General features: G+C 64.2%; 54 protein-coding genes, 1 tRNA gene, 3 pseudogenes and 1 riboswitch (1 of these 59 running past the window's edge). Of the genes and pseudogenes, 28 read left to right on the top strand and 30 right to left on the bottom strand.

Annotated features, from left to right (window positions below; translation table 11 throughout):
• The 3 genes in view from AC1DR6_RS13505 to AC1DR6_RS13495 are tightly spaced (each overlapping or abutting the next) and all read left to right on the top strand, a layout consistent with a single transcriptional unit that may run on beyond the window.
• Positions 1 to 856, top strand: the 3' portion of a protein-coding gene (locus AC1DR6_RS13505; RefSeq protein WP_476829966.1) for a branched-chain amino acid ABC transporter permease. It extends 143 nt beyond the left edge of the window; the window shows 856 of its 999 coding nt (coding positions 144-999); its start codon lies off the left edge, out of view; it ends in the stop codon at positions 854 to 856.
• The gene (locus tag AC1DR6_RS13500; protein ID WP_476829755.1) at positions 853 to 1,611 is read left to right on the top strand and encodes an ABC transporter ATP-binding protein; all 759 of its coding nucleotides are present in this window, start codon (positions 853 to 855) and stop codon (positions 1,609 to 1,611) included. Before AC1DR6_RS13505 ends, AC1DR6_RS13500 begins: the two co-directional genes overlap by 4 nt.
• Complete coding sequence (locus AC1DR6_RS13495; protein ID WP_476829754.1) at positions 1,598 to 2,314, top strand: ABC transporter ATP-binding protein; 717 nt, start codon at positions 1,598 to 1,600, stop codon at positions 2,312 to 2,314. The genes AC1DR6_RS13500 and AC1DR6_RS13495 overlap by 14 nt, the downstream gene beginning before the upstream one ends.
• Before the next feature lie 115 nt (positions 2,315 to 2,429).
• Here the strand turns inward: AC1DR6_RS13495 and ggt are convergent, their stop codons facing one another.
• Positions 2,430 to 4,106 (bottom strand): gamma-glutamyltransferase, encoded by a 1,677-nt coding sequence (ggt, locus tag AC1DR6_RS13490; protein ID WP_476829753.1) that lies wholly within the window; start codon positions 4,104 to 4,106, stop codon positions 2,430 to 2,432.
• Between the two features lie 283 nt (positions 4,107 to 4,389).
• Here ggt and AC1DR6_RS13485 point away from each other — a divergent pair, with 283 nt between their 5' ends.
• The gene (locus tag AC1DR6_RS13485; protein ID WP_476829752.1) at positions 4,390 to 6,156 is read left to right on the top strand and encodes an ABC transporter ATP-binding protein/permease; all 1,767 of its coding nucleotides are present in this window, start codon (positions 4,390 to 4,392) and stop codon (positions 6,154 to 6,156) included.
• A gap of 24 nt (positions 6,157 to 6,180) precedes the next feature.
• Here the strand turns inward: AC1DR6_RS13485 and AC1DR6_RS13480 are convergent, their stop codons facing one another.
• Both AC1DR6_RS13480 and AC1DR6_RS13475 read right to left on the bottom strand, forming a co-directional pair.
• Positions 6,181 to 7,056 (bottom strand): LysR substrate-binding domain-containing protein, encoded by an 876-nt coding sequence (locus AC1DR6_RS13480; RefSeq protein ID WP_476829751.1) that lies wholly within the window; start codon positions 7,054 to 7,056, stop codon positions 6,181 to 6,183.
• Positions 7,053 to 7,931, bottom strand: coding sequence for a LysR family transcriptional regulator (locus AC1DR6_RS13475; protein ID WP_476829750.1), 879 nt, complete (start codon positions 7,929 to 7,931; stop codon positions 7,053 to 7,055). The genes AC1DR6_RS13480 and AC1DR6_RS13475 overlap by 4 nt, the downstream gene beginning before the upstream one ends.
• A 113-nt stretch (positions 7,932 to 8,044) precedes the next feature.
• Here AC1DR6_RS13475 and AC1DR6_RS13470 point away from each other — a divergent pair, with 113 nt between their 5' ends.
• From AC1DR6_RS13470 to AC1DR6_RS13435, 8 genes and pseudogenes are all read left to right on the top strand, one after another.
• On the top strand, positions 8,045 to 9,571 hold the full coding sequence (locus tag AC1DR6_RS13470) for an ABC transporter substrate-binding protein (RefSeq protein ID WP_476829749.1): 1,527 nt from the start codon (positions 8,045 to 8,047) through the stop codon (positions 9,569 to 9,571).
• Between the two features lie 37 nt (positions 9,572 to 9,608).
• A complete protein-coding gene (locus AC1DR6_RS13465) occupies positions 9,609 to 10,544 on the top strand; it encodes an ABC transporter permease (RefSeq protein ID WP_476829748.1) in 936 nt (311 codons plus the stop codon).
• 4 nt (positions 10,545 to 10,548) lie between these two features.
• Complete coding sequence (locus tag AC1DR6_RS13460) at positions 10,549 to 11,361, top strand: ABC transporter permease (RefSeq protein ID WP_476829747.1); 813 nt, start codon at positions 10,549 to 10,551, stop codon at positions 11,359 to 11,361.
• A gap of 35 nt (positions 11,362 to 11,396) precedes the next feature.
• Positions 11,397 to 12,314 carry a serine hydrolase gene (locus AC1DR6_RS13455; RefSeq protein WP_476829746.1) on the top strand — a complete coding sequence of 306 codons (918 nt, stop codon included), beginning with the start codon at positions 11,397 to 11,399 and terminating at the stop codon, positions 12,312 to 12,314.
• 343 nt (positions 12,315 to 12,657) lie between these two features.
• Positions 12,658 to 13,680, top strand: a complete 1,023-nt coding sequence (gene dctP / locus AC1DR6_RS13450; protein WP_476829965.1) for a TRAP transporter substrate-binding protein DctP — start codon at positions 12,658 to 12,660, stop codon at positions 13,678 to 13,680.
• Positions 13,568 to 14,188: pseudogene (locus AC1DR6_RS13445) on the top strand (TRAP transporter small permease); the annotation flags it as partial. The gene dctP and the pseudogene AC1DR6_RS13445, both read left to right, overlap by 113 nt.
• A 66-nt stretch (positions 14,189 to 14,254) precedes the next feature.
• Positions 14,255 to 15,634 carry a TRAP transporter large permease gene (locus AC1DR6_RS13440; RefSeq protein WP_476829964.1) on the top strand — a complete coding sequence of 460 codons (1,380 nt, stop codon included), beginning with the start codon at positions 14,255 to 14,257 and terminating at the stop codon, positions 15,632 to 15,634.
• A 200-nt stretch (positions 15,635 to 15,834) separates the two neighbouring features.
• Positions 15,835 to 15,908: transfer RNA gene (locus tag AC1DR6_RS13435), tRNA-Arg, on the top strand.
• A gap of 389 nt (positions 15,909 to 16,297) precedes the next feature.
• Here AC1DR6_RS13435 and AC1DR6_RS13430 read toward each other — a convergent pair.
• From AC1DR6_RS13430 to AC1DR6_RS13380, 11 genes are all read right to left on the bottom strand, one after another.
• Positions 16,298 to 16,510, bottom strand: a complete 213-nt coding sequence (locus AC1DR6_RS13430) for a hypothetical protein (RefSeq protein ID WP_476829745.1) — start codon at positions 16,508 to 16,510, stop codon at positions 16,298 to 16,300.
• A gap of 380 nt (positions 16,511 to 16,890) precedes the next feature.
• Entirely contained in the window at positions 16,891 to 17,478 is a 588-nt protein-coding gene (locus tag AC1DR6_RS13425; RefSeq protein ID WP_476829744.1) for a 3'-5' exonuclease family protein, read from the bottom strand.
• Complete coding sequence (locus AC1DR6_RS13420; protein ID WP_476829743.1) at positions 17,454 to 17,621, bottom strand: hypothetical protein; 168 nt, start codon at positions 17,619 to 17,621, stop codon at positions 17,454 to 17,456. The genes AC1DR6_RS13425 and AC1DR6_RS13420 overlap by 25 nt, the downstream gene beginning before the upstream one ends.
• Positions 17,622 to 17,750: 129 nt before the next feature.
• A complete protein-coding gene (locus AC1DR6_RS13415; RefSeq protein ID WP_476829742.1) occupies positions 17,751 to 17,879 on the bottom strand; it encodes a hypothetical protein in 129 nt (42 codons plus the stop codon).
• An 87-nt stretch (positions 17,880 to 17,966) separates the two neighbouring features.
• Positions 17,967 to 18,089, bottom strand: coding sequence for a hypothetical protein (locus AC1DR6_RS13410; RefSeq protein ID WP_476829741.1), 123 nt, complete (start codon positions 18,087 to 18,089; stop codon positions 17,967 to 17,969).
• A gap of 294 nt (positions 18,090 to 18,383) precedes the next feature.
• Positions 18,384 to 21,512, bottom strand: a complete 3,129-nt coding sequence (locus AC1DR6_RS13405) for an efflux RND transporter permease subunit (RefSeq protein ID WP_476829740.1) — start codon at positions 21,510 to 21,512, stop codon at positions 18,384 to 18,386.
• Positions 21,509 to 22,621, bottom strand: a complete 1,113-nt coding sequence (locus AC1DR6_RS13400) for an efflux RND transporter periplasmic adaptor subunit (RefSeq protein ID WP_476829739.1) — start codon at positions 22,619 to 22,621, stop codon at positions 21,509 to 21,511. Before AC1DR6_RS13400 ends, AC1DR6_RS13405 begins: the two co-directional genes overlap by 4 nt.
• Before the next feature lie 357 nt (positions 22,622 to 22,978).
• A complete protein-coding gene (locus AC1DR6_RS13395; protein WP_476829738.1) occupies positions 22,979 to 23,455 on the bottom strand; it encodes a MarR family winged helix-turn-helix transcriptional regulator in 477 nt (158 codons plus the stop codon).
• A gap of 111 nt (positions 23,456 to 23,566) precedes the next feature.
• Positions 23,567 to 24,835 carry a beta-ketoacyl-ACP synthase II gene (fabF, locus tag AC1DR6_RS13390; RefSeq protein ID WP_476829737.1) on the bottom strand — a complete coding sequence of 423 codons (1,269 nt, stop codon included), beginning with the start codon at positions 24,833 to 24,835 and terminating at the stop codon, positions 23,567 to 23,569.
• A gap of 87 nt (positions 24,836 to 24,922) precedes the next feature.
• Positions 24,923 to 26,338, bottom strand: coding sequence for an MATE family efflux transporter (locus tag AC1DR6_RS13385; protein WP_476829736.1), 1,416 nt, complete (start codon positions 26,336 to 26,338; stop codon positions 24,923 to 24,925).
• Positions 26,339 to 26,350: 12 nt separating this feature from the next.
• The gene (locus AC1DR6_RS13380; RefSeq protein ID WP_476829735.1) at positions 26,351 to 26,851 is read right to left on the bottom strand and encodes a winged helix-turn-helix transcriptional regulator; all 501 of its coding nucleotides are present in this window, start codon (positions 26,849 to 26,851) and stop codon (positions 26,351 to 26,353) included.
• Positions 26,852 to 27,163: 312 nt separating this feature from the next.
• Between AC1DR6_RS13380 and AC1DR6_RS13375 the strand changes: the two genes are divergently transcribed.
• Positions 27,164 to 27,901 carry an SDR family NAD(P)-dependent oxidoreductase gene (locus AC1DR6_RS13375; RefSeq protein WP_476829734.1) on the top strand — a complete coding sequence of 246 codons (738 nt, stop codon included), beginning with the start codon at positions 27,164 to 27,166 and terminating at the stop codon, positions 27,899 to 27,901.
• A gap of 122 nt (positions 27,902 to 28,023) precedes the next feature.
• Positions 28,024 to 28,161 (top strand): hypothetical protein, encoded by a 138-nt coding sequence (locus AC1DR6_RS13370; protein ID WP_476829733.1) that lies wholly within the window; start codon positions 28,024 to 28,026, stop codon positions 28,159 to 28,161.
• Between the two features lie 161 nt (positions 28,162 to 28,322).
• Here the strand turns inward: AC1DR6_RS13370 and AC1DR6_RS13365 are convergent, their stop codons facing one another.
• Positions 28,323 to 29,087 (bottom strand): TetR/AcrR family transcriptional regulator, encoded by a 765-nt coding sequence (locus AC1DR6_RS13365; RefSeq protein ID WP_476829732.1) that lies wholly within the window; start codon positions 29,085 to 29,087, stop codon positions 28,323 to 28,325.
• 401 nt (positions 29,088 to 29,488) lie between these two features.
• Between AC1DR6_RS13365 and AC1DR6_RS13360 the strand changes: the two genes are divergently transcribed.
• Both AC1DR6_RS13360 and AC1DR6_RS13355 read left to right on the top strand, forming a co-directional pair.
• On the top strand, positions 29,489 to 29,638 hold the full coding sequence (locus AC1DR6_RS13360; protein WP_476829731.1) for a hypothetical protein: 150 nt from the start codon (positions 29,489 to 29,491) through the stop codon (positions 29,636 to 29,638).
• On the top strand, positions 29,635 to 29,970 hold the full coding sequence (locus tag AC1DR6_RS13355) for a hypothetical protein (protein ID WP_476829730.1): 336 nt from the start codon (positions 29,635 to 29,637) through the stop codon (positions 29,968 to 29,970). Before AC1DR6_RS13360 ends, AC1DR6_RS13355 begins: the two co-directional genes overlap by 4 nt.
• 234 nt (positions 29,971 to 30,204) lie before the next feature.
• Here AC1DR6_RS13355 and AC1DR6_RS13350 read toward each other — a convergent pair whose 3' ends face one another.
• The 6 genes from AC1DR6_RS13350 to AC1DR6_RS13325 form a co-directional block, all read right to left on the bottom strand.
• Entirely contained in the window at positions 30,205 to 31,053 is an 849-nt protein-coding gene (locus AC1DR6_RS13350; protein ID WP_476829729.1) for a fumarylacetoacetate hydrolase family protein, read from the bottom strand.
• A 201-nt stretch (positions 31,054 to 31,254) separates the two neighbouring features.
• On the bottom strand, positions 31,255 to 32,052 hold the full coding sequence (locus AC1DR6_RS13345) for an enoyl-CoA hydratase/isomerase family protein (RefSeq protein ID WP_476829728.1): 798 nt from the start codon (positions 32,050 to 32,052) through the stop codon (positions 31,255 to 31,257).
• Positions 32,053 to 32,055: 3 nt separating this feature from the next.
• Positions 32,056 to 32,880, bottom strand: a complete 825-nt coding sequence (locus AC1DR6_RS13340) for an ABC transporter ATP-binding protein (protein ID WP_476829727.1) — start codon at positions 32,878 to 32,880, stop codon at positions 32,056 to 32,058.
• 13 nt (positions 32,881 to 32,893) lie between these two features.
• Entirely contained in the window at positions 32,894 to 33,355 is a 462-nt protein-coding gene (locus AC1DR6_RS13335; protein ID WP_476829726.1) for a MaoC/PaaZ C-terminal domain-containing protein, read from the bottom strand.
• 99 nt (positions 33,356 to 33,454) lie between these two features.
• On the bottom strand, positions 33,455 to 34,453 hold the full coding sequence (locus tag AC1DR6_RS13330; RefSeq protein WP_476829725.1) for an ABC transporter substrate-binding protein: 999 nt from the start codon (positions 34,451 to 34,453) through the stop codon (positions 33,455 to 33,457).
• Between the two features lie 69 nt (positions 34,454 to 34,522).
• Entirely contained in the window at positions 34,523 to 35,374 is an 852-nt protein-coding gene (locus AC1DR6_RS13325) for an ABC transporter permease (protein ID WP_476829724.1), read from the bottom strand.
• 192 nt (positions 35,375 to 35,566) lie between these two features.
• On the opposite strand from AC1DR6_RS13325, the gene AC1DR6_RS13320 reads away from it, so the two are divergent.
• Entirely contained in the window at positions 35,567 to 36,505 is a 939-nt protein-coding gene (locus tag AC1DR6_RS13320) for a ketopantoate reductase family protein (protein ID WP_476829723.1), read from the top strand.
• Positions 36,506 to 36,507: 2 nt separating this feature from the next.
• On the opposite strand, the gene AC1DR6_RS13315 is transcribed toward AC1DR6_RS13320, so the two are convergent.
• Positions 36,508 to 38,133 carry an acyl CoA:acetate/3-ketoacid CoA transferase gene (locus AC1DR6_RS13315; protein ID WP_476829722.1) on the bottom strand — a complete coding sequence of 542 codons (1,626 nt, stop codon included), beginning with the start codon at positions 38,131 to 38,133 and terminating at the stop codon, positions 36,508 to 36,510.
• A 143-nt stretch (positions 38,134 to 38,276) separates the two neighbouring features.
• Between AC1DR6_RS13315 and AC1DR6_RS13310 the strand changes: the two genes are divergently transcribed.
• From AC1DR6_RS13310 to AC1DR6_RS13280, 7 genes and pseudogenes are all read left to right on the top strand, one after another.
• A complete protein-coding gene (locus AC1DR6_RS13310; RefSeq protein WP_476829721.1) occupies positions 38,277 to 39,020 on the top strand; it encodes a 3-ketoacyl-ACP reductase in 744 nt (247 codons plus the stop codon).
• The gene (locus AC1DR6_RS13305) at positions 38,986 to 39,723 is read left to right on the top strand and encodes a hypothetical protein (RefSeq protein ID WP_476829720.1); all 738 of its coding nucleotides are present in this window, start codon (positions 38,986 to 38,988) and stop codon (positions 39,721 to 39,723) included. The genes AC1DR6_RS13310 and AC1DR6_RS13305 overlap by 35 nt, the downstream gene beginning before the upstream one ends.
• A 66-nt stretch (positions 39,724 to 39,789) precedes the next feature.
• Positions 39,790 to 40,836 carry a LacI family DNA-binding transcriptional regulator gene (locus AC1DR6_RS13300; RefSeq protein ID WP_476829719.1) on the top strand — a complete coding sequence of 349 codons (1,047 nt, stop codon included), beginning with the start codon at positions 39,790 to 39,792 and terminating at the stop codon, positions 40,834 to 40,836.
• Positions 40,837 to 40,869: 33 nt separating this feature from the next.
• On the top strand, positions 40,870 to 41,712 hold the full coding sequence (locus AC1DR6_RS13295; RefSeq protein WP_476829718.1) for a shikimate dehydrogenase family protein: 843 nt from the start codon (positions 40,870 to 40,872) through the stop codon (positions 41,710 to 41,712).
• A gap of 550 nt (positions 41,713 to 42,262) precedes the next feature.
• Positions 42,263 to 43,222 carry a GlxA family transcriptional regulator gene (locus AC1DR6_RS13290; RefSeq protein ID WP_476829717.1) on the top strand — a complete coding sequence of 320 codons (960 nt, stop codon included), beginning with the start codon at positions 42,263 to 42,265 and terminating at the stop codon, positions 43,220 to 43,222.
• A 168-nt stretch (positions 43,223 to 43,390) separates the two neighbouring features.
• Positions 43,391 to 45,121 (top strand): putative bifunctional diguanylate cyclase/phosphodiesterase, encoded by a 1,731-nt coding sequence (locus AC1DR6_RS13285; protein WP_476829716.1) that lies wholly within the window; start codon positions 43,391 to 43,393, stop codon positions 45,119 to 45,121.
• A 286-nt stretch (positions 45,122 to 45,407) separates the two neighbouring features.
• Positions 45,408 to 46,011: pseudogene (locus AC1DR6_RS13280) on the top strand (tyrosine-type recombinase/integrase).
• Between the two features lie 124 nt (positions 46,012 to 46,135).
• Here AC1DR6_RS13280 and AC1DR6_RS13275 read toward each other — a convergent pair.
• From AC1DR6_RS13275 to AC1DR6_RS13245, 7 genes are all read right to left on the bottom strand, one after another.
• Positions 46,136 to 46,552, bottom strand: coding sequence for a VOC family protein (locus AC1DR6_RS13275; RefSeq protein ID WP_476829715.1), 417 nt, complete (start codon positions 46,550 to 46,552; stop codon positions 46,136 to 46,138).
• Positions 46,553 to 46,945: 393 nt separating this feature from the next.
• A complete protein-coding gene (locus tag AC1DR6_RS13270) occupies positions 46,946 to 47,713 on the bottom strand; it encodes an SDR family oxidoreductase (RefSeq protein ID WP_476829714.1) in 768 nt (255 codons plus the stop codon).
• A complete protein-coding gene (locus tag AC1DR6_RS13265; protein ID WP_476829713.1) occupies positions 47,710 to 48,711 on the bottom strand; it encodes an ABC transporter substrate-binding protein in 1,002 nt (333 codons plus the stop codon). The genes AC1DR6_RS13270 and AC1DR6_RS13265 overlap by 4 nt, the downstream gene beginning before the upstream one ends.
• A complete protein-coding gene (locus AC1DR6_RS13260; protein WP_476829712.1) occupies positions 48,708 to 49,466 on the bottom strand; it encodes an ABC transporter permease in 759 nt (252 codons plus the stop codon). Before AC1DR6_RS13260 ends, AC1DR6_RS13265 begins: the two co-directional genes overlap by 4 nt.
• Positions 49,463 to 50,242 carry an ABC transporter ATP-binding protein gene (locus tag AC1DR6_RS13255; RefSeq protein WP_476829711.1) on the bottom strand — a complete coding sequence of 260 codons (780 nt, stop codon included), beginning with the start codon at positions 50,240 to 50,242 and terminating at the stop codon, positions 49,463 to 49,465. Before AC1DR6_RS13255 ends, AC1DR6_RS13260 begins: the two co-directional genes overlap by 4 nt.
• A complete protein-coding gene (locus tag AC1DR6_RS13250; protein ID WP_476829710.1) occupies positions 50,232 to 51,680 on the bottom strand; it encodes an acyl-CoA reductase in 1,449 nt (482 codons plus the stop codon). Before AC1DR6_RS13250 ends, AC1DR6_RS13255 begins: the two co-directional genes overlap by 11 nt.
• Before the next feature lie 6 nt (positions 51,681 to 51,686).
• Positions 51,687 to 52,763, bottom strand: a complete 1,077-nt coding sequence (locus tag AC1DR6_RS13245) for a LuxE/PaaK family acyltransferase (RefSeq protein ID WP_476829709.1) — start codon at positions 52,761 to 52,763, stop codon at positions 51,687 to 51,689.
• A gap of 80 nt (positions 52,764 to 52,843) precedes the next feature.
• Positions 52,844 to 52,973: riboswitch (TPP riboswitch) on the bottom strand.
• A gap of 74 nt (positions 52,974 to 53,047) precedes the next feature.
• On the opposite strand from AC1DR6_RS13245, the gene AC1DR6_RS13240 reads away from it, so the two are divergent.
• Both AC1DR6_RS13240 and AC1DR6_RS13235 read left to right on the top strand, forming a co-directional pair.
• The gene (locus tag AC1DR6_RS13240; RefSeq protein ID WP_476829708.1) at positions 53,048 to 53,347 is read left to right on the top strand and encodes a siderophore-interacting protein; all 300 of its coding nucleotides are present in this window, start codon (positions 53,048 to 53,050) and stop codon (positions 53,345 to 53,347) included.
• 23 nt (positions 53,348 to 53,370) lie between these two features.
• On the top strand, positions 53,371 to 53,991 hold the full coding sequence (locus AC1DR6_RS13235; protein WP_476829707.1) for a hypothetical protein: 621 nt from the start codon (positions 53,371 to 53,373) through the stop codon (positions 53,989 to 53,991).
• A 17-nt stretch (positions 53,992 to 54,008) separates the two neighbouring features.
• Here the strand turns inward: AC1DR6_RS13235 and AC1DR6_RS13230 are convergent, their stop codons facing one another.
• Complete coding sequence (locus AC1DR6_RS13230) at positions 54,009 to 54,455, bottom strand: Ros/MucR family transcriptional regulator (protein WP_476829963.1); 447 nt, start codon at positions 54,453 to 54,455, stop codon at positions 54,009 to 54,011.
• Positions 54,456 to 55,248: 793 nt separating this feature from the next.
• Here AC1DR6_RS13230 and AC1DR6_RS13225 point away from each other — a divergent pair.
• Positions 55,249 to 55,953, top strand: coding sequence for a glutathione S-transferase family protein (locus AC1DR6_RS13225; RefSeq protein WP_476829706.1), 705 nt, complete (start codon positions 55,249 to 55,251; stop codon positions 55,951 to 55,953).
• 22 nt (positions 55,954 to 55,975) lie between these two features.
• A pseudogene (locus AC1DR6_RS13220) lies at positions 55,976 to 56,089 on the top strand (glutathione-dependent disulfide-bond oxidoreductase); the annotation flags it as partial.
• Positions 56,090 to 56,147: the final 58 nt, after the last annotated feature.

Raw genomic sequence — 56,147 nt, 5'->3', positions numbered from 1 at the left:
GATCTCGGTCTCGCTGCTTGTGCTCTCGCTCGACCTCATCGTCGGCTATTGCGGCATCGCCTCGCTCGGCCAGGCCGCGCTTTACGGCGCGGGCGCCTATGCCGCCGGCATCGCCTGCCTCAATGGCGTGACCGAGCCCTTCCTGCTGATCCTGATCGGGGCTGCGGCTGGCGCCTTCACCGGCGTGGTGATGGGCGCCGTGATGCTGCGGGCGCACGGCTTGCCCCAGCTCGTGCTGTCGATCGCCATCGTCCAGCTGCTGCACGAGGCCGCCAACAAGCTCGCCGGGCTCACCGGGGGCAGCGACGGGCTTTCCGGGATGCTGCCGGCGCCGCTGTTCGGCCTGTTCGAGTTCGATCTCTGGGGCCGCGCGGCCTATCTTTTCGGGCTCGGGCTGCTGATCGGCGTCTTCGCGCTGCTGCGCCTGCTGGTGCGCTCGCCCTTCGGCATGGTCTGCCGGGGGCTGAAGGAAGACCCGCTGCGGATCAGCGCGCTCGGCATCCGGGCATTCCCGGTGCTGCTGCGGATGTTCGCGATTTCGGGTGCCGTCGCCGGCATAGGCGGAGCGCTCGGCGCAATTTCGACGCAGGTGGTCGGGCTGGACAGCGTCAGCTTCGAGCTTTCCGCGAATGCGCTCGTCATGCTGGTGCTCGGGGGGCTCGGAAACCTCTACGGCGCGCTGATCGGCGCGGTGGTCTTCATGTCGATCGAGCACGTCATCTCCGCGATCAACCCGTTCCACTGGATGACGCTGGTCGGCGCGATCCTGATCGCGATCGTGCTGTTCGCCCCGCGCGGGCTGTCCGGCACGCTGGACGAGGCCGCGCGATGGCTGCGGCGGGAGGGCCGGCGATGAGCGCGGTCTTCGCCGTCGAGCATCTGTCGAAGTCCTTCGGCGGGCTCAAGGTCAACCACGACATTTCGCTTTCGATGACCGCCGGCGAGCGGCTGGCGCTGATCGGGCCCAACGGCGCCGGCAAGACGACCTTCGTCAATCTCGTGACGGGGCGCATCCCGCCGAGCAGCGGCACGGTCCATCTCGGGGCGGAGGACATCACGAAGGTTTCGGCGGTCGGCCGGGTCCGCCGGGGGCTGGTGCGGACCTTCCAGGTGACGCGCCTGTTCTCCGAGATGACGCCGGACGAGCATGTCGTGATGGCCATCCTGCAGCGAGAGGGCCGGGCGACGCGTATCCTGGCGCGGTTCCGGGGCAGCCGCGCAATCAGCGAAGAGGCAGCCGATATCCTCGCCACGCTCGGGTTGACGGATGTGGCGCGGCGCAAGGTCGCCGAGATCGCCTATGGCCAGCAGCGGCTGCTGGAAATCGCCATCGCGATGGCGCAGCGACCCAAAGTGCTGTTGCTCGACGAGCCGGCGGCCGGTGTTCCCTCCGGCGACACCCCGCTGATCGAACGCGCGCTGGAACGTCTGCCAGCCGAACTCGCCGTGCTGATGATCGAGCACGACATGGATCTCGTCTTCCGCTTCGCCAAACGCGTCGTCGTGCTGGCGGCGGGCGAGGTGATCTTCCAGGGCTTGCCCGGCGAGGTCGCCCAGGACGCTCATGTGCGCGAAGCCTATCTCGGGAGCTATGCCCATGCCGGCAGCTGAGCTTTCCGTTCGCAACCTGAGCGCCGGCTATGGCCGCACCCATGTGCTAGAGGACGTTTCGCTTTCGGTGCCGGCCGGCGGGCGGCTCTCCATCCTCGGCCGCAACGGCATGGGCAAGACCACGCTGATGGCGTCGCTGATGGGGCTGACGCGACGCTATGAGGGCAGCATCGCCGTCGGCGGCCGGGATGTGACCGCGCTCGGCACGCAGGCGCGCGCGCAGGCCGGGCTCGGGCTGGTGCCGCAGACGCGCGAGATCTTCAAGGGCTTGAGCGTCGAAGAGAACCTGTTCGTCGGCCTGAAGGAGCGGCCCCGCAGCGCCATCGAAGAGGCCTACGCGCTTTTCCCTCGCCTCGCCGAGCGCCGCCGCAATCTCGGCTCGCAACTGTCCGGCGGCGAACAGCAGATGCTGGCGACAGCGCGCACCATCCTCGGCCAGCCCTCTGTCCTTATGCTCGATGAACCGCTGGAGGGCCTGGCCCCGGTGATCTGCGACATGCTGATGGAGGCATTCACGCAGCTTGCGGCCAGCGGCGCCATGACGATCCTGTTCGTCGAGCAGCGGCTGGAGAGCGCGCTTGCCTTCGCCGAGGAGGTCATCATCCTCGAACGCGGCCGCATTGTCTGGTCGGGGACGTCGACGAGCTTGCGAGCGCAAGGCGAGGTGCTGGAGCGATATGTCGGGGTCGGCGGGCTGCATTGAGCCGGTTCGTCATTGCGAGGAGCGCAGCGACGAAGCAATCTAGGAGACTGGGTGACGGGCCTACCCGGTCCCCTGGATTGCTTCGCTGCGCTCGCAATGACGGGTGAGATGACGTTCAAATACTGAACCGCGCTCCGACCCGCGCCAGCCCGCCTGAAATCGCGACCGGTGTGCCGTCCGCTCGCCAGCAGGCGGCGCCGGTCAGCGTCCCGTCTTCCTCGAAGGCGATCGCATTCATGCCGCCGGCGATACGAGGCGAGCGCACGATCCTGTGACCGCGCGCGGCAAGCTCCTGCGCCACAGCTTCGGGAATGGCCTCTTCCAGCTCGAGCGCGCCGCCCTCCGTCCAGATCCGCGGAGCCTCGACCGCCTCCTGCAGGCTCATGCGGTGGTCGATCAGGTTGACGATCGCCTGCAAGGCCGAGGGGAAGATGCGCAGCGCGCCTGGCAAGCCGAGTGCGAAGGCGAGCTTGCCGTCGCGCAGCACCATCATCGGCGCCATCGACGTGAACACGCGCTTGCCCGGCGCGATCGAAAGCGCGCGACCGGGGTGCGGGTCGAAATTGAACATGTAGTTGTTGGCGATCATGCCGGTGCCGGGGATCTGCACGCAGGCGCCGAACAGGCCGTTGATCGTCTGCGTCGCGCTGACGACGTTGCCTTCGGAATCAGCCACCGTGACATGGGTGGTGTCGGCGGATTCCCCGCCCGCCAGCCCGGCGGTCCAGCTCTTCGCCGCGCCCATCTCGATCAGCGCCCGGCGCTCCGCCGCATAGGCCTTGTCGATCAGCCGGTCGACCGGAACCTTGACGAAGGCCGGGTCTGCCGTCGCCACGGCCCGGTCCGCGAAGGCGATCTTCAGCGCCTCGGCCAGCAGATGCACCGCATCGGGCGAACCGAAACCGAGCGCCCCGATATCGTAGCCTTCCAGAATGTTCAGCATCTGCGCGATATGGACCCCCGCGGACGAGGGCGGCGGCGGGCCGACAATCTCGTAACCGCGATAATGGCCCCGGATCGGCTCGCGCGTCTCGGTTCGATAGGCGGCCAGATCGGCCCGGCCGATCAAACCATCATGAGAGGACATATAGCCGGCTAATTCATCGCCGAGCGCACCGCCATAGAGCGCTTGCGGCCCTTCCTCGGCGATGAGACGCAGGCTCCGGGCATAGTCCCCCTGCACCAGCCTGGCGCCCGGCCCCAGCGGAGTGCCATCCGGCAGCAGCATGGTCGCAAGACCCGGATCGCGGACGAGATCGGCGGCGTTGTCGGCGATGCAATTGGAGAGATAAGGCGTCACGATGAAACCGCGTGCCGCGAGCGCGATCGCGGGTTGCAGCACATCCGCAAGCGACATCGTGCCGAAGCGCTCCAGCGCCTCGCACCAGCCCTTGAGTGCGCCGGGAACCGCGACGGCCTTGGCGCCGACGACGTTTTCGCGGTCGCGCGTGTCGCGCTGCCGGCCGATCTCGTCCGAAAGGCAGTCATACATCTCGGGCATTGCGCGGCCCGGCGCCGTCGAGAGGTTGTCGATGATGCGATGGCTGCCGTCCGAAAGACGGATATGGCTGAGACCGCCGCCGAGAACGCCGACCATCATCGGTTCGACCACCGTCAGGGCGAAAAGCGCCGCGACCGCCGCATCGATCGCATTGCCGCCAGCCAGCAGCATCTGGCTCCCGGCGGCCGAGGCCAGCGGATGGTTGGTCACCACCATGCCGCGCGACCCGGTCGCGGGCTGCTTCTCGCAAAGGAACGGGGCGGCGCGGGCGGCGGGAGGCAGGATCGTCATGCCTTGCAATTGACCCGGCGCGGACTGTCGCGTCCAGCCCTGCTCCAGGGCACCCACGATACGCCGGTCGCATGACGCCGAAAAATCCGACCGCTCGCGATCACGCGGGAGAAGGCGGCACTCGCGGAATGCGCGACGACGTTACGGAACCTGCTCCAGCCAAGCGGGTTGTATCGCAGCCTCGGCAGGTTGCGTATTCCGGCGCGCGAATGAGGCGGGGGTTTGATTATTCATGCAGCGCGCCACTGCGCCGTCGAGCCGCTCCCGATTCCGGGAGTTTTTTGTGCTTGCCCTTCGCTTCTGGTCCGGGGAAACGCGTTTGCGGGCCTGGACGCTGACGGCCGCCGTCCTCGTCTTCGTCGCGGCCCAGACAGCTGCGGCCGTCGGCATGAACACCTGGAACCGCTGGTTTTTCGACGCCCTCGACAAGCGCGACAGCGCTGCGGTCTGGGCGACCGTCGGCTACCTGCCCTTCCTGGCGGCCGCGTCGGCGCTTTCGGTTTCGGCACTGGTGGTCAGCCGCATGCTGCTGCAGGTGCGCTGGCGCGAGCATCTGACCCATCTGCTCGCCGGCTGGTGGATTGCCGATCAGCGCTACTACCGCCTCGGATTCCTGAGCAAGATCAAATCCGCGCCGGAGTACCGTATCGCGGAAGACGTGCGTCTTGCGATCGAGCCGCTGGTCGAGATGGCGATCGGGTTGATCAGCGCCTTCGTCACCGCCGCGACCTTCGCCGCCGTGCTGTGGCAGGTCGCGGGCTCGGCCCAGCTGAGCATCGGCGGCACGACCATCGTCATTCCCTTCTATATGGCGCTGGCGGCAGTGGTCTATGCGGCGGTCGCCTCGTTCGGCGCCTATGCCGCCGGCCACCCGCTGGTGCGGCGTGTCGGCCATAAAAACGAGATGGAGGCGCAGTTTCGCGCCGAGATGACGCGGCTGCGCGAGAACGCCGAAAGCATCGCCCTGATCCGCGGCGATGCCGACGAGCTCGCCACGGTCGGCAAGAGCTACGGACGCGTGGTGCGCTCGTGGCTGCGGATCGTCCGGCAGCAGGGTCTGATCGCGCTGGTGCTCAACACCAACGGCGCCCTGTTTCCAGTGGTGCCGCTGCTGCTGATCACGCCGAAATATCTCTCGGGGGACGTGACGCTCGGTGCCGTGATGCAGGTCGTCGCCGCGTTCAGCGCCGTGCAGGCGGCGCTGATCTGGTTCGTCGATAATTTCGTGCGGCTGGCGGAATGGTTCGCGTCGGTCACCCGCGTCGACGAACTCGTCGAGGAGCTTCAGGGGCTCGATGTCGGCACGGTGATGGAGGGCGAGACCCATATCACGCTGGCGGAAGGCGACGACGACAGCATCCACATCGACAACCTGTCGGTCGCCCACACCAATGGTCGCATCGTGATCGCCGATGCGACGGTCGAGATCGCGCAGGGCGAGAAAGTCCTGATCGGCGGAGAAAGCGGCTCGGGCAAAAGCACCTTGATCCGCGCGCTGGCCGGCCTGTGGCCCTGGGGCGCGGGTTCCATCACCGTTCCCAAGGGCCGCAGCATCGCTTTCCTCCCGCAGCGGCCCTACATGCCTAAGGGCACGCTGCGAAGCGTCCTGCTGTATCCGGCCACCGAGGAGAAGGTGGAGGACGAGACGATCCGCGCGGCACTGGAGCGCTGCGGTTTGCATCACCTTTCGATCCGGCTCGGCGCCACCGATGATTGGGACCGCATCCTGTCGGGGGGCGAGCGTCAGCGCATCGCGTTCGCGCGTCTCCTCATCCAGAAACCCGCCATCATCGTGATGGACGAGGCGACTTCCGCACTGGACGAGGACAGCCAGAACGCCTTGCTCAAGATGTTCGAGGACGAGCTGGCTTACGCCACCATCATCAGCGTGGGCCACCGGCCGGGCCTCGAGGATTTTCACGACCGCAAGATCATGCTCGAGCGTCGCCCGGCCGGCGCGCATCTCACCTCCCGCCGGATCGGCAAATCGCTCTGGCGGCTGTTCAAGACGCGCAGCGCGGCCAACGAGGACGCGCAGCCGCGACCGTGAATGCAGAGGTGGCTGCGTTCGCGATCAGGGCTCGCGCACGATCTCGATGAAGCGGGCGGCCAAGCGCGACAGCGGCCGGCTGCGCATCGTCATCAGGCAAATCGTCGTGGGAATCTGCGGCTTCAGGGAAAGCTGTGCCAGCCCATCGAAACGCTGCGCTTGTGTCAGCAGGCTGTCGATCAGCGTCACATCACCAGGCTCCGTCAGAAGATGCGCGGCTGAAATGCTGTATGGAACGGTCATGAACGGGGCATATTCGAGCCCCTCTCTCTCATGGCACTGGGCAATGAGCCAGCCGAGCGGCGACTTTTCGCGGTCGAAACAGATCATGCGCCGGGTTTTCAGATCATGCAGGCTGACGACGCGCCGCTTCGCCAGCGGATCGTCCCCTCGCACCAGCGCGATGATCTCGCCGCCGGCCAGAGGCGTCAGCGTAATGTCGTCGGTCACGCGCGGAGAGAACATCAGACCGATATCGGCTGTCCCCAAGGAGAGTTCCGCAGGTGCATCGCCCATGATCAGCTCAACCCGCGCCTGCGGGTATTCGGCTGTCAGGCGCCGCAGCGCCCGGGCAATGAGGCCGTGGCCGATGCTCGGCGTCGACGCGATGCGCAGCGGCGTTTCCTGCCCGGCGCGCAACCGCGTCGCCGCAGCGCGTAACTCGCGCCATTCCTGATCGACCGAGTCGAACGCGGCCATCAGGGCGCTGGCCTCGGGCCGGAGCAGCAGCCGCCCCTCCCTGCGGTCGAACACGGGGACGCCAAGGCTGGCTTCGCTGCGCGCGATGATCTTGCTGATGGCCGACTGCGTCAGATGAAGCCGATGCGCTGCTTCGACAGTCGTGCCGAACCGATGAACTGCGCGGAGGACCGCGGCATGGGCGGGCGTAAATGCCTTCATGACCCGGATAGTGCCTGCAATTCCGCCAAGAGCGACCGGGCTGCGCGATCGAGAGGCGAGTGCCGACGATGATGAGCATAAGCCGTCACCAGGGGGCTTTGCGCCAGCGGCAGGGCGGCGAGGCCTTCGACCAGATTGCTGCTGATCACGAACCCGTCGACGAGGGCGATGCCGACGCCTTCGCGGGCAAGATGGCAGGCCGTATCGGTGTGACGAACGGTGATGGCGACCCACTCGGACAACCCGGCGTTCGTCAATGCCTCCTGGAAGCTGTCGGAGGCGCTGACGCCATCCGGTCCATAGCTGATCAGGCGCTCGCCCTTGATGTCGTCCCTGACGAGTTCCGACCGCCCGGCGAGTGGATGATCGCGCGACAATACGCAGACCAGAGGGCTCCTCCCCAGCGCGACATCCTCGATGTCGTCTGCGCGCATCGGCCCGTAGGAAATGCCGAGATCGGCCTCGCCCGTGGCGAGATGTTCCCGCACATGGTCGAACATGATTTCCACCGCCGCCGATTCATCGAGCGTTCGACGCGTTTGGGTGATGGCTGGCGGAAGAATGCTGTGGGCCAGGCCGGGAACGGTCGCCACGCGCAGTCGATTGGCCATGCCGACCCGGATCATGTCCGCTTCATGACGGGCCCGCCTCAACGCGCCAAAGAGCGGCTGAGCCTGTCGGACGAGCGACTGAGCCTCCGGGGTCGGCACCAGGCGGCCCTGGATGGTCGTGGCGAGGCTGAGATTGAGATCGCCCTCGGCTTGGCGCAACGCCTTGATCACCGCCGATTGGCTGATGCCGAGACCTTGCGCCGCCTCACCTGTTCCACCGAGCCGTACGAAGGCATCGATGGCTTGCAACGCGCCCAGCCTCATCACTATTCCAAATGGTCGAGGAACCCGCCTAATGTTTCATTGGAAGGACTAGAGACCCTCATGGAAGGATGCAAGCTGTCGCCCAGGCGCGGCCAATGAATCAGGGGATCGGTATGACCAAGCTTCGCTCGTTGATGTCGGCTGGCGTGCTTGCGCTCGCCATTGCTGCTCCTGCGCTGGTCACTGCGCCCTCTGCGGCTTTCGCCAAAGGCGTTCTCAGGCTGGCGCAGACGCAGGATCTCGTCTCGCTCGACCCGATCGCGACCAGCGACAACGCCTCGATCTATGCGCAGCTGCTGATCTTCGACACGTTGTTGCGGCCCAGCAAGGACGCCAAGAAGCTTGAGCCCGGCCTCGCCGAGAGCTGGACCGTCAGCCCGGACGGCATGACCTATTCTTTCAAGCTGCGAGCTGCGAAGTTTTCGGACGGAACGCCGGTAACGGCCGCCGACGTTGCCTTTTCACTGAAAAGGGCCGGCAGCGACGCTTCGAGCTGGAAGCGCTTCTTCTCCGGTATCGACAGCATCGAGACGCCGGACGACCGCACCGTCGTGCTCAAGCTCAAGAAGGTCTTCACGCCGCTGCTCAACAACCTCGCGCTGTTCTCTTCGGCCATCCTGCCGCAAAAGGCCTTCGAGGCGGCGGGCGACAAGTTCTTCGACAAGCCTATCGGCAGCGGCCCCTTTACCGTTTCGGCCTGGAACAAGGGACAGGGCCTGTCGCTCAAGAAGAACACGAATTACTGGCAGGCCGGCAAGCCCGACCTGGACGGCGCCGAGCTGATGGTCATCCCCGAGGGCAACAGCCGCGTGCTGAAGCTGCAGGCCGGTGAGGTCGATGCCGCGATCGACATTCCGCTGAACCAGCTTCAGGGTCTCGGTCGGGACGGCAAGATCAAGACGGCGGTCGCCAACGTCTTCCGCACCGACTTCGTCATCATGAATACGCGCAAGAAGCCGTTTGACGACCAGCGCGTGCGGCAGGCGCTGAACTACGCGATCGACAAGGACGGACTGGTCAAGGCGCTGCTTTATGGCACCGGCAAAGTCTCGAACTCGCCGATGCCGCCGATGGCTTATGCCGATGCGGGCCTGAAGCCCTACCCGCACGATCTCGCCAAGGCCAAGGCGCTGCTGGCGGAAGCCGGCTACAAGGACGGCTTCAAGACCTCGCTGCTGGTCGATTCCAGCAAGCCGCTGCACCGGCAGCTCGGCCAGGCGCTCCAGGCGGCGCTGAAGCAGGTCGGCGTCACCGCCGAGATCCGCCTTGTCGAGGGGGGGACGCATTGGACGACGACCAAGGCCGGCGATTACGAGATGGCCGTCGCCTACGCGACCAGCGACACGATCGACCCCGACCAGCTCGCCGGCTTCCTGATCGTCAATCCCGAGCGTGCCAACGCCTACCATACCGAGTGGAAGAGCGAGCGCGTCAACGAGCTCTACGAGAAGGAGCGCGCCACTGCAGACGGGCCGGAGCGCGGCAAGATGTTCCAGGAGATGATCAAGATCGCGCATGACGGCGCGCCCTCGGTCTTCCTGTTCTATCCGGGCACGCCCTATGCCTTCCGCAGCAATGTCGAGGGCTTCGAGGTGCTTCCGACCTCGAACTTCCGCCTCGAAGACGTCAAGCTGAAGTGAGGACAGGGCGCTCCGGCGCCCCTCCTCCGCTCCCGCCATGCTGATTTACATCCTCAAGCGCCTCGCGCAGCTGGTGCCGGTTCTGTTCGGCATAACGCTGGCCTGCTTCCTCCTGCTGCGCGCCTTGCCGGGCGACCCCGCGACGCTGCTGCTCGGCGCGCGCGGGGGGCCGGAGGAGATCGCGCTGATGAAGCAGCGGCTCGGGCTCGATCTGCCGCTGTGGCGGCAATACCTGCTGTTCCTCGCCGATATCGGCTCGGGCACCCTCGGCCGTTCGGTCGTTCATGCACGGCCCGTGATGCAGCTCGTGCTGGAACGGCTGCCGGCGACCTTGTGGCTCGTCGCCTATTCGACCGTGCTCGCCGTGCTGATGACCGTGCCGCTCGCCTTGTGGTCAGCGATGCAGCGCGGCCGGCCGGTCGATCTCGCGATCAAGCTCGCCTTCACCATCGTGATCGCGATGCCGTCTTTCTGGCTCGGGCTGATCTTCGTCATCCTGTTCGCGATCTGGCTGCCGCTGTTCCCGACCTCCGGCTATGGCGACGATCTGCTCTCGCGCCTGCACCACACGACGTTGCCGGCGCTGGTGATCGCGCTTGCCACCGCGTCGCTGACGATCCGCAGCCTGCGCAGTGCGATCCTCGGCGTGCTCGGCTCCGACTATGTCACGACGGCGCGCGCCAAGGGGGCCGGGACCGGGCGCCTGATGGCGGTGCATGTCCTGCCGAACGCGCTGATCTCGTCGATTTCGGTACTGGGCGCCCATACCAGCTGGGTGATCGGCGGCACGGTCGTGATCGAGACCGTCTTCGCGCTGCCCGGATTGGGGGCGCTTTTCGTGGAATCGATCTTCGCCCGCGACTATCCGCTGATCCAGGGGCTCACCATCGTCTTCGCCGTGCTGGTCGTGCTGATCAACCTGGCGACGGACGTGGCCTATGCGCTGGCAGATCCGCGCATCAGGCTGGAGTGAGGCGATGGACCGCATTCGCGCCAATCCGAGCCTCATGGCCGGGCTCATCATGCTCGGCCTGCTCGCCGCGTTCGTCGTTCTCGGCCAGATCTGGACGCCGCAGGACCCGTTCGGGATCGATTACGGCAACACGCTCCAGCCGCCCTCGCTTGCCAACTGGTTCGGCACCGACGATCTCGGCCGCGACGTCGCTTCGCGCGTCCTCGGGGGCGGCTATGTCGACCTCAAGGTCGCGCTGATCTGCGTCGCGGCACCGGCGATCCTCGGCATCGCCATCGGCGCGATCTCGGGCTTCGTCGGCGGGCGCGTCGATACCTGGATCATGCGCATCACCGACATCTTCTGGGCCTTTCCCTTCTATGTCCTCGTCATCGCCATCGTCGGCGTGCTGGGGCCGGGCGAGACCAATCTCTACCTCGCCTTCCTGCTGGTGAACTGGATTTCCTTTGCGCGCATCGTGCGCGGCGAGGTGCTGGTGATCCGCAATCTCGAATTCGTCCAGGCGGCCCGCAGCCTCGGATGCTCGACCCCGCGGATTCTGGTCGCGCATGTGCTCCCCAACGCCGTCAATCCTGCCATCGTCTACGCTATGGCCGACGTTGTCCTGACGATCCTCGCCGTGACCTCGCTGTCCTTCCTCGGCCTCGGCATCCAGCCGCCGACGCCGGAATGGGGGCTGATGATCTCGGATGGGCGCCAGTTCCTGTTCGACGCCTGGTGGATCGCGACCTTCCCGGGCCTCGCGATCATCTACACCGGCGTCACCTTCGCGCTGATCGGCGAAGGCCTCGACACGGCCCTTCGGCCCAAGGGCTGATCTCCTCTTCCCGACCAGCCTTCGACAGGTGCGCCATGAGCTTTTTCGACACGGACGAAAACTTGCAGCGCATCGGCGCATTGCTCACGGCGACCGCGAAAGCCGTTTTCCAAGAACGCGGCGTCCCGGCCGATCAATTCGGCTTCGTTCTCTTGCAGCCGGGCATAGATGGCGGGCGGCCGAAGGGAGCGGCCTTGCGGCCCGAATGGCGCAGTTACCCATGCTCGCTGGTCAAGGTCTTCTTCCTCGTTGCGGCGCAGGCCGCATTGGAGGCGGGGCAACTCGTCGAGCACGATGAACTGGATCGGGCGATGCGCGACATGATCCTCTGGTCTTCGAACTCAGCAACCAACTACGTCATCGACCTGCTGTCGGGGACAACCGGCGATACTTTGCTTTCCGAGACGGAGATGGCCGCGTGGAGCGATCGACGACAGGTCGTCAATCGTTTCTTCGCGCAGCTCGGCTGGCCGGAATTGCGCGGCATCAACCTCGATCAGAAGCTGATGGATGATCTGCGCTATGGCCGGGAAAAGATCGGGCTCGACTCCTCGCCGAGCGGGCACAACGCTCTTACCCCAATTGCCATGGCCAGCGTGATGCACGCGATCTTCCACGGCTCGGTCCTGAGCAAGCCTGGACAGGAGAAGGTCCGGAATTGGCTCGGCCGCGACCTCGCAAGCCCCTTCCTACAACGGGGCGCCTACCAGGTGGCGGGCTATCTGGCTGGCGGCATGCCCATCGGAACGAATATCTGGTCGAAAGCCGGGCGCACACGCTGGCTTGGCGACGAGCGCGCCGATTTTCGGCGTCACGACGCGCTGAGAGCTGTTCTGCCCAATGGGGCCGAGTTCATTCTGACAGTGTTTTCACGAGGCGAGGCCATCACCGAGGATGATGGATTCCTGCCGAAACTTGGAGCCATCGCTGCGGAAGCGATTCTAACCCTTTGATCAGTGCTGCGATCTGCGCTGTTCAGGAGAAGGTGGTGGACCTACTGGGGCGCTTCACGCGCGTCTCCGTCGAACGCTTGCGATCACCCAAGAGACGGCGGCGCTGAAGCGATAGCCAGCGAGCCCCCTCCGCGCCCGGCACAGCCCCTGCCGGGCCCGACATCATTCGAACGCGTAACCTTTGCCCGATCATCCAAACGCTCGTTGCACAGCGGGCTGGGATGCTATGAGCCCAAGATGGCATCGGCGCGAGGTCTATGCTCTATTCATCGAAACGCTTGCATGAGCGAGCCAAATCCAAAAAGGGGCGTAGACCCCAATTTTTACATGGGAGGAAGATATGATGTTCGATCGTCGTCACGTCCTGACGGGCCTTGTTGCCGCCCCCGCCGTCCTGACCTTCAGTCGACCAGGCTCGGCGCAGAGCGCGACGACGCTGAAGATTTCGCATCAGTTTCCGGGGGGTAGTATCGAGCAGGGCGACTTCCGCGACAGGCTCTGCCGCATTCTGGCCCGAGAGGTCGAGAAGCGCACCGCCGGCTCGCTGAAGTTCGAGGTTTACGCCAACTCATCGTTGATGAAGACGAACGCGCAGTTCTCCGCGATGCGTAAGGGCGCGCTCGACATGTCCCTCTACCCGATCGCCTATGCGGGCGGCGAACTTCATGCCTGCAATCTCGGGCTCATGCCGTGCCTTGTGACCAGTTACGAGCAGGGTGCAAAATGGAAGACCTCCGAGGTCGGGAAGGCGCTGACGAAGATCGTCGAAGACAAGGGCATTAAGATCATCTCCTGGATCTGGCAGGCGGGCGGCGTGGCGTCTCGCAAAGGCCCGGTCGGGGGCCCGGAGGACGTCAAGGGTGTCAAAATCCGGGGCGGCAGCCGCGAGATGGATTTGATGTTCACGGCCGCCGGTGCGCAGGTTTCGACCATGCCGTCGAACGAGGTCTATATCGGCATGCAGACCGGGGCGCTCGATTCCGCAGTGACGTCCTCGACCAGCTTGATCTCGTTTCGCCTCGAAGAACTCTCGAAATCCCTGACCGCGGCCCGCAAGGGCTCGTTCTGGTTCATGCTCGAACCCGTGTTGATGTCGAAGGCGATCTTCGACAGCTTGAAACCCGAGCAACAAAAGGCGCTGCTCGACGTCGGTGCCGAGATGGAGGATTGGGGCACCGCCGAGGCGAAGAAGGACGACGAAGAGGTCGCCAAGGTCTACGCCGCCAAGGGCGTGCAGGTCGCCGACCAGACCGATGCGAATCTCGCTGCATGGCGCAAGATCGCAGAAGAGAGCGCCTGGAAGGACTACGCGGCGAAATCGACGGAAGCAGCCGAACTTCTCAAGCTCGCCCGCGCGGTGTCATAAGATGGCGGGCGGCCTGCAGCATGACGCCATCCTCGCCAGCGACACGAGACTACCGACACCGACCGGCATCGCGGCCCTCATCAGCGCCGTCAACGAAAGTTTGTTCAAGCTTTCCGCGGTTGCGCTTCTGGCGGCTGCGCTCGTCCTGACATTCGGGGTCGTTGCCGGCCATATCTACGGCCGGGGTGTCGAGTGGCAGGATGAGGTCACGATCTTTCTGATCGCTGGCGCTGTGTTCCTGTCGGCCGGTGCCGTGCAGCAGCGGCGCGGGCATATCGGCATCGATGTCCTCGACCATATGCTGTCGCCTCGGGCCAACGCGGCCCGGCGCGCGACGATCGACGCGGTGATGCTGTCGTTTTGCCTGTTCTTCGCCTGGAAGGCTGGCGGGCTTCTGCAGGAAGCCATCCAGGAAGGGCAGACCTCCCATTCCGCATGGGGCCCGCCGCTCTGGATTCCGTATACGCTCTTGACTGTCGGCATGACGTTGCTGGCAGTGCAGGTCGCACTTCAGGTCGGGCAGCGCTCGCTGCTGGTGCTGGCGGTCGTCGTCTTCGCGGTCGTGGCCTTGCTCATGTGGAACCGGCCCGTGCGGCCATTGGTCAGCGGCCTCTCGCAAGCGCAGATCGGTATCGCCTATTTCGTCGCAACGCTCGTGGTGATGTTCTCGGGCATGCCGATCGCGTTTGCGCTCGGCGTCGTCGCGCTCGTCTTCATGCTGCTGTTGATGCCGTCGGCCTCGGTCGACACGATAGCCCAGAATTTCTACGAGGAGATTGCCAACGTCATCATCCTCGCGATCCCGCTCTTCATCTTAAAGGGCGCTGCGATCGGCCGCTCGAATGCCGGCAAGGACCTCTACTCGGCCCTGCATGCCTGGCTTCACCGGGTTCCCGGCGGTCTTGGCGTCGCCAACACGATTGCCTGCGGGCTTTTCGCGGCCATGGCTGGCTCCTCTCCCGCGACCTGCTCGGCGATCGGTTCTGCCGGCATCCCGGAGATGCGACAGCGCGGCTATTCCGGCGGCTTTGCAGCCGGAATCATCGCGGCAGGCGGCACACTCGGCATTCTCCTGCCTCCGTCGGTGACGATGCTCCTCTATGCGGTTGCGGCCGAGGTTTCGCTCGGCAAGCTGTTCCTTGCCGGCATCGGGCCGGGCCTCTTGCTCATCAGCTTGTTCGCTCTCTATTCGGTGCTGCGCTATCGCAAGGAATTTGCGGCGGCCCAGGTCATCGAGGCCAAAACCGGCATCCGGTCGGCATTGCTGGCGGAGGAACATTACACCCTCAGACAGAAGCTCGGGATGATCGCCTGGGTCGCGCCCTTCGTCTCGATCCTGGCCGGCGTCATGGTCGTGCTCTATGCCGGCTGGGCAACACCCTCGGAGACGGCTGGCGTCGGAGCCGTGCTCGCTCTCATCGTCATCGGCGCGATGTATGGCATCTGGCGCCCTTCGAAGCTGATGCCGATCGTCACCGGGACGCTGCGCGAGTCGACCATGCTGCTGATGATCATCGGCATGTCGCTGCTCTATGCCTATGTCATGAGCTATCTCCATATCAGCCAAGCGATGGCGGCCTGGGTGATCGGGCTGTCACTGTCCAAATGGGTTCTGCTCGCAGCGATCCTGCTTTTCGTGATTGTGCTCGGTTTCTTCCTGCCGCCGGTCTCGATCATTCTGATGACGGCGCCGATCGTGCTGCCGCCGCTCAAAGCCGCCGGGTTCGACCTGATCTGGTTTGGAGTGGTGATGACGATCGTGATGGAAATGGGTTTGATTCACCCCCCCGTCGGACTCAACATCTTCGTGATCAAGAATATCGCGCCGGATATCCCACTATCTGACATCATCTGGGGCACGATGCCTTTTGTCGTGCTGATGTTTATCGCGGTTGTCATCTGCTGCCTGTTTCCGGGCCTCGTAACCTGGCTGCCCTCCGCAATCATCAAATAGGCCCTAACGGCATGGTGTCTTCGAGGCGGCAAACTCTTTTCAAGCCGAAGAGCATACCGACCCGTCTCGGAACCCCGGCCGCAGCCGCGGCGCGCCCGACACGATTCAAACATGTGACCTTTGCGGCCTCGGGCGCTGCTCCCCAGCAAAATCCCGCATTGCCGAAGCGCGGCGGATCGGCTATCCACCTCCCACGGTTAGCGCCCGTAGCTCAGCTGGATAGAGCGTTGCCCTCCGAAGGCAAAGGTCACACGTTCGAATCGTGTCGGGCGCGCCGTCAATCGTCCTCCAAGTGTCTGGCGTGCAAGCGGTTTTCACCGTTCAATCATGCTTGGAGTGTACCAAGTGGTAGACCATAAATCGATATATACGTTCATCAAACGAGGCGTTTTCTACTTCTCGCGTCGGGGCCCGAGTTAGCTTCAAGGCTCGACTCGATACGACAGGAATCGTGACTTGCCTCCACACGCGGTCGTCCGCTCAAGCACGCAATCAGCGAATGCACTCGCAGCGTCGGTGTGATGCTCCGATCCTGGTCATTGTTCGTCATGATGGTTTTATTCCCGTGGTCACAGCCCCGTCGGCTGTGCACCCCTTCCCGTCCTCCTGGAATCGAAGAAGGCGCCGTTGCCGGCGCCTTCTTGTCATCGTCATCTGGTCGGCTCAGGCCGCGAGCTGGAAGAACCAGTTCTGCTCGCTCAGCCAGCGCTCGATCGCATCGAGATGCTCATGCCGAGTGGCATCACCCGCAGGAAGCGTCTGGCGCAGCAGCGCGATCTCGGCCCGCGCCTTCGGCAGCGTCAGCCATGGCACGTCGGCTTGCGTCGTCAGCCGGTTGGCGAAGGCTTTCAGCCGCTCGTCACCGAACCCGGCCAAGATCGCAGCCCGGTCCGACCGGGGCTACACATACCAACGGGCGCAGGCCCGGTCGTCGTCATGCGAGAGGAAGCCGCCCCCGTACAGCGTCGCCTCGGGATAGGAGTTCGCGCTTAGTGCAGCGGTTAGCCAATGCCGTGGCGAGGTTCACCCTGAAGCCGACGTGCTCCCGGATACGGGCGACGCGCTCGGTGTAGAGCGAAATCCCTTTGGTCTGGCCGCAGGGCGTGGCAGCCCTGCTCATAGGCGACCAAGATCAGCTGGGCATTGGTCTTAACCGTCCGGATCGGCCGGACGCCGCGCTGCGAGAACAGCGCGACGATCTCCTCTACTGCCAGGTCAAGATAGCTCGCCGGATCGACCGTCAGATCGACAGCCGCCTATGAGGTCGCGACCGTCGAGTTCGCTGTTACGCCGGCAACCGGGGGCAGGCGGGAGGCACCGCCCAGCAGCACGACCTCGCCGCTGGCCAGCATCCGGTTCGGCACGCCCTTGTCGGCTAGGGCGAGCATGGTCGCGACGGTGGTTGGCGCGACGTCGCGCAGGTGCTGGAACAGGGCCAGCGTCGCCTTGGTGTCGGCAAGCGCGTCATAGGCCTCGTCCTCCGACAGGCCGATGCCGTTAGGGCGGCAGATCTCGCCAAGCTTGAAGCTCGGCTTGCCCGTCGCGCTCAGCGGAATGCGGATGGCGTCCGGCTCTAGCATCGCCACCGCCCTGACCATCGTCAGCAGGTCGGCGCGGTTGTTGCTGCCGAGCTGCGTCGCATAGGGCAGAAGCAGATGGGTGAAGAAGGCATGCCGCAGCACCTCCTCATCGAACCGGATTGTGTTGTAGCCGATCACCGTCGCCGGGGCCCATGACGCCAGCGCTTTTGCGATGATGCTCAGCATCTCCGTCGACGACAGCGGCGCCTGCTCGAGCTGTTCGGGCCGGATGCCGGTGGTCAGCAAGGCGCCGGGCGCCGGCACGATATGCGCCGGTAGGCGGCAGCGCAGCGAGAGCTCGCCAGCGGCGTGAGGTTCTCATCGGTATGGATCAGCGCCGCTTGCAGCGGCACGTTCCATTGCGGTTCGAGACCGCTGGTCTCGAGGTCGTAGACCACGAATGACATGGGAGCAGGTCCTCAGTGCCGGCTCGGCGAGCCAGACGACATCGGCACCTTGCTCAGATTGATGCCGAGCTCGCGCGCATCCTGATGCATCGTAGCCTCCACCGTCCACGCGGTGCGGGTGCGGCGGATTTAGTCCTCGTCGAAGGCCATGGCCTCGTAGACCATGATCTTACGCTCGAAGTGCCCGGTCTCGCGCGCCGGCGCTTCCGCCAGCAGGAAGGCGAAGAGACGCGCATTGGCTCGCGCACCCTCCGCCATCTGCAGGGCGGTCAGATCGCGATGCGCCGGAAACGACGCTCCGGAGCCTGTCGAGCAGCAGCGTATGAGCCAGGGCCGCCGCCAGAGCTAGTAGAATCGCTCAGGCTGATCGGTCGTCATCCGGTAGCTGCGCTGGTAGCGCGACAGATGCGCCTCGCTTGGGCGTGCCTCATCCCAGGCGGTGTCGCCGCCCGCATGCTGACTCTTCATCCCAATACCCGTTCCGTCTGGCATCTCCCGGAACGGCTCTTCGGCTCAGGTTCGCGGGGTTCCCAGGAATGGGTTCCGGTCACTGCTCCTTTCACGAAAGTATCGTCGATCGAGCGGCGCCAATGCGCAATTGTGGCCCCTAGCCAACGTCAGGAGCGTCCGCTTTCCGGCATTTCCGCTCAGCGTCCGGCCGCACAGGGCCGAGGCTGTAAACACTGCACCGTGAGGCTCATGGCGGGCCGGCAAGGGCCGGGCTATGTTCTCCCCGATGCGAAGCCTCGCCTAGCGCGCGACTTACTCGGCCGCTATTGAGGCAGGCCCGCTCGTCGATCGCACCACCGCTTCTTCGACGATGCCATGCGCGTCTTCCCTCTTGGTCGGCTTGACGCGGAACCAGACGGCGTAAAGCGCGGGCAGGAAGAGCAGGATCAGCACAGTACCTATCGCCGTTCCTCCAATCAGGGTGTAGGCCATCGAGCCCCAGAACACCGAGTGTGTCAGCGGGATAAAGGCGAATACCGCGGCTAGTGCCGTCAGGATGACCGGCCTAGCCCGCTGCACCGTCGCTTCGACGACCGCTTGATAATCGTCCAGCCCGGCTTCCTTGTTCTCCTGGATTTGGCCGATAAGGATCAGCGTGTTTCGCATCAGGATGCCCGCCAATCCGATCACGCCAAGAATGGCGTTGAAGCCGAAAGGCTGGTTGAAAGCGAGCAGGATCGGCACCGTGCCGATGAGGCCGAGCGGTGCGGTCAGGATCACCATGCTCATCGCGGAGAACGACCTGACCTGCAGGATGATCACGATCAGTGTCAAAGCCAACATGGCAGGGAACACCTTCGCAAGCGCGTCATTGGCCTTGGCTGCCTCTTCAATCGAACCACCCATCTCGATGCGATAGCCCTCCGGCAGCGTCGCGATGACCGGCTTAAGAACCGTCATCATCGCCATCGAGATTTCGGGAGGCTGATGGGCCTCGTCGATGTCAGAGCGCACGGTGATCGTCGGATTGCGGTCACGGCGCTTGAGGATCGGATCTTCCATACGGACGCCTACATAACCGATCTGCTCAAGCGGAATCATGCGGCCCGTCTGCGAGATGAGTGTGAAATCGGCCAAGCGCGCCGGATCGAGCCGTTCGATGCCGGCGCTGCGCGCGACGACGTTGACGGCGCGGATGTCCTCGCGGATCTGGGTGACGGTGACGCCCGTGAGCAGGAACTGAAGCTGTTGGGCGGCATCCACCGGCGATAATCCGATGAGCTTCAACCGGTCCTGGTCGAAGACGAAGCGGGCAGTTGGCACGCGCTGTCCCCAGTCCTGGTTGACTTCGCGGGCATCGGGATTGGCGCGCATGACCTTGGCCGCCTCATCTGCGACCGCTCTCAGAACAGTTGCATCGGGACCGGTCACGCGGAACTCGACCGGGAACGGTGTGTAGGGTCCGAAAACGAGCTGTGACGCGCGAACCCTGGCCTCAGGCGCCAGCCCCTCGGCAATCTGGGCGCGCAGCCTTAGCTTCAGCGCCTCACGTGTCTCGGCATCTGCGGTCAGAATCACCATCTTGGCGAAGGCGGGATCGGGAAGCTCGGGATTATATGCGAGAAAGAATCGGGGGGCGCCCTGGCCGATATAGCTGGTGACGATCTTAGCCTCGGGCTGCTCGCGCACCCAGGCCTCAACCTTCTTCACGGCGCTCGTGGTCGCCTCGATGCTGGATCCTTCCGGCATGCGGACCTCGACCAGCACCTCCGGCCGGTCCGATGTCGGGAAGAACTGTTGCTTGACGCCTCCCATGCCGACGATCGACGCTGCGAGAAGGCCCACGACAGTGATGCAGGTGGCGAATTTGTGGCGCACCGCCCAGACGATCAGGCGACGAAGACGACGATAGTTCGGTGTGTCGTAGATGGCGTGATGGCCGCCCTCGATCGGCTTGAACTCCGGCAGGAGCTTGACGCCGAGATAGGGGGTGAACACGACGGCCACGAACCAGGACGCGATCAGAGCAAAGCCAACGATCCAGAAGATGTTTCCCGCATATTCGCCGGCCGTAGAACGAGCGAATCCCACAGGCATCAGGCCGATAACGGTGACCAGGGTTCCGGAGAGCATCGGAGCGGCTGTGTGGCTCCAGGCATAGGCAGCCGCCCGGACGCGATCCATGCCCTCCTCCATCTTCACGACCATGACCTCGATCGCGATGATCGCATCATCGACGAGAAGACCGAGAGCCAGGATGAGTGCGCCGAGCGTGATGCGGTCAAATGCGCGCCCCGTCTCCAGCATGATCAGGAAGACGACAGCCAGCGTGAGCGGTACGGCTGCCGCCACGACGATACCCACGCGCCAGCCAAGGCTCACAAGACTCACGAGCAGGACGACGCCCAGCGCCATGAAGAACTTCAACATGAACTCGCCGACGGCGTCAGCGATGTTCACCGCCTGGTCTGTGATCTTGGTCAGCGACATGCCGACCGGAAGTGTCCCGGCGATCCTCGCCGTTTCGGCCTCAAGGGCCCGGCCGAGGTCGAGGCCGTTCCAGCCATCTTGCATCACGACGCCCAGCGCCAGCGCCGGCTCACCCTGATGACGGATGAGGAAGGTCGCGGGGTCTTCGTAGCCGCGCCTCACATCGGCGATATCGCCAAGACGGAGATTGCGCCCGTTGGCGACGATCGGCGTATCGACGAGCTTCTGGAGATCATCATAAGCGCCATCAAGCCGGACATAGACCTGTGGCCCCTTGGTATCGATCGAGCCTGCGGGCGTGACCGCGTTCTGGCGCTGCAGGGCCGTGAAGATGTCCTGAGCCGTGACGCCGAGCGTGACGAGACGGGGATATGAAAATTCGACGAAGATCCGCTCGGGCCTCTCACCCAGGATGTTGACCTTCTTGACGCCAGGCACATGCAGGATCTGCTGGCGGATCGCCTCGGCCTGGCGGACGAGCAAGCGCGGCGGCATCCCGGTCGCCTTCACGGCATATAGTGCGAAGGTCACATCCGAATACTCGTCGTTGACGAATGGGCCCAAAGCACCCGCCGGGAGGCTCGGCGCTTCGTCGCCGAGTTTCTTGCGGGCTTGGTAGAACTGTTCCGGGACCTCGCCGGGCGGTGTGCTGTCCTTCAACGTCACGGTCGTGAAGGCGAGGCCCGGGCGCGTGATCGTTTCCACGCGGTCATACCAGCGAAGTTCCTGCATCCGCTTTTCAAGACGCTCGGCAACGAGATCCTGCATCTCCTGGGCGGTCGCGCCCGGCCAGGCGGTCGTGACGGTCAGCACCTTGACCGTGAAGGCAGGATCCTCGGCACGGCCCAGACTGAAGAAGGAGAATGCGCCGGCCAAGGCCGCCGCAATGAGAAAGAACAGGGTGATGGCGCGCTCGCGAACCGCGAGTGCCGACAGGTTGAAGCCGCTCATCGTACCGCGCTCCGCTGGCTGGCGAGGCGGACTTTTGCTCCGTCATACAAAAGATGGGCGCCAAGGGCGGCGATGCGCTCGTCTGGCATGACGCCGGTGACGGTCGCAGTCTCGTCGGCGAGGTCCTTCACCAGGACCGGCCGGAACAAGACCGTCGAGGTCGCGGCGTCGTAAACCCAGACGCCGTTCTTCTGGCCGTCGTCGTAAAGCGCGCTCAGGGGAATCTGGACGACACCCGAATCGACGGTCTTCAGGATCCAGACCGTCACGGTTGCCCCAAGCGGCGCCAGAGCGGCTGCGCCCTCGAGAACGTAGCGGGCCTCATAGGTGCGGCTCATAGGATCGGCAGAGTCGGATAGCTGGCGCAGATGGGCGGGCCATCTCTGCGCGCCGCCGTTGTACAGCACCGCCTGGGCGGGAGATCCGATCGCAGGGCGTACAGTCTCCGGCAGGTTTATCACGGCCTCGCGCGAGCCGGAGTGAGCGAGCCGAATGACCGTCTGGCCAGCAGCGACCACCTGTCCGGGTTCGGCCAGACTCTCAACGACCGTTCCATCAGCATCCGCCGTCAGTTCAGAATAACCGGTCTCGTTGCGCGCGACTTCCGCCTGCGCCTGGGCGGCGGCGAGCTGCGCATTGGCGCTGTCGGAGGCGGACTTCGCCTGGTCATAGCGTTGCGTCGACGCCCAGCCATTATCGGTGAGCTTGCGATAGCGGACCTCGTCGGCCGCCGCCTGGACGGCGACCGCTCTTGCCGCCTCAACCGCATTCTCCTTCGCCTTCAAGCCAAGCTGGAGATCCTTCGGATCAATACGCATGAGCGGCTGGCCCGCCTTGACCACTTGTCCGACATCGACGAGCCGCTCGACCACCTTGCTTGGCACGCGGAACGCGAGGTTGCTCTGCACGCGCGCTGCTATGAGGCCGGTGAAGGATCTCTGAGAGGCTTCGCCATTTTTGACGAGCGCGAGTTCGACGAGTTGCGCCTGCGTGCGCGGATCCTCTGCGACAGCCTTCTCATGGCCTGAACCTAGCATCGCGATTGAGCCAACTGCGCCAGCCACCGTCACTGCGGCGATGGAGAATGCAATCTTGCGGGACGTTTTCATCGGCTGTCTCTGACGGTGGGCTTATGGTTGAGAATCGAACCGCGGAGGACCGGCGGGGGTGGCAGCGGAATCCGGAGGCGCTGCCTTCAACTGCATGACCTCCTGCTCGAGACGGCGGATGCGCATCTCCAGAACGTCGATCTCGGCCATCTCGATGGCCTCAAAGAATTTCACGAGACGCCGCCAGAACCCGTTCGGGGTCTCATGGGAGGGTCGGATCGAAACAGGAGGGTTCATGACCTAAACTCGGATGCGGAATTATTAGGTGGATACCCACTTATATTTCTAGGTGTTGGAAGCTGTGCTTCTCAAAAAGGCGGCAGAGACTTTTAGTCTGTCGTCGCGATTGAAAACCATTCAAGTCATCGCGCCTTTGGCGGCCTTGGCGGAGGCTTGTTGCTGACGCGAGCCATCGCCCCGGCCAACCCGCGCGGCCGTGTCCAGAGCCGATCGCAACGACGCGAGTTCCGCATCGCTGAACTTCGACGTGACGGCAGCATTGGCGCGTCGCCAATGGTCGAAAGCGGCCGAGAGCAGTTCGCGACCGGCCCCCGTCAAGACGATGCGGCGCGCGCGCGCATCGTGCGGATCGCGTTGAATTTCGAGCAGTCCTCGACGCTCCAGCGGACGAAGGTTCTTGGTTGTCGTGGTCCGGTCCATGCCAAGATGCTCGGCCAGCCCATTGACCGTAAGCGGATCGGGCCGAGCAATCGAAGCAAGCAACGTGAACTGCCAGTTATTGATCTGCAGCGGCCGAAAGGCCACGTCGAAATGATGGCCAATCGCACGGCTGGCCCGCTGCATGCGGAAACATACACAGTCCGCCTCGATCAAGCGTACAGCTTCGGATTCATCGGGAGCGGGAAAGGATCGTGACATGCCCACCATTTAAGTGCATATCCACTTATTGTCAATACCGAGGTTTGCGCCAGGCCGCGTCAATCATCACGCAATGCGAGCGTGTCCGAAGATCAGTGACGCATTCACGCCGCCGAAGCCAAATCCATTCGAAAGGACATGGTCGACGTGCTGGCGTCGCGCTTCGGGCCCGATCAGATCGAGGCCTTCGGCCGCGGGATCGGGCGTTTCGAGGTTGAGCGTCGGCGGCAGGATGCCATCGCGAAGCGCGAGGATCGAGATGATCGCCTCAAGCCCACCGGCTGCGCCGAGGAGATGGCCCGTCGCGGATTTCGTCGATGAGATCGCGGGGCCCGCTGTTCCAAACAACGCGCGAAGTGCCGCGAGCTCTCCGGCGTCACCGACCGGCGTGGACGTCGCATGGGCATTGACATAGCCAATCGCCGCCGGCTCCAGTCCTGCCATAGACAGCGCGGCACGCATCGCACGATGTGCACCATTCCCGTCGGGAGGCCCGGCGGTGAGATGATAGGCATCCGCGCTGGTTCCATACCCGATCAACTCGGCAAGTGGCTTGGCGCCGCGTCGCTGCGCATGCTCGCGCGTCTCAAGCACGACGATGCCGGCGCCCTCCCCCATGACGAATCCGTCACGCGCGGAGTCGAACGGCCGGGACGCCTTGGTCGGCGTGTCGTTGAACCCCGTGGACAGTCCCCGCGCGGCTGCGAACCCTCCAAGGGCAACCCTTTCGATGCACGCCTCTGCACCACCGCAGACGACGACGTCGGCCTCGCCGCTGCGGATGAGCCGCATGCCATCCCCGATTGCCTGCACGCTTGCCGCGCACGCCGTTACGGGCGCCCCGAGCGGCCCTTTGAAACCGAAGCGGATCGACACATGACCGGCAGCAAGATTCACCAGGAACGACGGGATGGTGAATGGCGAAAGCCGTTTGGCCCCGCGTGTCTCCACCGTCTTGACGGCTTCAGCGATGCTGTGGAACCCGCCGATGCCGGACGCGATGATCGTGGCTGTTCGCTCTTGGTCGGTCTCATTGTCGGGCTGCCACTGGGCCTGAAGAAGCGCCTGGCGTGACGCCTCGAGGGCAAACTGGATGAAGCGATCCATCTTCTTGCGGTCTTTCATCGGAACGGCCGCGTCGAGATCAAGCCCGTGGGGGTCCTCGAGGTGCGACGGGACGACGCCGCCGACCTTGGCATCGACATCGGGAACGATGCTGTCGTCCAGCCTGCGGATGCCCGATTGGCCCGCGATCAGGCGCTGCCACATCGGCTCGACTGCTGCTCCCAAGGGAGAAACGACACCCATGCCGGTTACGACGATCGGCGTGTTCATGCTGTATCCTTTGGCCCGAGGATACGATGGTCCGGCGGGCGTGCGTGTTGAGGGTGGGAAGAAGGCCGGCAATGCGGCCCTGGCGAACTAGCCGGCCGACCTGGCATTGCGGCCATGACCGGGGAACCAGACGCCGGCTCTGATGGCCACCGCGAGAAAGACGCCATAGACCACGAGACCAAGCGCGAGAGCCGCGAACATCCAGGGCAGCGACCCCGTCAGCGCCAGGACGATCCAGCCCCCGAGGGCACCTATCACCAGGCGAAGGAAGCCGCTGGCCAGCGGCCAGATCAGATGGCCGGCACCCTGGGATGCAAAATAGAGAGCCAGACCGCCGCCGAAGAAGCCATATGTCGGCCCTACGATCCGCAGATAGGTCGCCCCGATCTCGATCGTGCTCGAATCGTCGCTGAATAGCCTGATCCAGGCCTCGGGATAAAATGCCGCCAGCAGGCCGATCGTCTCCGTCATTACGAAGGCGATGGCAGCTCCGGTAAAGGCGATCCTGACTGCGCGTTCGCGATGGCCGGCGCCGATATTGGTCCCGACGAGGGCGACCATCGGAGCGCCGACACCGAAGATCAGCGGGATTAGCAGGTATTCGAGGCGGGCGCCTGTGCCGAAACCAGCGACGGCGCTCACACCGGCCCGGCTGGCCACGAGGGCCGTTGCAACGGCGATGGTGACGTTCGTCTGGATGGAGCCGATCGCCCCGATGCTGCCGATCCGCAGGATTTCGCGGAACATCGGCCAGCGGAGTCGCGTCAGATGGAACCGGGCGAGATTGCGACCCGACAGGATGTACCATGCCAGCACGGCCGCGCCTGCGACGTTGAAGACGACGAGAGCTGCGCCGCCACCGGCGATCCCGAGGCCGGGAATGGGACCGAAGCCGAAGATCAGCAGTGGGGACAACGGGATGAGCAGAACGACGCCGACGCAGACGACCAAGGCCGGTACCAGCATGTTCCCAGTGCCGCGGATCACGCTCGCCAGGCCATTAAGCAGCCACAGGGCAGCGTTTCCAGCGAAGACGACGTTCGAGTACGTCAACGCTGCCTCAAGTTCGGCGCCCTCGCCTCCGAGTGCTCGATATATGGAACGTCCAAAGATCAGCATCCCCGCCGAGAACAGGACGCCGAGTACCAGATTGACGATGACGGCATGCAGGACCAGGGCATCGGCATCCTCGCGGCGTCCCCCGCCGAGGGCCCTGGCGATCCCGGAGGAGATCGCCCCTCCAAAGGCCCCGGCCGACATCATCTGCATGAGCATCACAGGCGGAAAGACGAGCGCCATTCCGGCCAGTGCGTCGGTCCCGAGGTGCGACACCCACCAGGTCTCGATGAGCCCGGTGGACGCTTGCGCCAGCATGATCAGGATGTTGGGCCATGCCATGCCCAGGAGCGTCAGTAGGATCGGCGCTTCAAGCAGCCGACGCGTGTGATGGCTGACGGGAGGCGAAGCAGGCGCCAGGTTTTCGGTTTGAGATGCGACCGACATGTCATGTCTCCGTCAGAGCTGGGAAGCGGTTGGCTTGGTGCGCTGATAGCGCCGCCGGATCTGCTCGCTGGCCGCCGGGCCGGCGATCTGTCCAAATGCTGGATCGCTCAGAGGGCGGCCACTCACGCTATCGATGAGGACGGGCTCCGCGACCGCGCCAGTCGCGGTGTCGACGATCAGAACACTCGGACCTTCCGGGGCGAAATGACGGTTGCCCCACGCCAACAGTGACTGGATCACGGGCAGGAAATCGCGTCCTCGGTCGGTCAGGATGTATTCATCGCGAGGCGGGTGCGACGAATAGCGCTGACGCTCAAGCAGCCCCGAGGCTTCGAGCGACCGCAGGCGTCTTGTCAGGATGTTAGGCGCGATATCGAGGCTCTTCTGAAATTCGTCGAACCGACGAAGTCCCCCAAGCGCGTCACGCAAAATGAGGATGCTCCACCATTCGCCGACATGCTCGACACAGCGGGCGACAGGGCAGCCCGTGTCTCGCAGACGCTTTCGTTCCATGAGGAGCCACCTGCTTCAATAAATGACAAATGACATTTATCTAAGTGACTTTCATAAAGCAAGTTACTCATCAGGCATTTGTGGTTTCACTTGTCCCTCACTCACAATCAGCATCGCGGCCCAAGATATCGTGCCCTTGTGGCTCCTCCCTGCGGGATCGCGTCGCGAGCGACGGAAGCTCCGCGATTTTCATGATGGCCATCTTGATAATAATGATGATGACCATACTTTAACGCATGGCTGGCCAGTATCCCCCCCGGGATGGCCGCTTAAATGGTCCTCGCCAGGGGCCGCAGCAGGAGAGGATCTCACATGAAGATCGAAGGTTCCGTCGCGCTCGTTACGGGTGCGAACGGTGGTATCGGCCGCGCGTTCGTCGAGGAACTTCTGAAAAGGGGTGCGTCCAAGATTTACCTCGGCCTCCGCGACCCGGCGTCCGTAGTTGGCTTCCCCAAAGATGTCCGATTGGTACCTGTGCGCCTCGATGTGACTGACCCGGAGCAGATCGAGGCGGCTTCAAAAATGGCCTCGGATGTCAATCTTCTGATCAACAATGCGGGCGTTGCGACCTTCGGTGGAGCGATCGCCGCTGACAGTCTCGACGGCGCTCGCCACGAGATGGAAGTGAATTACTTCGGGCTGCTTGCGCTTGCGCGGGCGCTCAAGCACACCCCTGTGTTTTCAAGCAACGGCGCCGTCCTCAACATTCTGTCGTTCCTGGCACTCGCGACGCTTCCCGTGGCAGGCACCTATTCCGCATCAAAAGCTGCGGCGCTGTCGGCGACACGGACGCTTCGTGCCGAGCTTAAGCCGAGGGGCGTCGTCGTGGTCGGCGCCATGCCCATCCAGGTCGACACAGCTATGGGTAGCGCAATGCCTGATCCGAAAGTGACACCGGTGGAGGTGGCATCGGACTCGCTCGATGCCGTAGAAGCCGGCCAGGACGAGGTCTTTCCCGGCGAACTCAGCCGGGGTGCGGCGCGCAGCTTTGCCGCCGACCCTGCTGCCGTGCAGTCGCAGCTCGCCATGATGGTTCACGCCATCGACTGATCCGTCAAAGTCGTCCGGGCCGCCGCCTCTGAACATCCCAGGGCTTGGCGGTCCATTTCAGATCGTTTGGCTCTCCGACCGACGGACTCAGCCGGATCGTCCAACTCACGGAAAAGAGACGCTTGCTGTTCGAAACGGCCGTGCCTCTGTGGCGCGAAGCGCAGCGCCGTTTCGAGGAGTTGGCCGCGGCGGACAAGCTTGCGGCGTTTCGCCAACGGCCCTTGCCATCTGAAGGCGACATTTCGGTGTTTGAGACTTAAATCACTCTCGAACGCTCGTCTTGGTGCCATCCACATACTTACGAATAACATGACTGCGGAACGCCTCGACCGAGGCGGGATTGCCTGCTCCTTCATGAGCGGCCTGTGTTTGCGCGCGCCTTTATAGCTCACGCAATAAGACCGTACCGCATCAACTTATATCAGAGCCGAGCGGTGCCGCGTGGCTTGGACCTCGCCGACGTCAGATCAGACACGACGGCCTCCAGGATCTCATCGGATATGCCGTCGTCCTTGGTCGCCCGGGCCAAGACGACGGCTCCGATCATCTCGGCGAGCGCGGAGAGAGCCTTTTTCCGCCTGGCCGCCGCAGACCGTCCCGGCATGGCCTTCGTCAGGATGTCGATGTGTGTTCGAATGCCTGCGCTGAACGCCGAGCGCACGCCGGCACCGTGTCGTGCGGCGTCCGGTGCCAATGCAGCAAAGGCGCATCCGGCGCCAGTCGCATCGCGATGCCGGCCGGATACATAAGTCCGGACGATCTCGTCGAAGGCATCGCCGCCGGCCCGGTCGATGGTCTTCGTCCAGCGGTCCTCCGCGTTGGAAAGGAGCCGTTCGCTCGCCTGACTTATGAGGTCGTCCTTCGAGCTGAAATTGCCGTAGAAGCCTCCATGGGTGAGGCCCGCCTCCTTCATCAGGTCGGCGATGCCGATGCCATCGAAACCGCGCTCGCGGAACAGCCGTCCGGCAACGTCGATGATGCGGTCCCTGTTCTCTTCGGCCTGGGCCCTGCTTACTTTCATCTCGCCTCCTCTCGACTCCAGCTTGACATTATATATGTCGAACGTAATTGAATATAAGGCTTTCATGGTTTCGAACCTGCCAAACAGCGGCATGATCGAAGCTGGATGATCGGCACAAGCAGAGATCACAACGTTCAGGTGTTGGTTCTGACCGTCGCCGGCCACGGGAAGGCAAGGCTCGCAAACATCATGTGGCGCCTGATCGGGCCGGACCGACAATCGGCCCGATGGCTGGCGGACGAGCAAGACCTCCCCGTCGCCTCCCACTATCTTCAAGGAGCTGCCGTGTCACAGCCCAATCCTGTCGTCATCGTCGCTGACGTCCGCACACCCCTCGGACGCTTCCTCGGTGACCTCGCTCCAGGATGATCGGCGCGCTGAAGCTCGGTGCGGCGTTGGGCTATTCCAAGCTCGACACCGACAACACCCGCGCCATCCCCGCGCTTGGCCGCAGCGGCGTCATCGCTTCCTAAGCGGCACAGGCCCGGAGCGGGCGGGTCGAGGCGAGCCTGCCTGTCGCGACATGGCACGGCGTCACGCTCTCGCCGCTAGCTGCCTTCCAGGCAGTGCGGGCCCGCAGCCTGATCGTGGTCGAGCGCGACGGAACCGGCGCGACGGCCGGCATGCTGACGCTGGCGAAGCGTTACGACCTTACCAGCAGGAGCGAACTCGGTCTGCAGTTCGACTCCAATCTTATGGTGGGCGCGCTCCGGTGATCGGTTTCGTGCTCGCCGCCTGGGTGCATTACTACCAGCGCGATGCCGAGTTTTCCGCCTCGCTTAACGGACTGCCTGGTGCGAGCTTCCCTATCAGCGGCGCAAGACCTGATCGGAATGCAACACTGTTGGCGGCCGGGCTCGATGTGAAGCTCAGCCAAAGTGTGAGCCTCGGCGCCCGCATCGATGGCGAGTCGTCCGAGAACACGCGGCGCCTCGGCGGAACCGCTCAATTGCAGATAAGCTTTTTGATCGCGAGGCGGTTCTGCATCCAGTGTCAGGTTTCAGGCAGGTGCGCGATGACTGCTCATGGCGCATTGCTCGCTGGGTGATAGGCAGTGCAGTTTCTGCCCACATCCGAGTTAAAGGCTACTTTCTAGCGGATCAGCGTATCTGGCAACGGCGACACCTAAGATGCCAACGTCTGCTTACAGTGTATTCGTCTGACCATTCTCGAACGTGCGTGGCACTTAATTGGGATAAATTGAGGGTCTAGCCTATTTCAGAGCCAATATCCTTCGCGAGCGGCCGAAAGCGTCGCTCGCGAAGCTGCGTTGCTTTTGCCGTCAAAAACGAGCTTTCAGAATCTGTTCCTGCTCCCCAAGGCCGGTTATGCCCAGTCTCATTACGTCACTATCATTCATGAAGCGATTTGGCTTCATGCCGAGGCCGACGCCGGGGGGCGTTCCGGTGGTCACGATGTCACCGGGCATCAAACACATAAAGCGGCTGAGATAAGCTACAAGCGTCCGGATGCTGAAGATCATCCGTGTCGTTGTGCCGGTCTGTACACGTGCTCCGTTCAGATCGAGCCAGAGATCGAGCTTCTGGGGATCGCCGACCTCATCGCTGGTGACCAGCCACGGACCACACGGCGCGAAGGTCGGATAGCTCTTGCCCTTGGTCCACTGTCCTTCCCACTCGATCTGATACTCGCGTTCCGAGATATCGTTCAAGATGGTGTATCCGGCCACGTAGTCGAGGGCTTCGTCCTCGGAGACATGCCAGCATGTCTTGCCGATCACAAAGGCAAGTTCGACCTCCCAGTCCAGCTTTCTCGATCCCGGCGGCAGGATGACCTGATCGTTTGCGCCGCACAATGCTCCGGTGTGCTTGTTGAACACGATGGGCTGCTTTGGGATCGGCGCGTTCGTTTCTTCCGCATGGTCCGTATAGTTCAGGCCAATACAAACAAGATTGGGCACATTGGCGACCGGGACGCCGAAACGGACCGGCTGGCGCACAATCGGCAGCGTGTCGAGATCGACGCCCTTGAGCCGGGCAAGGCCTTCCGGGCTGACTGTAGTGGCGTCGATATCGGGCGTGATGCTCGAAAGGTCCCTCAACTGGCCCTTCGCGTCGATCGCACCAGGTTTCTCTTGCCCAAGCGGGCCAAACCGAACAAGTTTCTTCAAGCCTGTTCCTTTTTACAGAAATGCGGTCGCCGCAACGGGCCGATGCGCGCGATCCCGGACCTGACAGCGGCGAAGGTCGGCCGGGAATGACGTGATCGCGGCGCTGGGCTGGCCAGGTACAGCCAGTTCATCAACGAGGTGCCCCACGATGGAGTGTTCGGCTGGGTCAGGGTCCATGAGCGTTGCTGGTTCCAGAGCGCGTCATCGGCCGGCGAAGTTGGGTTGACGCTTACCGAAAAAGGCGGCCGCCCCCTCCTGCAGATCGTCGGATTCGAAGATGCGCTGCTGCGCTACGGTCGAGCGGAGAAGCCCGGCGTCGAGGGGAACATCATCGGCGAGTTCGACCAGTTCCTTCGCCAGGCGATTCGAGAGCGGACCACGCCGCACGATCGCCTCGGCAAGCCTTCGGGCGGCGTCCAGCGCAGAACCCTCCTCGACGACCTCGTTGACCACGCCCCAGGCAAGTGCCTGCTCGCTCGATATGGTGGCCCCTGTGAAAAGCATCTGCTTGGCGCGCGCCGACCCAACGAGCCTCGTCAGCCGGATCGCGCCACTACCTGCAAGGCCGCCAAGATGGCATTCCGGCAAGCCGATGCCGACCCCGCTGCGAAGAATGCGAAGATCGCAGCATAGGGCGATCTCCAGTCCGCCGCCGAGCGCCGGCCCGTCGATGGCGGCGATGGTCGGCGCCGCCAGGCGGGCCAGATTTCGCAGCACCATATCTTCGAACAGTATCTTCTGCTCGCTCGCATCGTGCCGGATGGGTCCGAACTCTTTGATGTCGCTGCCGGCGCAGAAGGCGCGTGATTCGCCCCCATGCAGGATGACGCACCGCAGATTCTGACGTTGCGCGAGATCGGCAAGAATGCGGTTGAGCTGGCGCAACAGCTCGCGCGTGACGAGATTGAGTGGCCCGTTCGAAAGTGTGATTTCCGCAAGGCCACCGCGTTCGAGCAAGCTCGCCTTTCCCGACGGGGTGGCCGTTGTGACTGTCGTCATCGATCAGGCCGCGTCGGTCTGGGGCAGAGTGATGCCGTGCAGCACACCCATGCGCTCGAACTGGTGGTGGATGCGGTTGACATAGGCCGCGAACTCGGCGGCGTCGCCCAGTACGATCGGGCGTGGGCGCGGCAGGTCGACCTGGATGTCGTCGATGACCTCGCCTGGGCTTGGGCTCATCACCAGGATGCGGTCGGAGAGGCCCACGGCCTCCTCGACACTGTGGGTAATGAAAATCACCGTCGGGCGCTTGCGTAGCCAGAGCTTTTCCAGGTCGGTGCGGACCTGCAGCCTCGTCAGCGCGTCGAGCGCTCCGAAGGGCTCGTCCATCAGGATGACAGGCGGCTCATGCACCAGCGTGCGGATCAGCGAGACGCGCTGGCGCATGCCGCCGGAGAGCTGGCGTGGATATTTGTCCATCGCCTGCTCGAGGCGCAGTTGCGCGAACAGATCTTTCGCACGCCGTGCCAGGACCTCGCGGTCCAGCCCACGAATATCGGCATGGAGCATGACGTTCTCAAACGCCGTCCGGAAATCGAGCAGGAGATGATCTTGGAAGGCGATGCCGACATCGGTGATGGGCTTGGTGACGACCTTGCCGTCGACGGTTATCTCGCCGGTCGTGCGCTTGAGCAGGCCCGCGACCATCAGCATCAGCGTGCTCTTGCCGCAGCCCGAGGCGCCGACCACCGAGATGAACTGCCCGGCGGGGATGGTGACGTCGACGTTCTTCAGGGCGCGGAACGGCTTTTCGCTGTCCTCGCCGAAGACCTTCGAGACGTTGCGGATGACGATGGGCACGCCGGATTTCGGCTCGGTATCAGTCATGGGTGGCTGCTCGTCAGTTGACCGCACCAGCGACGGTAGTCGAGGCGGCGACGGCTTCGAGGGGTACCTTGGAAACGAGCAGGGCCTTGCGGCCTTGCTGGACTGTCGACCCGTCCTGCTTGACGACCTTGATCTCGAAGGTCGCGATCGCCTGGGTCGGTCGCGAGCGGCTATCGCGCAATTCAGCCAGCTCATAGTCGACGAAGATGGTGTCGCCGACGAAGATCGGGCCGAGGAACTTCCACCCGTCGATCCCGAGGAAGGCGATCGCGGTCTCGCGCAACTCGCCGGTGCGCGCCCACATCAGGCCGTGCGCATAAGCCAGACCGAGCATGCCATGAGCGACCTTGCGGCCGAACTGGCTGCTTTGCGCGTAGACCTCGCTGGTGTGCAGCTCGGAATAGTCGCCGGTCAGCCCGGCGAAACCCACCAGATCGGCGTCGGTGATCGTCCGGCCGGGGCTGCGAAAGCGCATGCCGACGTACAGATCCTCGTAGCGATATCCAAGTCTCGGCTTTTCTCTCATGACGTTGACCAATGCCTCGCTTCCGATCCGGTGATGTCGCTCGCTGCCTCACTTGCAGGCGCGCATCTCACCATCTGCAGGCAGATAGTCGTTGGTGTAGTAGCTCTTCGGGTCCTGCCCCTCGGGCAGCAGCTTCACTTCCGAGAGCAGCGCCTGGGTGCGGGTCCAGTGCGCGTCCTCGGCCTTGCCGATGAACTTGGCGCCGCCGCTGCAGAAGAGCGGAGTAATGGCGGCGAGCTCGGCGGTGGCCAGCTTCGCGTTGAGATCCGGAAACAGCGTCTTGGTGTGCTCGATTGCCTTTGCCGGATTGTCGAAGGCGAAGGACCAGCCCTTCAGGCTCGCGGCGATGAACTTCTTCAGCACCTCGGGATTCTGCTTGATGAAGTCGTTCGAGGCGAAGATCGAGGTCGCCACCGTCGGCACGCCGTTATCGGCGAAGGTGAAGTTGTTGAGTTGCGCGCCCTGCTGCTCAAGCTGGATCTGATAGGCATCGGTCGAGCCAAGAATGGCATCGACCTGGCCTTGAAGAAGGGAGGGGACCATCGACGCCACCGGCATATTGATGAGCGTCATGTCGGCCTCTTTCAGGCCATTGGCCTTGAGCAGAAGCGGCAGCATCGGGCCCTGTGAGCCACCGGCCGGGACGCCGATCTTCTTGCCCTTGAGGTCGGCAATCGACTTGATGTTCGCCTTCTGAAGCGAATTCACTGCGTTGGGGTTCGACTGGTAGAGCGTTGAAACGACCTTCATCGGGGCGCCCTTGGCGACGAGCTGGGCGATTGCAACCGCGTCGGCATAGGCGAGCTGCGAGCGACCGCTGGCGACGAGTTGGGCCGTGTTGCCCGAGCCATTGCCCTGCACGATGGTGACGTCGAGGCCCGCGGCCTTGTAATAGCCCTCGCCGACGGCGGCGGCAAAACCGGCATTGGGACCACCGGCCGTCCAGTTGAGCTGGAATGTCACCGGGGTCTGGGAAAAGGCCGTAGATAGGCCAAGCCCCGCGATGAGGGTCGCGGCGGCAAGCGAACGATTGATCCAGTGCTTCATGGCAAGTCCTCCCGTTATGTCTTTTGGATTTGTTTTTTGAGATGCGACGATCGCGTGCGGCGGTAAGGATCAGCGCCCCCCGGCGCGCTGCCACGGGGTCAGCAGCCACTCGCTGAACTCGACCGTGTAATTAATCAGGATGCCGATGAAGGTGAGCACGACCAGCACTGCGAAAGTGAGCTCGATATCAAGAGTACTGGTGCCCTTCAGCAGGACATAGCCGAGCCCTTGATTGGCGCCGACGAATTCGGCGACGATGGCGGCCGTGGCGGCGATCGTTGCCGAAGTCTTGATGCCGGAGAAGATCACGGGCAGCGCCGACGGAAAGCGCAGCTGCCAGAACGTCTGCCAAGTCGTCGCTCCCATCGACTGGGTGAGATAGAGCAGCCGCTGGTCCAGGATCTGGAAGCCGCTGATGCTGGCGAGCAGCAGCGGGAAGAAGGTCATCAGGACCGTCAGCAGCACCTTCGACTCGATGCCGAAGCCGAGCCAGACCAGAAAAAGCGGCGCGACCGCGATCTTCGGCACGAGCTGCAGCAGCATGATCGGCGGATAGAGCGTCTGTTTGGCAACCGGCGAAAGTGCGATAAGCAACCCGAGCGGGATGGCGCCGATTACCGTCAAGCCGAAGCCTAAGACGATCTCGATCAGCGTGATCTTGGCATTCAGCCAGAGCATGCCGGCATCAATGATCAACCGTTGGAAGACAGCACCCGGACCCGGAAGCAGATAGGCCGGGATTTTAAAGATCTGGATCGAGGCCGACCACAGCGCGACGGTGGCGAGAAAGGTCAGCGGCGGGATGATGTTCCAGCTGATCGTCCTGAGACGGCGCAGGCCGGGCGAGCGGCGCGGCATGTCTTCGACGGCTGCGTGCGGACCGAAGTCGGACGTCTCGCGAGACGTCATCTGCGAAGCCATTCCGAGGCTCTCCATTCCCTAACCGTCCGGCGCGTGTCCCAAGGCCGCGCTTCTCATAGGCTCGCGGCAGGCTTTGCCGCTCAGCATTGGCTTCGACGCTAGTCCAGCCACCAAGTGATGACAAGTTAAATGTATCCGCTTACATTCCCGCTTGTAGAGCGGGCTACGCTCCGCCGGTCGGGAGGGGACGCGATGAAGGATCCACATGTCGTCGTCGCCGGCGCAGGGGCAATGGGTTGCCTGTTTGGCGGATTGCTGGCCGAGCGTGGGTTGAGGGTAACGCTGCTGACGCGGCGTGAGGAACATGTCGCTGCGATCCGTGAACGCGGCCTGTTGATGGTCGGTGAAGGCGGCGAGCGCCGGATTGCGATCGCGGCGGAAACCTCGGCTTTGCGCATCGCGCCGGCCGGCATCCTTCTCGTCCAATGCAAGGCATATGCGACACGGACCGTCAGCGCCGACGTTGCGCCGCTCATGCATGCGGGCTCACTCGCGGTGAGCTTCCAGAACGGGCTCGGCAACGAAGAGATCATGGCGCAGGCATTTGGGACGAAGTTCGTGCTCGGCGGGCTGACATCGCTCGGGGCTACGCTCGAAGGCCCTGGCGTCGTGCGCAATTATGCCGTGCTGCCGACCGTGCTAGGCGAGCTCGACGGCGGACCATCGCAGCGGGCGACGGAGCTCGCGACGCTATTGAGCGATCACGGCATTCCAACGCGGGCGAGCGAAGAGATCGTCGCGGAGAAATGGCGCAAGCTTCTGCTGAACGTCGCGATGTCGGCGGCAAGCGGACTGACCGGGCTGACGATTGGTGGTGTCGCTGGATTGCCCGAACTGGCCAGCGTCGCGCGCCGCGCCATGGACGAGACAGCCGGGGTTGCCGAAGCCTGCGGCGTGATGCTGTCGCAAGAGACGCGCTATGCAATCTTCGACGGCATCGTGGCCAGCGGCGCGGCTCGTAACAAAACCAGCATGCGCCGTGATATCGAGGCGGGTAGGCCAAGCGAGGTCGAGGCGATCTATCTCAGCGTCATCGAACGAGGCCGCGCCCGGGGCGTACCGACCCCGACGCTGGATGCTTTCGCGGCCCTGATCCTGGGGCTGGAGGTTGCGCAGAGCAAGGTGGCCTGAGCTCAAACGGGCTCGACGACGCGCCCCGCCGGCTTGACGGCGAGCTGACGGCGCGGCTGGCGCGCCTGCGATCCGCGCGCATTAATGTCGCGCTTCAGGCCCATCGGCTCGGGCGCGAACAAGCGGGCATCCATCAATTTTAGATCGGCGGCGACGGCTGGGCGGAAGGCCATATGCGCGATGATATCGCGCTCCAGATCGATGCCGGGCGCGATCTCGAACAGCTCCAGCCCGTTGGCGCCAACACGGAACACGGCGCGCTCGGTCACGAAGACAGCCTCGCGGCCCTGCTCGCGGGCGAAGGCCCCATTGTAGCAGATCTGCTCGACATCCTGGATAAACTTGCGGCTGCGCCCCTCCTGCAAGATCCGAAGCTTTCCGTCCGTGGTGGCGATCTGCAGGCCGCCCGCGGTGAATGTGCCACTGAACACGACCTTGCGGGCGTTCTGGCTGATGTTCACAAAGCCGCCGATGCCGACGATGGTATCGCCGAAGCGGCTGACGTTGACATGACCCGCGGCATCAACCTCGGCGAAGGACAGAAAGGCGATATCAAGCCCGCCGCCATCGTAGAAATCGAACTGGTAGGGCTGGTCGACCATGGCATCGTAATTCTGGGCCGCGCCGGAATCAGGCCCCGTCAGCGGCGCACCGCCGATAAAGCCCTGCTCGTTGGTCAGCACGATCTCCTCGAGAAAGGCCTCCTCGGCGGCGACGGCGGAGACGCCCGTCGAGATGCCGGCTCCGAGATTGCAGACCGCGCCGGGCCGGATTTCCATCGCCGCCCGGCGGGCAACGATCTTGCGCTCGGTGAAGGGCAGCTTGCGCATGCCTTCCAGAGGGATGCGCATCTCGCCGGAATAGCTCGGGTTGTAGTCGCTCCAATACGTCTGACGCTGATTTTCATCGACCACGACGTAGTCGACGAGAATGCCGGGTATCTTAACGCTGCGCTGCGGCAGGGTTCCGCGTCGGGCGAGACGTTTGACCTGCACCACCACGGCTGCGCCGAGGCGCCTGCCGGCCTGGGCTGAGGACAGCATCTCGCCGGGGATGGCCTCCTGCTCCATGCTGATATTGCCGTCCTCGTCGGCGCTGGTGCCGCGCAGCAGCACGATGTCGAGCGGATAAGGCTTGAAGCGCAGCCATTCCTCGCCGGCGATCTCGATCAGTTCGACGATGTCCTCGTGCGAGCGCGGGCTCTGGCGAGCGCCGCGCTGGCGCGGATCGACGAAAGTGTGCAGCCCCGTCTTGGTGATCAGTCCGGGCCGGCCGGCTGCGATCTCTCGGGTCAGTTGGGCGATGACGCCTTGCGGCAGGGTGTAGGATTCGATCAGGTCCTTCTGAGCAAGCTCGATCAGCGGAGGCGAGTCGACCAGGGCGCCGGTAATGCTGCGCTTGAGCATGCCGGGGTGGCGAAAGCGGGCGGCACCTTTCAGCTTGCGGTCGCCAATGCCGACGGCATGGATCAGGCAAAGGTCGCGCGGCGCCGCGGTTTCTAGGAAGCGTGCCTCGACCGCCTCCAGGATCGCCTCTGGAACGCAGTGTCCGCCGCCCGAGCCGCTGACCAGAATGCTGTCGCCGGGCTGGATGAGCGAGGCCGCCTCGCTAGCGCTGATCACCTGCATCGTCCGCTCCCGGCTGCTGTTCCCAAAGCCACGACCATTGACAATCTCGATGGCATTTGTAACCGGTTGCATAAAGTTTGGAGCCGTCGAGTGTCAAGTCGCAGAGCCTTTTCGAGGAAACGCTTCGCTGCAAGGCGAGGACGATGAACCGCGTTGCCCTTGTCACGGGCGCTGGACGCGGGATCGGCAAGGCGATCGCGGATGCGCTGATGCAGGTCGGCTTCGCGGTGGCGCGGGTCAGCCTGGAAAATCAGCGGGACGAGCCGCTGCCGGGGGTCGATAACGGTGCCTATTACACCTGTGATGTCGGCGATATCGACGGACATGCCGCGCTGCTCGCGCGGATCGCCGCCGAACTCGGCGAGCCTGAATGCCTGGTCAACAATGCAGGCGTTACCTCGCTGCAGCGCGGCGACCTACTTGACCTTACCGCGGAGGGCTACGACCGCACGTTTGCAATCAACCTGCGCGCCGGTTTCTTCCTAACCCAGGCTTTTGCCCGCCGCCGGCTTGCCGAGGCACCGGGACGGACAGGCTCGATCATCTTCGTCGGCTCGGCGAATGCCGAGATCATTGGCGAGAACCGTGCCGATTACTGCATCAGTAAGGCGGGAGTTGCGATGATGAGCAAGCTGTTCGCCGCCCGCCTGGCAGCGCATGGGATCGTGGTCTTCGAGGTTCGACCGGGCGTCATCCGCACGGCGATGACGGCACCCGCGACGGCCAAATACGACGCGCTGCTGGCGGATGGAGGCATCCCGATGCAGCGCTGGGGCGAGCCGGCCGATATCGGCCGCACCGTCGCGGCGTTGGCGACCGGGGCGATCCCTTATGCCACCGGCATCCACATCGATGTTGGCGGCGGCATGCAGCTTCACCGGGTGTGATGAGGAGAGAGACGTGGGACTGGCAGGCAAGGGCGTATTGGCGATCTGGAACGGTATCGCCGAGGAGGCCGAGGCCGATTTCGTCGCCTGGCATATGCGCGAGCACATTCCCGAGCGGATCGCAGTACCCGGCTTCCTGCGCGGGCGCCGCTATGTCGCTGAGCGCGGCAGCCCGAAATACTTTAATTTCTATGAGGTGCAGTCTCCAGAGACGCTGGTGTCGCCGGATTACGTTGCCCGTCTCAATGCGCCGTCGGACTGGACCAAGCGCGTGGTCCGGCATTTCCAGGACACCTCCCGCACGGTCTGCAGCGTTGCCGCGAGCCAAGGCCTCGGTGATGGCGGCTTCGTCGCCGCGCTTCGGTTAAGTGACAAGGGTGGACGCGAGACCTTCCTGGCGGTTCTTGGGCCAATCCTGACCGCGCTCGGTACCGAACCCTCGATCGTCGCGGTCCATCTGCTCGAGGGCAAAGGCGGTGGCAGTAACGGTGCGACCGCTGAAAAAGAGCTTCGCAGCCAACCCGACGCCACGGCGGACTGGATTCTGCTGGTCGAGGCCGCCGACCTGCAGGCGCTGGAAGCAGCATTGTCAACTCGTGCCTCGGACGAGCAATTGGCCGCGATAGCGACCGGTTACGACAGCGCGCGAGATTGTGGCATCTATCGCCTACAATACGGACTGGCAAAACATCAGCTCGGTTGAGAAGACCGGGTGATCAAGGAGCCGAACAACGCCATGAGGAAGGGCAAGCCAGCTCAGGACGCAGTCTTGGTCGAACTCATGGCCGCCAACGTCGATCCGCGCCGCAGCGTCGGACTCCGGGAGGTCGCGCACGCGGCTGGCGTCTCGACGGCGACCGTCTCGCGGGCCATCAATACGCCCGACGTCGTGTCCGTCGATCTCCGCGAGCGGATTGCGGTTGCGGTCAAAGCGCTGGGTTGGGTTCCCGATGGCGCGGCACGCGCGCTCAGCACACGGCGCTCCCAGACGATCGGCGCGGTGTTTCCGGCGCTTTCGGTCGGCGACTTCGCCCATGCGACGCATGCGATCCAGTCGGAGTTGTCGGAGGCCGGATACACATTGCTACTGGCCTGCTCGGAATACGAACCGGAACTCGAGCTGCGCCAAGTGCGCAAATTCGTCGAGCGTGGCGTCGATGGCCTCATTCTGGTCGGCCAGGCGCATCATCCCGAACTAGAGCCCCTGCTGGCGCGGCGGCACATGCCGTTCGTCAATACCTTCGTCTACGATCCGGCGACGCACGGCAGTTGCGTCGGCCCCGACAATCGCAAGGCGCTGATGATGATGACGGAGTATTTGGCGAATCTCGGCCATGTCCGCTTCGGCGCCATCGCGCAGTCGACCCGCAACAACGATCGCGCCGGCGCCCGGCTCGAGGGCTTGCGCGATGCGTTGGCTCTGCGGGGGCTGGCCGTCCGGCCACAGCATTTCGCTATGGGCGAGTGGACGATCACCGAAGGGCGCAGCCTGTTCCGCAGGTTGATGCAAACCGATCCGAGGCCGACAGCGGTCGTCTGCGGCAATGCCCATCTCGCGGTCGGTGCCGTCCTAGAAGCGTTCTCGATGGGGCTGCGCCTGCCGGAAGACCTGTCGATCGTCGGCTATGACGACATCGAGATCATGAGCCACCTGCCGGTGCCGGTAACGACGGTCCGGGTCCCCGGCGCCGAGATCGGCCGCGTCGCGGCGCGCGTCCTGATCGCGCGACTGGACGGCCGCGAGACCTCCACGTCGTTGGAAGCGCACGCCGAACTTGTCATCCGCGCCTCCTCCGGCCCGCCGCCATCGGCCTGATCACCCGTCATGCCTGCTCAGAAGGCCCCCAACATGCCCGACGCTTCCTCTTCGACGATCAGTGGTGCCACGCGTCTGCTCGGCTTCCTCGGCGATCCCGTCATCCATGCGAAGTCGCCTCAGAACTTCAATCCGCTCCTCACGGCGGCCGGTCACGACGCAGTGCTGGTCCCTTTCCATCTGCGGCAAGATCAGTTCGAGGCGGCCATTGGAGGCTTGATGTCGCTGGCCAATCTCGATGGGCTCGTCGTCACCATGCCCTATAAGGCAAGGTTGATCCCGAAGCTCCACGAGATCAGTGGTCGCGCTCGCGCGGTCGGCGCCGTCAACGCGGCGCGGCGAAGCCCGGACGGACGTTGGTTTGGCGACATCTTCGACGGGGTCGGTCTCGTCGGCGCGGTTGAAGGACTTGGAATTTCGCTACGTGGACTGAAGGTCGGCTTGGTCGGGGCCGGCGGTGCCGGTGCTGCGATAGCCTTCGCGCTGGCGGAGGCGGGTGTCGCTACCCTTGCGATCACCGACCGCAATGGCGAGAGGGCAGCACACCTAGCCCAACGAGTTGCCGCTCTCGGCTCGCTGGAACCTGCCGCGGGTTCTTTTCTGGTCGGCGGTCTCGACCTCCTGGTTCATGCGACACCAGTGGGGATGGCGCCGGAGGATGGGATCGCCTTGGACATCTCGGGCCTTTCGGCACGGACCGCCGTCATCGATATCGTAACAAGGCCCACAACACCGCTACTCAAGGCCGCTGCCAGACAAGGCTGCCTTCATGCGGGCGGCGCCGCGATGGTTGCCGCGCAGACACGGGCGATCTTGGGCTTCCTGGGGTTTGCGGTCGTACCCGGTCTGATTCAGCAGCGACTTCCCCATGAATGAACGGATGCTGGCGCACCTCACCGGATCAGCGTCCCGCACTTCTGGCACGTTTTCGACGATGACCGCTTGCTAGCCGGACGCCAAAGACACTGACCGGTCCATGAGGGGCTGAGAGCGCTCGCTGGAAGAATGAGGTTCAACCCTGAGTGTCCGGTTTGGGGCGGAACTCCAAGGCCCTGAAGTGGCGCGCTGCAGCTCTGGCCGATCCAATCGCGCTGGTCCAATTCGAGCAGGCCGACCTCTTAAAGATAAGCATTGCGGCTGCCCCGACGGTCGCAAGGGTTTTCGGTGGCAGATGCGGACGGCCCTCATCAACTGCTATGCCGATTATTTAAAACAGAATTCGCTTCAGCGCGCCGACTTCCAACCTGGTCCCGCGCCCATCAGCCTGGTTTCAGGAGGGTGCGCAACGTTAGGATAAGTACTCGGTCGTGGGCGGTTCCGTAGCAATGCCTCACGGCCCGCAAAGGGCTGCCACGCCGCAGGCGAACCTTACGGCTCTGCGGCGCTAGCATTTCAGCCGCGCTCCAAGCTGCCAGGAGAGACCGGCATGTCCCGACCCGGCGTCCGCAACGTGACGATATTCGCTCCGGCCGATGTCCATTCGCTGGAGATATCCGGAGTGATGGACGCGTTACATGAGGCGAACCGCCACCAAGGCCATGCGCTTTACGAAATGTGCGTGGTCGCGGAGACTCAGGAACCCATTCGCTGCGCGTCGGGACTGCGGATCCTGCCGGATCGCACGATCCATGATGCGCTCGTTGCCTCGGACACCTTCGTCGTTACGGGGACTTACGGCGTTCCCGCAACGCCCAACGAAGCGGTTCTGGCCTGGATTCGCGAGCAGGCCCGGCTGGCGCGCCGCCACGGCGCGGTCTGCACCGGCACCTTCCTGATCGGGGACGCCGGATTGATCGACGGGCGGCGTGTCACGACGCACTGGGACTATGTCGGCGAGCTTACAGCGCGATGTCCCGAGGCGCGCATAGAAGCCGACGCGATCTTCATCCGGGACGGCGCCCTATTCACCTCCGCTGGCGTGACCGCTGCGATCGATCTGGCGCTGGCGCTGATCGAGGAGGATCACGGGCGCGATCTAGCTCTCGCGATCGCGCGTCACATGGTCATCTATCTGAAGCGACCCGGCGGCCAGTCGCAGTTCAGCGCGCACCTTTCTGCGCAATTCAGCCACCGCACGCCGATCGAGAGGGTTCAGCGCTGGGCGGTCGAACACCCCGGCGCCGATCTCGGCACGACCGCGCTCGCGACACGCGCCGGGATGAGCCCGCGTAATTTCACGCGCATCTTCCGTCAGGAGACGGGCCTGACGCTCGCCGAATTTGTCGAGCGGCTCCGGATCGACACGGCGCGGCGGCTGCTCGAAGAGACCAGCCTGCCGCTGGCGACGGTCGCGCGCGCATCGGGCCTCGGCACCGCAGCCTCGGCGCGCCGGGCCTTCCTGCGCCGACTGGGTATCACGATGCGGCAGTATCGCGCACGCTTCTGACCTCCAAACAGCTTCAATGGCTGGATTGTCCTGATCGGGCCGCGCTTTGGCCGGGACCGTCGCTCGGCCCGGGTTGTCGCCAGCCATGCGGCGAGGCATACCGCATCGGGCTTTTCCTTTGCCAAAGACGCGGGAGCGTCCAGCGGTACCATTTACGAGACGTGTCCCGTGCTCCGCCGGATCTTTCGCAAATTTTGGTCCCGAAGCTCCCGTGGTTCGGGTTCAGAAAGCATCGCGCCAGAGCTGTTCGCCGAGCTCGCCGATCATGCCAGCGATGCGGTGCTGATTGCGGACATAGTCCGACCCGGCCAGGCGATCGTCTATGCCAACGCCGCCTTCGAGCGCCTGAGCGGCTATCGGCGCGACGAAGCGTTGGGCAAGAACTGTCGCTACCTCCAAGGCGCAGATCGCCTCCAGCCGGAAGTCGCCGAGATTCGTCATGCGATCGCGACTGGGACTAGCTGCGAGGTCCGCCTGCGCAATTACCGGAAAGACGGGACGCTGTTCTGGAATAGCCTGAGGCTGACGCCCCTGGGGCCGAGCGGGGCTCCGACTCATTATGCAGGTTTTCTTCACGACGTGACCGATCTGGTGGAAGCAAAGGCGCGGATCGAAACCGTTATCAACAGGGATGCGCTTACTGGGTGCCTGAACCGGGACGGGCTGCTCGCCGCGCTCCGGCCGCTCTGCGCCGAGCACCGGATCCTGATGGCCAAGATCGACATCGCCCACTTTCACGACATCAACAGCGGCTATGGCTATGATCTCGGCGATGCGATGCTGCGCGAGACCGCGCGGCGTCTTGCAACGGTGGACGGCGGTATCGTGGCGCGCGTCGGCAACGATCAGTTCGCCGTCGCGATCATCCTGTCTGACGATGCGAAAGTCGCGGATATCCTCACGCGCATCGCGCAGAGCCTGGGGACGCATTACAACTTGCCCGGGGCGGCGCTGACGGTTCGGTTCGCGACGGGCTACACGATCGGCAGCCCAGGCGGCGATCCCATCACGCTGGCGCGTCAAGCCGGCGCGGCGCTGGCCGAATCCAAAGCTTCGCAACTGCGCAGGCCACACGCATTCGCCCTGGAGGCCGAACGTGACGCGTTCAATCGCATTCGGCTAACCGCCGAGCTTCAGCGGGGGCTCGCGGCCGACGAGTTCCTGTATCACTACCAGCCCAAGATCGATCTGCAGACCGGAGAGATTGTCGGCGCCGAAGCGCTCCTGCGCTGGCAGCATGGGCTTTTTGGGCTGCAAACACCCGGCAGCTTCGTGCGGCTGACGGAGGATACGGGGCTCATTCTCGACATCGGTGCACGCGGCTTCCGGCGGGTCGCCGATTTCGCCGTGCGCATCAACTGCAACCGCCGCCGGCCGTTGCGCTTCTCCATCAACGTATCAGCAATCGAGTTCACGCACCGCGACATGGTCGCTTTCATCACCGATATCCTGAATCAGACCGGCGCGGACCCGTCCTGGCTGATACTCGAACTCACCGAGCGGTTGATCGCGCCCGACTCGCCCGAGATGCTCGCCATCTTCCACCGCGTCCGCGAGATCGGTGTCGGTCTTTCGATCGACGATTTCGGAACCGAATATTCCAGCCTGCGCTATCTCGAGCGCTTTCCGGTGACAGAGGTGAAGATCGATAGAAGCTTCGTCTCAGATCTGCAGCACCACACCGCAAAGCACATCATTGTCGGGGCAGTGATCCAGCTCGGCGTGGAGTTGGGCATCGATATCGTTGCCGAGGGCATCGAGCAGGACGGCGAACTTGAACTTCTGCGCGCGATGAACTGCCAGCTCGGTCAGGGGCACCTGTTCAGTATTCCCCTGAACGAGGAGCATTTCGCTGCCCTGGTCCGTGAAGAGACCGTACCAAACGAGGAAAACAGCTGAGCGTCTCTATCGCCAAGGCGGTTTGCCATGATCACTTTACCAGCTTGACGGACACGCCAGAGACTGCTTGCACACCAGCGTATCGCGTCTGACATCAATAATTTCAGTTTGCGGTCCAATAAAGCGCGGAAGGCAATGATTGGCTGACGTCCTCCCGACCGAATTCCGGTCGCTGCACAAGTCCCAGTTAAGAACGTCCACTTCCGGGCAGACATCAAAGGTCGGCTATTGGCGCGAGCCCAGCTCAACGCCTTTCGTGATAAGATAACTTCGGATGCGGCCTCCAATGGAGGACACGCTATGCCGATCGAACGTCAACAACGTGACCCAGCGCCCCGCTTGGAACACGGGCCGCCTGATTGGGCCCAAGCCGCCGCTCAAGCCCCGTCATATCTGGGCGATCCAAACGCGACTGCAGCACGATCATCGCGTACGCGATCTTGCCATGTTCAATCTGGCGATCGATAGCAAGCTGCGCGGCTGCGATCTGGTTCGCCTACGGTTGAGCGACGTGGTGCTGGGTGGTACCGAAGACCCGTGCCGTTCGAGCTGACTGATCCAACACGCGAAGCTTTGACGGCGTGGCTTCGACGCCGTCCCTCGGCCGATGCCGACTGGCTGTCTTCCAGCCGAAGTCGCAAGGGCGATCACGTCACGACCCGGCAGTACGGGCGCCTACTCGACGACTGGGTGGCACTGTTAGGGCTGGACCCAGCCCTCTATGGTACCCACAGCCTGCGCCGGACCAAGGTTGCCTTGATCTACAAGCGGACTGGCAATCTGCGAGCCTGCCACTCCTCCTCGGCCACTCGAAGTTGGAGAGCACCGTCCGCTATCTCGGCATCGAGGTTGATGACGCGCTCATCCTCTCGGAGCAGACCGACCTCTGATAGCATCACCAGCACAGCAGCTGCAGCTCTTGTTGCAGCTGCTGTGCGTTTTGTCAGCCGCAACCAGGAGCTGTGGGCCGACAGCCGACATCGGGCGATTACCGAAAAGCGGACACTGACGCGCTCAAGATGTCTGGCCGTCGCCCTGGCCCTGCGCCGCTTCGAAACCCGCCATGTCCATCCACATCGTCTCCCAGACGTGGCCGTCTGGATCCTCAAACGAGCGGCCGTACATGAAGCCGTGGTCGTCCGGCGCATTGACATCGGCGCGGCCGCCAGCGCTCGCGGCGGCCGTCACGAGGGCGTCGACTTCGGTCTTGCTATCGGCTGATAGGCAGAGCAGCACCTCGTTTCCGGTGACCTGCACGTCCGGAATCGGCCGGATCGCGAAGCGCTTGAACTTGTCGTGGGTCAGGATCATCACGTGAATGACGTCGGATAGAACCATGCAAGCACCGGTGCTGTCCGAGAATTGAGGGTTCTTTCGGGCGCCAATAGCCTCGTAGAAGGCGATGGATCGATCGAGGTTCTCGACCGCCAATTGACGAAGATCAGTTTGGACACGCGGCACCTCCCAAGCGCTGGTTGAGCTACGTTCCTTACTACAACCATGCGATCCGAAAACCGCAACTTGCGGTGACCTCGTTTCGATGGGGTACTGCGGGGCCAGACGTCCGCTCGACCTCGCGAGGAAGTGCCGAATTGCAGGCGCAAAGGAGTTAGCCGCGGGCCAACAGCAGTCCCCGGGCACTCCCTAATATCCGCTTTCCGGCACTGCATGAACGGCAGCTTCTGGCGCAGCGCGGGAATTCAGCCTTGTCTCAGATCATAGCAGCCACAATCATGTGCTTCATGCGGGCCATCGGCAGCTAGACGGCGTTGGACGACTGTTCGTCGGCGCTACTACGGGTTCGGGAGCGTCGCCAAAGCCTCTTCAGCTCATCACCAGCCCGCCATCGACATGGAGCGTCTGGCCCGTGACGAAGCCGCTCCACGGGCTTGCGAGAAAGAGCACGGGGCCGGCGACGTCGGCGGGTGTCGCGAGACGGCGCAGCGGCGTCTGCGCGATCAGCATCTCGCGCACCTCCTCTTTCGTCGCGGCGGCGGTTTCGGTCTGGGTCACCAGGCCTGGCGCCACCGCGTTGACGCGGATGCCGAGCGGCCCGAGCTCGGCGGCGAGATTGCGGGTGAAGCCGACGAGCGCCGATTTGGCGGTGGCGTAGTCGTGATAGGGAATGCTGGGCCGCGTCACCAGATCGCTGGCGATGTTGACGATGCTGGCGCCGGTCCGGCGCTGGAGCAGCGGCAGCATGGCGGTTGTGACGGTGTAGGCGGCCTTCACCGCGCCTTCGAACTGACTCTGATAGTCCTCCCATGGCGTCTCCCAGAAGCGCGCGCGGCGCTCGGGGTCGAAACGGTAGGGCGCAAAGGCGTTGTTGACGATGATATCGAGGCGGCCGACCTCCTGACTGACGCGCTCGGCCATCGTGACGACCGCGTCCGGCGATGTGACGTCGGCCGCGATCGGCAGCGCCTCGCCGCCGGCCTGGCGGCAGGCGGCGGCGACCGCCTCGGCAGCGTCTGCATTCTCGCGGTAGTTGACGATGACGAGCCCGCCTTCGCCCGCGAAGGCTTTGGCGATGGCAGCGCCGATGCCGCGGCTGGCACCGGTGACGAGAATCGTCTTGTCGCGGAATATCATGGTGTAGCGGCCTTCGGCGGAATCAGGTCGCTCTTCACGACCGTGCCCATGTCGAGCGATCTGGCGATCAGGCCAAGGCTGCGGAAGCTTTCGGCGCCTTTCTGCATGATGTCGAGGTCGAAATGGCCGAGGCCTTCGCGATCGGTCGTCGGAGACACGCTAGCGAGGTTTCGCAGCTTGATGATCTCGAGATTGACCGCCTCGTCGCGGCCGTTGATCGCGCGCGTTACGGCGAGACGGGCGGCTTCCGCGGGCTGCGCGATCATCCAGGCGGCAGAATCGCGATAAGCGGTAAGGAAACGCGCCAGAAGCGGCTTGTTCTGTTCGTAGAAGCCCTGCTTCACGACGAAGATGTCGCTCGGCAGGTTCAACCGGTGGCGCAACTCGATGACGGTAACGTCGCTGAGGCCCTTGGCGCGGGCGACGAGAAGGCCGGTGTCGGTCGCGGCGGTAGCGTCGAGCTGGCCCTGCATCAGCGGCGCGAAGTTGAGCAGGCCAGCGGGCTGGATCGTCACATCCTTTTCGCCGAGGCCCGCCTCGTGCAGCAGCACGAGGAGGTTCTGGTAGGTGCCGCTGGACAGGCTGTAGACGCCGATGCGCTTGCCCTTGAGATCGGCGGCGGAGCGGATGCCGCTCGCTTTCGGCGCGACTACGTTGAACACGTTCTGAGGGTAGATGTTGTAGATCGCAACGAGCTTTTCGCCCTTGTCGAGCGCGAGATAGAGCGATGCAGGATCGGAGAAAGCGATGTCGGCCTGGCCGGCGATCAGCGTCTGCAGCGCCGCACCGCCTCCCGTGCCGGGCACGTAATCGAGCGCAATGCCCTTGGCCTTGAAGAAGCCCTTGTCCGGCTCGGCCAGGAGATTGGTGATCTCGCTGATCGGCTGGCTCCAGCCCGCGACCGTGACCTTGTCGAGCGGTTGGGCCTGTGCCGCCGGGGCCATCAGGCCGCCGGCGAGCATCAGCGCGGCGAGCAACGAGGTGAACGATCGGATCATGGCATCGGACCTTTCGAATAGCGGAGCAGGACGCGGCGCTCAATGAGGTGGACGGCCTCGTAGACCGCCATGCCGAGCGCGGTGATCACGACGAACAGCGCGAAGATCAGACTCGAATCCATCACGCTCTGCGCGGCGACGATCGAGGCACCCAGGCCCATGCGCCCGCCGATGAACTCTCCGACGACGGCGCCGACCAGGGACAGCACGACGGCGACGCGCAGGCCCGCCATCATCGTCGGAAGCGCCGCGGGCAGCTTTAGCCGCAGCAGCGTTTGAGCGCGGCTGGCGCCGAGCATGCGGAAGAGCTCGCGCCGCTGCGGATCGACCTCGGCGAGGCCGGTCAGCGTCGTCTCCATCACGGGGAAGAAGCAGATCAGCGCGGTGATCACGACGGTGGGCGTCAGGCCGAAGCCGAACCAGATGATGAAGAGCGGGCCGAGCGCGAGCTTGGGCACCAGCTGGCTCGCCAGCACATAGGGACGCAGCAGCCGCGCCAGTGCGGGTGTCTCCCCGAGCAGGACGCCGACCACGACACCGATGACGGCGCCGAGGCTCAGGCCCAGCGCCATCTCGGCGGCGGTGACAGCGAGATGCGGCCAAAGCCGGCCGCTCGCAATCTCGCCCCATAGCGTCGCCAGGACGGACAAGGGGGGCGGCAGCACCAGCGGGGACAGGCCACCGAGGCGGCACCAGGCGTCCCAGACGCCGAGCAGGACGATCAGCAGAAGGAGCGAGTGAAGCCGGGCTCTCATGCGGCGGCTCGCCCCAAGGCATCCATGGCCGCGCGCAGCCCGTGGCAGGCGGCGGCAAAAGCCGCCTCGTAGCGCATATCCCTGTCGCGCGGCCTCGTCAGCGCGACGGACTTCGTATGCACGATCCGCCCAGCCTCCATCACCGCGACTTTATCGGCGAGGTAGACCGCCTCGGCGATGTCATGCGTGACGAAGAGCGCGGTGGTGCCGCGCAGCGCGCAGAGCCGCAGCAGATCGTCCTGCAACTCCTCACGGGTCAGGGAGTCGAGCGCGGCGAAAGGCTCGTCGAGCAGCAGAAGTTCGGGCTCGCCGGTAAGGGCGCGGGCTAGCGCGACACGGCTCTGCTGGCCGCCCGAGAGTTCGCGCGGGCGCCTTGCCGCGAACTCCGTCAGGCCGATCCGCGCCAGCATTTCGTGGGCGGCCTCACGGTCCCGGCCCGTCGGCCGGCGCGCCAGCGAGATCGGCAGGAGGACGTTGTCGAGAACGCTCAGCCAGTCGAGCAGTGTCGGCGACTGGAAGACGAAGCCGGCGCGGCGGCTCGGGCCGGTCAGGACGTTTCCGGCGATCCGCACGGCTCCCGCTTTCGGCAGGAGCAGCCCGGCGGCGAGCTTGAGAAGGGTGGTCTTGCCGCAGCCGCTGCGGCCGAGCAGGCAATGGAATTCGCCACGTGGGATCACCCAGTCGACGCCGGCGACGGTCGGTGCGGTGTCGCCGGCATAGCGATAGACCGCGCGGTCGATCGTCAGGAACGGCGACGGGGTCGGCTCAATCGACATAGGGCGCGAAGCCTTCCGCCGCGATTTCCGCGCCTTGGTCGATCTCGGTCAGGGTCACGAGGTCGAGCAGGCTGAAGCGTCCGTCATGATGCCAGCCAGCCTCCGGCGCCGTCATGCGGCCGAACGGCGCGACGCGGGTCACGCCGGCTGCGGCCAATGTGTCGGCTATCGCGAAGAGCCGTTCGGGAGAGGCCGCCACCCCCGCCGTCTGGAGGAGAAGCCGGTGGGGCGCGACCAAGGGACCGACCTCGTCGAGGCTGTCGACCGAGACGAGCTTGATCGTGCGGTTCAGCCCCGTGGGACTCAGCGCTTCGGCCATCTCGACATGCGCGACACTCCAGGGCGCGTCGGCCTCGCCGAACAGCGCGACCTCGTCCGAAAGGCTGCGCATCTCGTGAGCGCCGCGCCAGACCGCGACAGAGGCTGTCTCAGCGTCCGAGAGTGCTCGGCGGGGATGACGATGGGCCATCGCCGCCAGCTCGTAAGCGACATGGCGGGCGAAGTCCGCCGGGGCGACGCCGCCGCCGCGCTCGACGAAGACGAGCTGCGGCGAATAGCAACCCTGCTGCTCGTAGCGTGTGACGTCCTGCGCGATCAGCCGCGCCAGCCTGGGGGCTTTTCGCGTGTCGAGCGCCTCGCGCGCGACGAGACCGAAGCCGATCTTGTGCCCGTGCGGCAGGAAACGCGTCGTCACAGGCAGCTTGTCGCGCAGCGCGGCAAGCGTCGCGTTGCCGCCATAGGCCATCACCGTATCGGCCTCGCGCAGGATCGTGGCCTCGCCGTCCGCCTCGCCGCCCTTCCACCAGACGATGGCGATAGCCTCGCCGATCTCGGGGTCGATCTCGGCGATCAGCCCGGCGAACCAGCCTGCCGTCAGCGGCTCGACGCCGGCCACCTTGCCGAGCGTGCCGGCCTTCACCAGCAAGCCGCAGATCAGGCTCCACAGCGGCAGCGCGGGCACGTTCCCGGCCCAGACATGCAGCAGGAGCTCCGGGCCGTTGGCGCGCAGGAAGCCGCCCTTGCGCGCGGGTCGAAAGCCGTCGAGAACGCCGGGATCGGGAAAATCCTCGGCCAGGAAGCGCAGAAGCTGCGGCTTGCGGAAGGTCTTGAGATAGCTCGTCAGGCCGAGCCGCACGGTCTCGGCATCGTAGCCGGTGACGATCGGCAGCAGATGCTCGGCCTTGCGACGCAAGGGGTGCTGTCTGTCGAGCAGGCGCGCGACCGCGCCATCGATGGCCTCGACAATGCGGGCGACCGGCATCCGACGCAGGCGAAGCCGCGCTTCGCCGCGAAGATGGTCGCAAAGCCGTTTGGCCTGCGCCGCGTCGAGTTCGGGCAGCGCGACCTCGGCCGACTGGCCCCAGGCCGAATAGGTGACGTGCCGCCACGCGATGTCGTCCCGCGCCACCCCCGGCAGATGTCCGGCCCGTTCGATCACCGGCGCCTAGCCCCGCGCCGCGGCGAGGAATTCGGCAACGGCGACCGAGCAGCCCTTGGAGGCCTCGCCGTCGACGCGGCCAAGCAGGCGGAAGCCGCCCGGCACGAGCTCGCCCGCATCCTCCGTCAGGATCGCCGAGACGCTGTTGAAATGGGCGAGGTCGTGGTGCTGCAGCACGCCGCGCACGCCATCTTGCATGTCGGATCCGGTCAGCGGATCGACGACGCGGCTTCGGATCCAGTGCGGGCCGGATTTGACCGAGGGGCAGATCGCGTTGCCGTCGTCGTAGAGCTGCGTGCTGAGTTCGGTCATGCCGTACATGTTGATGCAGGCCGAGCGCGGGATACCGAAAGCCGCCGAGAGTGCATCGTAGAAGTCGTCTGCCGCGAGTTCGCGCGACTGCCCCTTGAAGCCGCCGGTGTCGAACAGAAAGCTGCCTTCGGGCAGGCGGAAGCGTCGGCCCTGTTCGGCCAGCGCGTCGAGCAGCGGCACGAAGGCGTAGCTTGCACCGAGCAGCGCATAGGGCTTACCCGTCGCCTCGGCGTCCGAGAGCGCCGTGAGGGTGCGTTCGAGGTCGAGCCCGCTATCGCCGATCAGCACAGCGCTGTCGCCCGTGCCGCAATGGTCGCGCGCCAAAGCGAGGTAATGCGCCAGTGAGGAGTTCGGCAGCGCGGTCTCGTCCGGGAAGAGGATGCCCATGCGGATGCGGTCGCGCCCGTGCATCACGCGCTGGCGGAAGTTCAGCAGCATCGAGCGGTCGTAGACCGCAAGGCTTGGATGGTAGCTGCGGCCCCGCACGCTTCGCGTCGTGCCGCTGGTCATGAAGACGCGCTGCGCCTCGTCGGGCGGGCAGCAGCTCAGCGTCAGGTCCTTGAAGGCGGTGATCGGCACGGCCGGGATGTCGCGCCAGCGCCGCACGGATAGCGGCGTGCGTCCGCGCCGGAGGCAGAAGCGCCGATAGGGGTCGTCGTTGCGGAACTGGTAGGCGAAGACGGCGAGCGCCATCGCCTCGAATTCGGCCTCGCTCGCGCCCGGCCGGTCGATGAAGGCGAGCAGGGCCGCGATGATCTCGTCCTGGGTCACGTCGGGCCTCCGTCCGATCCGCTCAGGCGGATCTCGACTCGCAAAGGACCATGAGCGCAGACGGATTGAGGGCCCTGACAAGGCCGACTGTCCCGCATCCCTACGCCGGTATGATCCGGATCAGGTTCGGAGGGTCACCACGTTGCCGAGTGCTTTCGCAACCGGCCGGCGGAATCTCAGCCTCCTAGCGAGGCCCCCCTGGGAACGGATGGTAGATGATAAGCCGCGCACCGATCTGTCAAGGCGGGGCCCGCTTATGCGGACCTACACCATCCGCGACATCCATGCCGATCCCGGCACGGTCGACATCGACTTACGTTCAGGGCGGTCATAGCACCGGCGCCCGCTGGGCCCTGCAAGTCCGTCCGGGCGACAAGGTCGGGATCCGCGGGCCGGTCGGGCGAGTGATTCCTCAGGCGAACTGGTATCTCCTCGTCGGCGACGAAACTGCGCTGCGGGCCATCGCGCGCAAGCCTGAACGCCTGCCCACGGATGCGAACGGGATCGCGGTGATCGAGGTCGCGGATCGTAGCGAGGAGAGCGTCTCTGGAACAGCGGCGATCTGGAGACGTTGCCGTCATTGATTCCGCCTCTGCGAAACCGAGCTATGCCCAAGAAGGATATCGCGACAGCAATCGCTTACCTCCGACATGAATGGCCGCTGCCATCATCGGTGACGTTGGGTTCTGCCGTGAGAGCCAAGGGAATCGAGCGAGAGCTTCGCAGAAAGCTCGCCTGGGCACATCGCAAGCAAATCACTGTCGAGGCGGGCTGTATCGTTCTCTCGGTGCCGGAGGCCGATGCAGATGCATTTGACGCAAATTGCACGCGCGTGGAGCAGCTATTGGCTAGCCTGCCACAGCTGCCCATTCTGCCGAGCGAGATCGAGGATATCCTCTCAATTTCTGCGCGCGAGCGGCACAAATGGCTTGGAGATGGCCGCTTACCCAGCGCTGGGACACGAACGGTCAAGTTACGCGGCAGGGCTAAGAAAGTGACGTTCCATGTATTCGAGCCGGTGCGCGTCGAAGACGTTCTAAACGCGGATTTTCCCGAGCTGTGGCGGGAGGAGGATGCGCAGACTGCAGCGGAAAATCGTAAGCGGGCAGCCGGAAAGGCTGCAATCCGGCGCGCCGCTGCACGGAAGGCCGCGTCTGATGACGCAGCGGTGAAAAGCGATACCCTGGAGGGTTGGGAAGCGTTCGAAGCCGAAGGCTTCCTGCGCTGAAGCCTTGCCTTAACCCGTCAGCTTGACTTCGTAACCCGAGGAGCCCGCTTAGCCTGTGTGACCGTTACAGGCTTCCTGCGCTGATTGCCGAGGCCCATTTTCTTGGCAAGCTGCGAGCGGGCTTCGGCGTATGCCGGCGCGACCATCGGGTAATCGGCAGGCAGGCCCCACTTCGAGCGGTAGGCCTCCGGGCTCATGTCGTAGGCCGTACGCAGATGTCGCGATTTAAACTTCTTGCCGTCCTCCAGGCAGATCAGGAAATCAGGCGTAATCGACTTCCTGACCGAGACCGCCGGCGCCTTGTCCTCGACAATCGGCTCGGGCTGCTTGCCGAGACTGGTCAGGGCGGCGTGAGTGCTCGCGATCAAACCAGCCAGCTCGGCAGTCGGAACTCGGTTATGAGCCACATAGGCTGAGACAATCCCGGCCACGAGATCGACGACTGCTTCGTTTTCGTCTGAAATGTAATCTGGCCCTGTCGAATCTGCGTTTAAGAATGTCGAATAATATCAGTCAGGAGGCGAGTGCGTGTGTTGAGGGGCATTTCGCTGAAACGTCTGTTTGGATGCCGATAGCAGAACTCAGGAAATGCACACAAGACGAACCATTGGCCTCACGTGGCCCGCTAAGCCTTCTGCATCGTTTGGCGACGATGTCCCAGCCTACCGGGACGCGCCGATCCGGCATTGTTCTATGCCGTTTACTCCGGCCGTTTTTAATCTAATGAGGGCGCCGACTTAACCTTTGTTTAGGTCGCCAAAGCTCGGCCGAGGGAAAATCTATCCCAGCATGGAGGGAAGCACGATGCGAATGAGTTCGCTTGCCGAACCGGCTGATCTTGATCGGGCCCAGGCGGCACTGGATACGGCTTGGGCCCGGCTTCAGCCAACAGTCCGCACAGCCGAGGCGAAAAGGTTCGCTCGCTGCTAGCGACGAGCGTTGTCCACTTCCTTTATCGAGGCTGCAGTCAGGAAGAAATGGCTGAGCAGGCCGCTGCTTGGATGTCCGGTAATTTAGCGCCCCGGTCGCGAACCCTCTGAACATCAGGAACGCGAACGGCCTTCATGACCGGGCAGGCTCTGCACGTCGATGGCGGAGCCTCGATCGGCCGCGCCATGTTTTAGCTGGTCGGCGGTGCTGCCGACCGGCGTTCCGATGGACCTCTGGGCGGGGTCGGACCACTTAGTCCTAAGCTAGGACCCGCGGCATTGGTTCGGGAGGCCATCGCGGCCCACCCGACGAAAGAAGGAAAGTTCGATGATCCGCTTCTACTTCCACCCGACGCCGAACCCGGCGAAAGTCGCTCTGTTCCTGGAAGAAACGGGCCTGCCCTACGAGGCGATCCCCGTCGACACCAGCAAGGGCGAGCAACATGCAGCGTCGTTCCGAGCGATCAATCCCAATGGCAAGGTGCCGGCGATCGTCGATACGGACGGGCCGGGCGGCCAGGAGGCGCGCGTCTTCGATTCCACCGCCATCCTGCTTTATCTCGCCGAGAAGACGGGACAATTCCTGGGCGCCCCGGAAGACCGGCCGGAGCTGCTCTCGTGGCTCCTGTTCCTCGCGTCGGGCCTCGGCCCATTTTCAGGACAGGCGGTCCATTTTCAGTTCGCCGCGCCCGAAGGGCTCGATTATGCCGTGAACCGCTATCGCCGCGAGGCCGAACGCCATTATCGGGTGCTGGACGAGCATCTTGAAGGGCGGGACTACATCGTCGGCAAGACCTATACGATTGCTGACATTTCGGCCTGGGGCTGGCTCGACCGCGCCTCGCGCGTGCTCAAGGGAGCGGACGATCCGCTCGCGCCCTTCCCGAACCTCAAGCGTCTGTTCGAGGCTGTCGATGCGCGGCCGGCCGTGATCGCGGCCCGTGCCGTCGGCAAGGACCATGCCTTCAAGCAGATCCGTGACGAAGAGGCTCAGCGCGCGCTCTTCCCGTCCAATTTTCCGCCCGCAGCGTAATCGCGCATCCGGAGACCGCATCATGACCGAGAGCACCGATTATGTCCCGCCCAAGGTCTGGACCTGGGACAAGGCCAGCGGCGGCCGCTTCGCCAATATCAACCGGCCGATCGCCGGCGCGACCCATGACAAGGAGCCGCTTCGCCAATATCAACCGGCCGATCGCCGGCGCGACCCATGACAAGGAACTGCCG

The organism is Allobosea sp. P5_A5, assembly GCF_056400625.1.
Note: the sequence above shows the minus strand (reverse complement) of the source record. Positions and strands in the feature narration are given on the sequence as shown.

Bases quoted from the DNA above. Each gene is read 5' to 3' on its own strand.
- AC1DR6_RS13385 (WP_476829736.1), bottom strand. From the start codon at position 26,338: ATGTCGGTCGCATCTCAAACCGAAAACCTGGCGCCTGCTTCGCCTCCC.
- AC1DR6_RS13325 (WP_476829724.1), bottom strand. From the start codon at position 35,374: ATGGCTTCGCAGATGACGTCTCGCGAGACGTCCGACTTCGGTCCGCAC.
- AC1DR6_RS13335 (WP_476829726.1), bottom strand. From the start codon at position 33,355: ATGCGCTTTCGCAGCCCCGGCCGGACGATCACCGACGCCGATCTGGTG.
- AC1DR6_RS13500 (WP_476829755.1), top strand. From the start codon at position 853: ATGAGCGCGGTCTTCGCCGTCGAGCATCTGTCGAAGTCCTTCGGCGGG.
- AC1DR6_RS13400 (WP_476829739.1), bottom strand. From the start codon at position 22,621: ATGAAAACGTCCCGCAAGATTGCATTCTCCATCGCCGCAGTGACGGTG.
- AC1DR6_RS13455 (WP_476829746.1), top strand. From the start codon at position 11,397: ATGAGCTTTTTCGACACGGACGAAAACTTGCAGCGCATCGGCGCATTG.
- AC1DR6_RS13460 (WP_476829747.1), top strand. From the start codon at position 10,549: ATGGACCGCATTCGCGCCAATCCGAGCCTCATGGCCGGGCTCATCATG.
- AC1DR6_RS13295 (WP_476829718.1), top strand. From the start codon at position 40,870: ATGCCCGACGCTTCCTCTTCGACGATCAGTGGTGCCACGCGTCTGCTC.
- AC1DR6_RS13315 (WP_476829722.1), bottom strand. From the start codon at position 38,133: ATGCAGGTGATCAGCGCTAGCGAGGCGGCCTCGCTCATCCAGCCCGGC.
- AC1DR6_RS13265 (WP_476829713.1), bottom strand. From the start codon at position 48,711: ATGATCCGATCGTTCACCTCGTTGCTCGCCGCGCTGATGCTCGCCGGC.
- AC1DR6_RS13415 (WP_476829742.1), bottom strand. From the start codon at position 17,879: ATGGCGGAGGGTGCGCGAGCCAATGCGCGTCTCTTCGCCTTCCTGCTG.
- AC1DR6_RS13240 (WP_476829708.1), top strand. From the start codon at position 53,048: ATGCCGATCCCGGCACGGTCGACATCGACTTACGTTCAGGGCGGTCAT.
- AC1DR6_RS13340 (WP_476829727.1), bottom strand. From the start codon at position 32,880: ATGACTGATACCGAGCCGAAATCCGGCGTGCCCATCGTCATCCGCAAC.
- AC1DR6_RS13380 (WP_476829735.1), bottom strand. From the start codon at position 26,851: ATGGAACGAAAGCGTCTGCGAGACACGGGCTGCCCTGTCGCCCGCTGT.
- AC1DR6_RS13465 (WP_476829748.1), top strand. From the start codon at position 9,609: ATGCTGATTTACATCCTCAAGCGCCTCGCGCAGCTGGTGCCGGTTCTG.
- AC1DR6_RS13470 (WP_476829749.1), top strand. From the start codon at position 8,045: ATGACCAAGCTTCGCTCGTTGATGTCGGCTGGCGTGCTTGCGCTCGCC.
- AC1DR6_RS13345 (WP_476829728.1), bottom strand. From the start codon at position 32,052: ATGACGACAGTCACAACGGCCACCCCGTCGGGAAAGGCGAGCTTGCTC.
- AC1DR6_RS13375 (WP_476829734.1), top strand. From the start codon at position 27,164: ATGAAGATCGAAGGTTCCGTCGCGCTCGTTACGGGTGCGAACGGTGGT.
- AC1DR6_RS13270 (WP_476829714.1), bottom strand. From the start codon at position 47,713: ATGATATTCCGCGACAAGACGATTCTCGTCACCGGTGCCAGCCGCGGC.
- AC1DR6_RS13480 (WP_476829751.1), bottom strand. From the start codon at position 7,056: ATGAAGGCATTTACGCCCGCCCATGCCGCGGTCCTCCGCGCAGTTCAT.
- AC1DR6_RS13310 (WP_476829721.1), top strand. From the start codon at position 38,277: ATGAACCGCGTTGCCCTTGTCACGGGCGCTGGACGCGGGATCGGCAAG.
- AC1DR6_RS13440 (WP_476829964.1), top strand. From the start codon at position 14,255: ATGTGGAACCGGCCCGTGCGGCCATTGGTCAGCGGCCTCTCGCAAGCG.
- AC1DR6_RS13235 (WP_476829707.1), top strand. From the start codon at position 53,371: ATGCCCAAGAAGGATATCGCGACAGCAATCGCTTACCTCCGACATGAA.
- fabF (WP_476829737.1), bottom strand. From the start codon at position 24,835: ATGAACACGCCGATCGTCGTAACCGGCATGGGTGTCGTTTCTCCCTTG.
- ggt (WP_476829753.1), bottom strand. From the start codon at position 4,106: ATGACGATCCTGCCTCCCGCCGCCCGCGCCGCCCCGTTCCTTTGCGAG.
- AC1DR6_RS13225 (WP_476829706.1), top strand. From the start codon at position 55,249: ATGATCCGCTTCTACTTCCACCCGACGCCGAACCCGGCGAAAGTCGCT.
- AC1DR6_RS13495 (WP_476829754.1), top strand. From the start codon at position 1,598: ATGCCGGCAGCTGAGCTTTCCGTTCGCAACCTGAGCGCCGGCTATGGC.
- AC1DR6_RS13320 (WP_476829723.1), top strand. From the start codon at position 35,567: ATGAAGGATCCACATGTCGTCGTCGCCGGCGCAGGGGCAATGGGTTGC.
- AC1DR6_RS13290 (WP_476829717.1), top strand. From the start codon at position 42,263: ATGTCCCGACCCGGCGTCCGCAACGTGACGATATTCGCTCCGGCCGAT.
- AC1DR6_RS13420 (WP_476829743.1), bottom strand. From the start codon at position 17,621: ATGTCATTCGTGGTCTACGACCTCGAGACCAGCGGTCTCGAACCGCAA.
- AC1DR6_RS13305 (WP_476829720.1), top strand. From the start codon at position 38,986: ATGTTGGCGGCGGCATGCAGCTTCACCGGGTGTGATGAGGAGAGAGAC.
- dctP (WP_476829965.1), top strand. From the start codon at position 12,658: ATGTTCGATCGTCGTCACGTCCTGACGGGCCTTGTTGCCGCCCCCGCC.
- AC1DR6_RS13255 (WP_476829711.1), bottom strand. From the start codon at position 50,242: ATGTCGATTGAGCCGACCCCGTCGCCGTTCCTGACGATCGACCGCGCG.
- AC1DR6_RS13410 (WP_476829741.1), bottom strand. From the start codon at position 18,089: ATGAAGAGTCAGCATGCGGGCGGCGACACCGCCTGGGATGAGGCACGC.
- AC1DR6_RS13260 (WP_476829712.1), bottom strand. From the start codon at position 49,466: ATGAGAGCCCGGCTTCACTCGCTCCTTCTGCTGATCGTCCTGCTCGGC.
- AC1DR6_RS13475 (WP_476829750.1), bottom strand. From the start codon at position 7,931: ATGAGGCTGGGCGCGTTGCAAGCCATCGATGCCTTCGTACGGCTCGGT.
- AC1DR6_RS13405 (WP_476829740.1), bottom strand. From the start codon at position 21,512: ATGAGCGGCTTCAACCTGTCGGCACTCGCGGTTCGCGAGCGCGCCATC.
- AC1DR6_RS13330 (WP_476829725.1), bottom strand. From the start codon at position 34,453: ATGAAGCACTGGATCAATCGTTCGCTTGCCGCCGCGACCCTCATCGCG.